Raw genomic sequence first — 57,671 nt, 5'->3', positions numbered from 1 at the left:
TCGCGTCGAGGACCTGCTCCTTGCTCGCCCCCTCCGGCATCGAACGCCCGATGATGCCGGAGAAGACCAGGTCGGTGGCCTCGCCGAGGATCTTCGGACCCACGACGTTCAGCCCGACGCTCACCACCACGCAGAGCAGCATCGCGTAGAGGGTGAGCCGTTCCGGCTTGAACCGGGCGAGCAGCCGCCGCCCGGACACCCTGAAGTCCAGCGACTGGTTGTCGGGGCCGGTGCCGGCCATCATGCGCCCCATGGGCCCGGCCATCAGGCGGCCTCCGCTTCCGTCAGCTGGGAGAGCACGATCTCCCGGTAGGTCTCGTTGTCCGCCATCAGCTCGCGGTGCGTGCCGGTGCCGACGACCCGGCCCTCGTCGAGGACGACGATCCGGTCGGCGTCACGGATGGTCGCCACCCGCTGGGCGACGATGACGACGGTCGCCTCGGCGGTCTCCCGCCCGAGCGCCGCGCGCAGGGCCGCGTCGGTGGCGTAGTCGAGCGCCGAGAAGGAGTCGTCGAAGAGGTAGATCTCCGGGCGCTGCACGAGGGTGCGGGCGATGGCGAGCCGCTGCCGCTGACCACCGGAGACGTTCGTCCCCCCTTGGGCGATGGGGGAGTCGAGCCCGCCGTCGAGCCCGCGCACGAACGCCTCGGCCTGCGCCACCTTCAGCGCGTGCCACAGCTCCTCGTCACTGGCGTCGGGATTGCCGTAGCGCAGGTTGGTGGCGACGGTCCCCGCGAACAGGTACGGCTTCTGCGGTACGAGTCCGACGGTCCGGGCCAGCACCTCCGGGTCGATGTCGGCCACCGGCACCCCGTCGACGAGGACCTCGCCGTCCGTGGCGTCGAACAGCCGCGGCACCAGCCCCAGCAGCGTGGACTTGCCGCTGCCGGTGGAGCCGATCACGGCGGTCGTCTCACCGGGGCGCGCGACCAGGCCGACGGCCTTCAGCACGGGCTCCTCGGCACCCGGGTAGCGGAAGCCCGCGTCCCGGATCTCCAGATGCCCGTGCCGGCGCAGCTCGCGCACCGGTGCCACCGGCGGCACCACGCTCGACCCGGTGTCCAGGACCTCCTGGACGCGCTCGGCGCACACCTCCGCGCGCGGCACCATCATGAACATGAAGGTGGCCATCATCACGGACATGACGATCTGCATGAGGTAGGCGAGGAAGGCGGTCAGGTCACCGATCTCCATGCCGCCGCTGTCGATGCGGTGGGCGCCGAACCAGACCACGGCGATCGACGACAGGTTCACCGTCGTCATGACCACCGGGAACATCAGCGCGAGCAGGTTGCCGGTCTTCAGCGAGATGTCGGTGAGGTCGGTGTTGGCCTTCCGGAAGCGCTGCTCCTCGTACTCGTCGCGGACGAACGCGCGGATCACGCGGTTGCCGGTGATCTGCTCGCGCAGCACCCGGTTGACCGTGTCGAGCCGGGTCTGCATGGACCGGAACAGCGGCCGCAGCCGCCGCACGATCAGCGTCACGCAGATGCCCAGCACGGGCACCACGGCGACCAGGACGCCGGAGAGCGGCACGTCCAGGCCCAGCGCCATGACGATGCCGCCCACGCACATGATGGGCGCCGAGACCATCAGGGTGAACGTCATCAGGGCCAGCATCTGGATCTGCTGGACGTCGTTGGTGGTCCGCGTGATCAGCGAGGGCGCGCCGAACTGGCTCACCTCCCGGGCGGAGAAGGACTGCACCCGGTCGAAGACGGCGGCCCGGAGGTCCCGGCCGAGCGCCGACGCCGTCCGCGCGCCGTAGTACACGGCGCCGATGTTGCATACGACCTGCGCCAGCGAGATGCCGATCATCAGGCCGCCGTAGGACAGGATGTATCCGGTGTCACCGTTGACGACACCGGTGTCGATGATGTCGGCGTTCAGCGTGGGCAGGTAGAGGGTGGCGCAGGTCTGCAGGAACTGCAGCAGCACCAGCAGGGCGATGGGTTTTCGGTAGGGCCTGAGACAGGTCCGCAGAAGTCGTATGAGCACGCTACGTCTCTCGGAGTCGGCGGTGGGGGCGTTGGTTGCCCGTGGCCCCCATCGTGGAACACTCCACCCGCGTTACCTCAACCGAATAACGCGGGGGCGGCGTGCTATGGCGTGACTTCCGGACGATTCCCAGGGCCCCGCGTTCGCGGCGTGCTCCGAACGACAGCCTTGGGCGCCGGGCTAGCGGAACGCGCCCGGGTGCGTCTGCTCCCGCACCGACACGAACTGCTGCCGCACCGCCTGCCCGACGGCCAGTTCCTCGCCCGGGTCCCGTACCTGTGCCGCCGGACCCGGCCAGGCCGGCGGCGTCCGCGGATCGAGGGTGCCCTGCGACACGCCGAGCGCCCAGGCGGCCTGCCGCGCCGCCCCGATCGCCGCGTAGTCGGCGGGCTGCGGTACGACGACCTGCGCGCCGAACAGCGCGGGCGCCGCCGCCTGTACGGCCGGAAGTTCGGCCGCCGCGCCGAGCAGGAAGATCCGCCGGACCTCAACGCCCCGCCCGCGCAGCACGTCGAGCGCGTCCGCGAGCCCGCACAGCATGCCCTCGAAGGCGGCCCGCGCGAAGTGCTCCGGCTTCATCGACTCCCGCCGCAGCCCCGCCAGCGTGCCGGCCGTGTGCGGCAGGTTCGGGGTGCGCTCGCCCTCCAGGTAGGGCAGCAGCACCAGCCCGTGCGACCCGGGCGTGGACTTCATCGCCAGGTCGGACAGGGTCTCCAGGTCCGGCACCCCGAGCAGCTCGGTGGCCCCCCGCAGGGTCCGCACGGCGTTCAGGGTGGTGACGACCGGCAGGTGCATGCCCGTCGCGTCCGCCAGGGAGGTGATCATCCCGCTCTGGTCGACGAGCGCCTCGGGGTGCACGGCCATGACGGAACCGGAGGCGCCGAGGGAGACCACCGCGTCGCCCAGTCCGATGCCGAGCCCGAGCGCGGCCGCCATGGTCTCGCCGGTACCGGCGGAGATCAGCAGGCCCTCCGGGGTGGTGCCGGCCGCGTCGGAGGGGCCGATCACCTCGGGCAGCATGACCTGGTGGCCGAGCGCCAGCTCGACCAGGTCGGGCCGGTAACCGCCGGTCGCGGCCGACCAGTACCCCGTCCCGGAGGCCCCGCCCCGGTCGGTGGTCCGCCGCACGGGCCGCCCGAGCAGCTGCCACACCAGCCAGTCGTGGGCCTGGAGCAGCACGGCCGTGCGCAGCGCCGCGTCGGGCTCGTTCTTCGCCAGCCACCGCAGCTTGGTCACCGGCTGCGCGGCCTGCGGCACACAGCCCACCGCCTGCGCCCACGGCTCGCGCCCCCCGAGCGCGTCGACCAGGTCGGCCGCCGCGACCTGCGCCCGCTTGTCGCCGCCGACCATCGCCGGCCGGACGGTGTTGCCCTGCGCGTCCAGCGGCACGACCGCGTTCTGCTGCGAGGACACGCCGATGGCCTGCACGCCTTCGAGCAGTCCGCCGCCGGCCGCCTCCCCGAGGGAGAGCAGCCAGGCCTGGGGGTCGACATCGCTGGGCCGGCCGCCGCCCTCGGCACTGTCGACCGGATGCGGCGCATATCCCTGCCGGAGCACGGCTCCCGTGTCCGTGTCGCAGACGACGATACGAGTGAAATCGGGCGAACTGTCCAACCCGGCGACTATCCCCATGGCGAAAATTCTGCCGCACCGCGGGGGGTGGCCGTGTCGGCTCCGGTGTCCCTAGGTGTTGCTGGTGCCCCAGTCGTCCGCTCCGTCGCTCTGGGCGGAGCGTTCCCGCAGGGACCGCACCCGGTCCGCGACCGAGTCGGGCATCCGGTCCCCGACCTTGTCACTCACCACGTGGTAGGCCCTGCCCGCGAACTGACGGCCCTGCTGCGCCGCCGTCTCCGCCGTGTTGCGCACGGCGGGGTTCTGCGAGATCCGCCGGGCGGATTTCTTCAGCTGCTCGTAGCGCTCCCGCCCGGCCTTCGTGCCCAGCACGTAACCCAGGGCGAGTCCGACGACGAATGTGAGCCGGTAGCGCATGGCGGCCACCCTTCCCTCGTGTAGGTCACTTGGCGCGGCATCGGTGTCGGGGGGAACCGATTGGCGGAGCACCCCCCTGCTTGCGCTAATGTATGTGTCGCAGCGACCGCCCGCCCCCTGGCGAATACCCAGGCAGGTGCGTTCGATGCAACGAGGCATTCCTCCGTAGCTCAATTGGCAGAGCAGCCGGCTGTTAACCGGCAGGTTACTGGTTCGAGTCCAGTCGGGGGAGCTCGGTCCTCCGTAGCTCAATTGGCAGAGCAGCCGGCTGTTAACCGGCAGGTTACTGGTTCGAGTCCAGTCGGGGGAGCATCGTGATCGAGGACCCCGTAGGGGTCCTTTTTCATGTCGGTTCCACGCCGAAGGGAACCACGCAGGTCGTGGTGGGGTCCTCAAGGTCGTGCGACGTCGGACCAGACGGAGCGTGAGATCGTATGAGCGGCTATGCTGCGGCAGACGGCGCGCACACATGTACGCGACACGCCGCTATGGGGCGGTAGCTCAGCCGGTTAGAGCAGCGGACTCATAATCCGCCGGCCGTGGGTTCGAGTCCCACCCGCCCCACCATCCTCCTATGACCTGCGGAAACGTTCCGTGAGGGTTCTGGAGCCCCACCGCGCTCGACCGTCACCGGCACGACCTCGGCCCTGACGGGCCCGACGGCGGACTCAGTGCCGGCGGCGCCAGAACGGGGTGTCCCAGCGTTGTTCGCGCCGGTACTGCGCGACCCGCGCGTTCAGGTACTCGGCGTGCACGGCGGCGATGCGCCGGGCGTAGGCGTCCAGAGCGCCGGTCTCACCGGCCCGGTCGGCCAGGATCGCCCGGGCCGCGGCCGAGCCGGTGGCCAGCGCGGTGACGATCCCCCGGGCGGCCAGGGGATCGGTCGCGGTGGCGGCGTCCCCGACGGCCGCCCAACCCGGTCCGGCCGCCGGACGTGCGCACGCGGAGCCGGCGGCCAGCACCCGCAGCCGCCGGGGTGGTTCCGTCCAGCGGGCGGTGCGGTCCCGGACGTGACCGGTGAGCCGCACCCGGGCCCACCACACGTCGGGGTCGAGCAGCCGGAGACCGGTGACGAGGTCGGCATCGGTCATGGCCATCACGATCCGCTCACCGCCGGGCAGGGGAGCGGTGTACCACCAGCCCCAGGGGGTGGACTCCACCAGCGAGGCCCGCTCCGGCTCCGCCGCCCCCGTCGACGGCGGCCCCAACAGCCCGGCGACCGCGACCAGATGGTCGCAGCGGACCACTGCCGCCCCGGCCCGGCGGGCCGGCCGCGCCGCCCGGCCGGTGGCGTCGACGAGATACCCGGCCTGGAACATGCCGCCGTCCCCCGTGGTCACCTGCCAACGGTCCGGCCACCGTTGGACGCCCCGGACGCGCCCGGCGTACCGGCGGGCACCACCGGCCCGCGCCGCCTCCAGGAGGGCGGCGTCGAACCGGGCCCGGTCCAGGTGCCAGCCGTCGCCGTACGGCCCGGACCGAAAGCCCGTGGCGCTGAGCGCGTCCTCGCCCCAGGCGGACAGGTTGCCGTGACAGGGCGTGTGCCCGTCGGCGGCGACACGGTCGAGCACTCCCAGCCGCTCCAGCAGCGGGCGGGCGGTGGGAGCGAGACTCTCCCCGACCCGCCGGCCGGGCGGGACCACCGGGGTGACGATGACGACCCTCGCCCCGGCCCGCACGAGGACCAGCGCGGCCACGCACCCGGCGGGACCGCCACCGGCGACCAGGACGTCGTAGCGCCGTGTCCCCGCGCCGCCGTCCGGCCCGTTGCCGCTCACCGCGCCGCTCCGGCCCGTGCCCGCCCTAGGGCTCGGGGGCGGTCCGCTCCGTCTCGACCAGGACCTCGCGGCCGTCCGGACCGGGCCGGGCGACGACGAACCCGAGCGTGCTCCACTGCGCGACCATGCCGTCGGCGTCGCCCACGCCGCGGTCCCACTCCCGGAACGCCTCGGCCGCGACCTGGAGGAGAGCGTCGTGCTCCGGCTCGGGAAGGACTTCGTCGGGGCGGGAGGCCGGCCACCAGTGGGTGTGGCACGCGTGGAAGTCGGCCTGCCAGGGCAGGGCCATGTACTTGGTGACGTCACCGGCGCCCAGGTCCTCGCGCAGCCGGAACGGCGCCGCCCAGGTGGCCGGGTTGTCGGCGATGTACGTCATCTCGATGCCGGGGAAGAAGCCCCCGCCGCTGCATGCTTCCAACGCGGCCCGTACCAGGGCGTGCGGCTGGTCCGCGGGCGCGATGGCCTCCAGCGGGACCGCGGGTGCGGGCGCGCCCGTCCAGTCCGCCAGGAAGTCACCGGCGGCCCAGCGCCGCATCCGTTCGTACGGGCCGGGCAGGAGTGTCAGCCAGGTGTGCGGCCGTTCGGGGTCCCGGTCGCCGCCGTCGCCGGCGAGGACGGGCATGAATCCGGCGTCGGCCTGGCCGATGTCCAGGAGTCCGGGCTTCGGCGTGCGCAAGCGGTCGAAGACGGCCCGGCGGTGCTTGGCGTCGGCGTCGGCGTTCGAGGACAGCTTGGCGAGCCGGTCGGGTGAGAGGAAGTTCCGTCCGGCGCCGTGCCTCATGCGCGCGACGGCGTTGACCCACGCGTATCCGACCGGCCGGGCGAGCAACGGGTGGATGTCCCGGGTGAAGGAGACCTCCGGCGGTACGGGCAGCCTGCCCACCGCGCGGGCGGCCTCCAGTGCGACGTCGTACAGCGTGATCAGGCTCGTCGTGTGGGGTGCGTAGTCGGGAGGGGCCGTCAGGACCCAGGCGGGGGTCACCGGCACCGGGCGGCCCCGCGGGCCCAGGAGCACGGTCGCGCCGACCGGGCCGTCACCGATGTCGTCGTACCAGAAGTCGTTGTTCGCGAAGTGCGTGATCGGGTTGGCGGCCTTGACCGAGGCGGACGTTCCGAAGCCGCCGAGGACGAGCAGCCGGCCGGAGGCGTCGGTGCGCAGTTCGCCCAGCGGCACCGGGGTGTCCAGGAAGGTCCCGGTGTCGAAGCGCGCACCCGTGCCGTCCTGGGACGGACCGGTCACGCTGCGGGGGCCGGGCCGGACGACCAGCCGCGCGCGGGCGGCTGGATCGGCGGGATCGACCTGCCGGTTACGGCGGTCGGCGGGGGCGGCGGACTCGTGGAAGCGCCCGGCGAACCTGAACCACTCGCCCTTGGCGTTGGCGAGCTCGACGGTCCAGGTGATGTGGGCGTCGGCCGAGGTGAGTTCGCCCAGGACCGTGCCCGCCCGGTCATAGGCGTACAGCCGGAACCGGGCGGCCTGGCGTTTGATCCGCCCGGCGGTGTCCCTGAAGCCGCCCTCGGGCCGCGGCGGTACGCCGGGGGCCTCCGGGCCGATGAAGAAACCGTCGGGGCTGTCACCCAGCCTGGCGATGCCGACCGTGGGGTGGATCTCGCAGTGGGCGATGTCGTCGGGGTTCATGTCCGCTCCCGGTGAGAGGGCCGGGCGCACGTCCGCTCCCGGTGAGAAGGCCGGGTGTACGACGGTCAGTGGGCGTGCATCTCGTGGGCCAGATCCCCTTCCTCCTCGTAGAACTCCCGCTCCACCGCCAGCCGCAGATCGATGCCGGCCGGTCCGCCGTCCAGGAACCTCACGGTCACCTGGTCGCTCTCGTGCAGTCTGTCCTCCGGGCGGTCCGCCCTTCCGGCGATCTCCAGCCGCGGGCCCTCGCGCAGCACGTCGTCGGTGAGCACATCGCCCGCGCCGCCCGGGACGGCCCGCACCGCGACGTGGTGGTCGAAGTCCGGGGCCCTGGTGATCCAGTGCCCGAGGAAGAGCTCGTCCCCCTTCCCGTAGGCCAGGTAGTTCAGCGTCCCGGGCCGGGGGTCGTCGTGATCGAAGCGCCGGAAACGGACGACGCGTCGCACGTCGACGGTGACCGGGTCGAGGATGGGGGTGCCGCCCCGCTCGAAATGCCCCCGGAACAACGTTCCGGTGAACGAGGTGAGCGCGGGCTCCTGTCCCTCCGGGGCGACGAGATCGGAGAGGCGGAACGGCTCGGGGGCCAGGGTGTAGACAGCCGTCCCCGTGGTCCGCCGGTCGTCGACGTAGAGCTGCCGCGCGTCACCTGCCGCGCTCCTCAGGGTGACTTCGAGAACGTTCTGAACGGCGTGGGGATCCATGAACATGCCCATGTGGGACAGATAGACCGTCTCCTCGCCCATCACCACCATTCCGTGGGTGGCTTTCGGTTCGACGTTCGGCATCGGGACCATCTCCGTTGCGACAGCTCATCCGTCGTTCCCGCGCGGGGACTTGTCCTCCGTCCCTTCAGGTTTTCACGTGGCGTGGAAGTCCGCCATTCAGGTCACGCCGTGCCCGTCGGCCCGTGGTCGGCGCGATGCGCGGGGTACTCGCGCCCTTGTCACCCGCTCGTGTTGCCGACGTCCTCCGCGCGTGCGTCACTGGCCGTAGGACGCCGCATCCGAGGAGGCTCGGACGGACATGCCGGACCCCGCGCGCATCGACGTGCACCAGCACCTGATCCCACCGGACCGCGGCCGGGCGATGGCCGAGCGGGCCGCGGCCCTGGGCTGGCCCGCCCCCGCGTGGGACGTCCGGGGCGCGATCGCGGTCATGGACCGCAGGTCGATCGCCACCGGCCTGCTGTCGTTCCCCGCCCCCCTCGCCGCCCCGGACGACTCCGCCGGAGCGCGCGCCGGCGCCCGGAGCGTGAACGACTACACCGCCGAGGTCGTCAAGGACCGGCCCGATCGCTTCGGTCACTTCGCCGTCCTCCCCCTGCCCGACGTGGACGCCGCGCTCGCCGAGGCCGCCCGTGCGCTGGACGAGCTGGCCGCCGACGGACTGACGGTCCTGTCCAGCGTGCACGGCCGCTACCTCGGCGACCCGGCGTTCGAGCCGCTCTGGGCCGAACTGGACGCCCGTGCCGCGGTCGTCCTCGTCCACCCCACGGCGCCGCCGGTCGCGCCGGTCCCCGGCCTGCCCGGCCCCCTGGTGGACTTCCCGTACGACACGGCCCGCACGGCCCTCCACCTGGCACTGAACGGCGTGCCGGGACGGTACCCCCGGATCAGAATGATCCTCCCCCACGCCGGCGGCTTCCTGCCCTACGCCGCCCACCGCTTCGCGGTCGCCGCCCGCTTCCGCCCCGACTCCACCCCCGACGGCCTGCTGGGCGACCTCCGGCGCTTCTACTTCGACACCGCCCTCTCCGCCGGCCCGGCCGCCCTGCCCTCACTGCTCGCCTTCGCCGCACCCGAACACGTCCTGTACGGCAGCGACTTCCCCATGCTTCCCGAGGAGTGGGGCACCGGCTTCGACAGCGGCCTGGACGAGTACCCGCACTGGGAACCCGGCCTGCTCCACGCCGTCAACCGCGGCAACGCCGAACTCCTCGTGCCTCGGCTGGCCCGGTCGTGAGGCGGTGGGGCGGTCACCGCTTCCGGCGCCGTCCCGGAGACCGACGGGCGACGCTCAGGACCGTCGTCCGGGGGCCGCCAGTTGGAGCAGCACGGATCTGCGGCCCGCTGTGAGGTAGCCGCGGCCGGGGGGCGCGGTCAGGTACTGGTCGGGTTCGAGGGCGATGCCGTGGGCCACGGCTGTGGAGCGGGCGGCGGGGGTGAGCAGGACCAGGTGTCCCGTGGCCATGACCGTGTTCACGTGGCGGGTGAGGGGGCTGGGGAAGCCGGTGAGGACCGGGGTGGCGTCGGCGGTGAGGACGAGGGCGCGGTGGCCGCGGGCCGAGGGACGGGTGATGTCGTCCAGCAGGGTGGGGGCGTCGGTGAAGCCCTGTTGGGTGGGCAGGACGGTGATGTGGTCGGCGTCGTCGAGGACGACCGCGTAGGGGGTGTCCCCGAAGGCCGCGGCCGCGGCGCGGAGGTCGGCGTCGTCGAGGGAGAAGCCGGTGAGGAGGCGCACGCCGGCGTCGTCGTGAGGAAGCAGGTGAGGCAGGGGGGAGCGGGGCGGGGCGACGGCGAGCACACCGAGGCCGGCGCGGCGCAGCGAGCGGGCGAGGGCGGCGGCCGACGTGGTGCGGCCGGAGCCGGGGGGCCCGGAGAGCAGCAGCAGATGGGGGCCGTCGATGAGGTCGACACCGAGGGTGGTGTGCTCGGGGCCGCCGACTCCCAGGGGGATCCAGTGGGGGGAAGGGGGCGGCTGCGGCAGGGGCAGCTCGTCGAGGGTCACCTGGGCGGGCAGGGCGGGGAAGCGACGCGGCAGACGTGACGGGTCCGCGTCGGGGAACCGGGAGGGCAGGTCGGCGGGCGGTGTGGTGGGGTGGCAGAGGTGGAGGTGCCGGCCGGTGGCGGCGTCGATCGCACGGCCGGGCAGGAGGGGCGGGCTCGTCATCCGCGAGGTCAGGTGCGCGCGGCGGGTTTCTTCCTTCGGGAAGGGAAGCAGCAGTCGGCGGGTGTAGTAGGTGGGAAGCCTGTGGTTGAGCATGTCGTGCCCGCCCAGCGGCACGACGTGGACGCCCAGCGGTGCTCCCGCGGCGACGATGCCGCGCAGGGTGGCGAGCAGTGAGGTCTCGGCGAAGGCGGGGTCGCTGTGGTCCTCGAAGTGCTCCCAGCCGTCGATGACGAGCACGATGCGGGGCGGGGGCGCCGCCCGGCTGGCGGAGCCGGTGGCGCGGCGGTGGACTTCCTGGTCGAGCCAGCTGATCAGGCGTCGGATGCGGTCGGGGTCGGCGGGGGAGAAGACGCCGCCGCAGTGCGGCAGGCCGCTGTAGTCGGCCAGCCCGGCGGGGTGGCGCTCGATGACGTAGAAGTGCGCCTGGTCGGGGCGGAGCCTGGTGACGAGGCTGGTGATCAGGGTGCGGGCGAAGGTGGTGCGGCCGGACTGGGGGCCGCCGGCGACCAGCAGCCGGTCCGTGCCGGCGAGGTCGAGGAACTCGGCGGGCTGGGCCTGTTCCTCGGGATCGTCGGCCAGGGCGAACGGCAGCGTCGTGACGGGAGGAATGGCGGTCTGACGGCCGGTGAGTTCCTCCAGCGCGAGGGTGACGGGCAGCGGTGGGAGCAGCGGCCGGAACGGGGCGGTGAGCCCGCGGCGTCCTGCGGCCTCCTCGATGGCCGCGATCGCCAGGTCCTGGTCGCTGGGTGTCTCGGTGTGCGGGGTGGAGTCCACCGGGCGGGCCGCGCCGGCATCGGTCCACCGCAGGGCGCGGACGGTGACGGGCCGGCCCGCCCCCGACGGTGGAGGGTCGCCCAGGTAGCCGGACTGGAACACCTGGGGGAGGCGGGTCTCTCCGGTGGTGCACAGGATCATGCCGCGGCCGCGCAGGGTGCCGGGGAGGGCGGCCGCGTCGGGAACGCCGAGAACCTCGGTGCTGTCGGCGGGTTCGTTCTGCCGCAGGCTGATCCGCAGGGAGATGTTGTTCTTCAGCTCGGGGGAGAGTTTGCCCTGGAGCGACTGGGTGGCCAGGACCAGGTGCATGCCGAGCGAGCGGCCCTTGGCGGCGACGTTGACCAGTTCCTTGAGGAAGTCCGGGGAGGTTTCCAGCACCCGGGCGAACTCGTCGAAGACCATCACCAGGCGCGGCAGCGGCGCCATGCCGGGGTCGGTGCGGCGCTTGCGCCAGTACCGGTCGATCTCGCCCTCGTACCGGGCCAGCAGGGATTCGCGACGGCTGACCTCGGCGCGCACGGACGCCAGTACGCGGGCCGCGGCGGTGGAGTCGAAGACGTCGGCGGGAGTCTCACCGGTGGAGCGGATCAACGCGACCACGTGAGGACAGTGCTGGAAGGGCAGGAAGGCGCTGCCGCCCTTGAAGTCGACGAGGACCAGGTTGAGTTCGTCGGGCCGGTTGGCCAGGAGCAGCGACGTGACGAGGGTCTGGAGCAGGATGCTCTTGCCCGCGCCGGTGGCCCCGCCGAGCATAGTGTGCGGGCCCTGGCCCGCCAGATCGACCGTCACGGGACCATCGGCGTCCGAGCCGATCACCACGCGGGTGCGCGGTCCCTGGTCCCGGCCCCACAGGGCCAGCACGTCCTCGGGGGCCGGTGTCCCGACGCCGAGCAGGTCGAGGAAGCGCACACGGTCGGGAACGGCGGTGAGCACCGAGCCGAGGGTGAGCCGGTCGCGCATCGGGGCCAGCGCCCGGGCCAGCCGTTCGGCGGCCACGCCGTCCAGGACGTCGGGCCTGGCGACGACGGGGTCGTCGTCGTGGGCGTCCGTGAACCGCAGGGAGTTCCGGCCGTCCACCTCGCACAGGCCGCGGCACTCGCGCATGCCGCGCTGGTCGGCGCAGAGCACGTACACCCCGACGGGCGGGCCGTCGCGCAGCACCTCGTCCATGCCCGGCAGTTCCCGCAGGGCCAGCGCGCCGTCGAGAACGACAACGACGTCGTGGCCGAACCGGATGTTCGGGGCGGCGGTGCGTTCGGCCCTGCGCGCGGCGATGAGCCTTCTCAGTTCCTGCACGCGGGCGGCACGGGTGGCGTCGGTGTTCCCGATCCGGCACGGTGCGACGGCCGACGGGCCGGCGTCCGTGTGCGGCAGCCACCTCGTCCACGCCAGGCCGTCGTGCCCGTCCGCCGTCACCACGACGATGTGCAGGTCGTCGGGGCCGCGCAGGGTGGCCAGCTGGATCAGCAGCCATCCCAGCAGTTCCCGCACCGGCTCGTCGGGCCCGATCACCCCGAGCACGCCCGTTTCCCGCAGGTCGACGGTGACCGGTACGTCGCGCAGGACCGGCAGGGCGAAACCGGGCCAGGGCTCACCGCGCAGCTCCACGTCGGTCGGCTGGTCCTTGACCCCCACGCGCAGCACCAGGCCGTCGGGGGAGTCGCTCTGACGGGACCACAGGTTCGGTCGCGCTCCGGCGGCGGTCTCGGTGATGTCGGACGGCCCGGGCGCCAGCTTCAGGCGCACCTGGCGCTCTTCGGCCGCGTGGGCGTTCACCTCCCGTGAGGCGGTCTCCTTCGCCTCTTTGAACGCCTTCTCGTCCATGGTCCGCTGATGGCTGACGACCGCGTCGCTCACGAGGGAACCGACGAGGCCCAGCAGGCTCAGCAGCAGCATCTCCGGGCGACGGGTCATCAGGAAGAGCAGGAAGCCTCCGACCACGGACACCCAGGGCAGCACCGCCGCCGCGGGGGAGGCGCGGGTGGGGGCCGGCTCTGCCGGCAAGGTCACCTCGGTGCTCGGAAGCGCCGGAAGCGGGGCGAAGGCCCGGTCGAAGTCGAGCCGTCCGTCCGCTGCGCGCGTCGCCCGCAGGATCCCCGAGGACGAGGGCGTCCACCGCAGTTCGTCGGAGCCCACCCGCAGCACGCTCCCGGGTCTCAGGACCGCCCTGCCGTCGACCCTGGCCCCGTCGACGAGCGTGCCGTTGGTCGACCCCCGGTCCACCACGACGGCCCGGGCGTCCGCGGAGATCTCCAACCGGGCGTGCTCCCGGCGCGAGACGTCCAGATCGCGCAGGCATATCGCCGCGGTGGCGTTCCTGGCCACGGTGTGGGTTCCCGGGGCCAGTGCGACGCTCAGGCCCAGGTCGGGTCCGGCGATCACTTGGACGACCCCCGCCGCGTCGCCGGAGGCGGGACGGAACACCGGCCCGGGCGCCCCGACGCTGATCACCGCACCCGGTGTCAGGGGGCTGTCGGCCAGGGTCGCCCGGGGGTCCAGTGCCACATCCCCGACGAAGCAGTGCCGGTCACCGACCGGCACCGGCAGCGCTCGCAGCAACGCGCCGACACTGCTGTCGGGCGCCGCGAGCACCTCCACGTCCTGGCGTGTCGACGCCTGGACGTCCTGAACGGTCAAGCGAAGGATCATGTCCCACCCCCGTGGTCATCGGACTCGCCACATCACAACGTCGACGTCACCACTGCCACCGCGGCTCCGATCAGGCAGGCGACGACGAGCAGGCACCCCACCGCGGAGCCCCGCCTGGGTCCGGGGACGGGAGGTGTCCGAGCGTCCACGTCGGCTTCCCGGGTGATCCTGACGCCGGGCGGTGCGGCGGCCCGGAGAGCGGCCTCTATGACGTCGGCCGGCGCGACGGTGTCCGCCAGCGCCCCGCGTGTGTGCAGCTTGCGGGAAGAATCGTCACTCGACAGGGAATTCCACACACGCACGAAAATTCTGGTGCGAGCCTCTTCGGCGTTCGCGGGCCCGGGGCGTGTGATCCCGGCGACCACCACTTCGCCGATGCGGTTCCACGGCGTGGTCCTGTACTTCTTGGGCCGCGGGCGCCAGGCCGGCTCCCTGCTCCTGGAATAGCTGATCCCGCCGGCTGTCATGTCTATCCGATCCCACGAGCCGACGGACAGTGCCCCCTGCGTCGCCAGGAGACTGGCGGCAAGGGGCGGCAGTGCGAGGGGGAGCGCGGCTTGCGCCTGGAAGAGGAAGAACCAGGCGGCACCCCCGTGCAGGACGAGCGAGGCGAACCGGGCCCAGCGGTGGAACGTCTTGACCCGCGCGTCCCTGGGGACCGCGTACGGTCGTGTGACGACCGGGTTGACGCCGGTGGGGTGGCTCTGCCAGGTGGCCCCGCCCGAGCCGGTCGGCGTGGGCGTCGAGGGTGTGGCCGGGGGTGCGGGCGCCGGTCCGGCGGTGGGGTCGGTTCGCCGGGTGTCCCTCCCGGGGGCGGCCGGTGCCGTCGCGCGTACCGCCGCCGATGACCCCGTGCTGCCGGTCGGTCCGAGCAGGAGGCCGGCTTGCCGGCTGGTCGTCCGGTCGGCGGGGTCGCGGGTGAGCAGTCCTGTGATCAGTGTCGACAGCGGAGGGGGACAGCTCGGCTCGGGCAGGGCGTCGTAGAGGATCGCATGCAGGGTGGCGGCCGTGGACCGGCGAAAGAACGGATCACGGCCCTCGACGGCGTGGAACAGGGTCGCGCCGAGTGACCACAGGTCCGCTGCGGGCGAGGGATCGGCGCCCTCGAACAGCTCCGGAGCGATGTAGCCGGTCGAGCCGGCGACGCCGTGGCGGGTCAGCCGGGTGTCGTCCATGGCCTGGGCGATGCCGAAGTCGACGAGCTTCACCTCGTCGCCGGGCAGCACCATGATGTTGCCGGGCTTGACGTCCCGGTGGACCAGGCCGACCGAGTGGGCCGCGTCCAGCGTGCCGAGTATCTGTACGGCCATGCGGATCACCCGCTCCGCGGGCAGGTACCCGTACCGCTCCAGGAGTTCCGCCAGCGAGGGCGCTTCCACCAGCTCCATGACGATGTAGACGGCGTCGTCCTGCGCCGTTGCCGGAACGAGGTCGTGGATCGCCACCACACCGGGATGGCTGAGCCGGCCCGCCGCGCGGGCCTCGCGCAGGGCCCGCGCACTCGACGCGGCGCGCTCCTCCTGCGACAGCCCCGGTGGGGTGCGTAACTCCTTGACCGCCACGGCCCGTCCGATCAGCTCGTCGTGCGCGCTCCACACCACCCCCATTCCGCCCCGGCCCAGTACCTCGTCCAGCCGATACCGCCCTGCGACAACTCGTCCCGGCATTCAGGCCACCCCCTCGACAGCTCTGGTCCCATCCCCGGAATCGTCCAACTGCAAGCACGCGCAGTGCAGTTCGGCACCTCGGGCCCGCCGGTACCGGTGCGGGGTCACGGACGGGGAGACCTTCATGAGCCGAGCGTCGCGAGCAGCAGCATCACCGTTGCCCAGGCCGTGGCGATGAGGGCCGCCAGAAGTCCCGTGATCAGAAAGGGGCCCGGGTAACGATGTCCTCGACCGGAGGGATCGGTTCCCCGGCCGACCCTGACGCTCGGCGGGGCGGCGGAACGGAATGCGGCCTCCACCGCCTCGGCCGGCGCGATCACCGTCCAGAGTGTCCAGGCGAAGGGTTTGCCGTGGATGCGATCCACCAGATAGGGCGCGTGTTTCACGTTGGCCGGCATGTCGGCGGCGATGTGGAGAGTGACCGTGGTGCTGAACGCGTGGACTTCTTCCTGTACCGACTGTGCGGCACTCGAAACGGTCACCTTCTCGATGTGGTCCCACTTGAAGAAGGGAGCGTCGCGAGGTGCCGGGTTGTGCCTGGACAAGGAGATACGTTCGCTGGTGACATCGACCCAGCCGTGATGAACGGGGCGAATGTAGCGGGACAGTGCACCGATGAGGGGGAAGGGCGCGAGGAAGTAGAGGAACCCGTACGTGTCCTCGGCGAAGGACAGGACTACACCCCAGATGAGCAACGCGGTTGTGGCGAGCGCAGCACCGAGGTACCAGCGATGGAAAGCCCTGGCCGATCGCGGTGGGACGACCCGGTAGGGAGGCCCGGCCGTGGGGTTGACGGCGGTGGGGTGGTGTTGCCAGTCGGTTGTGCTCGGGGTGATCGACGCCCTCGTCGGAAGCTCGACGGCGGGCCGGTTGGTGGCGGGCCGGAGGAGTGCGAGGGCCTGTCGGCCGGTGAGCCGGTCGGTGGGGTCGCGGGTGAGCAGGCCGGTGATGAGGGTGGACAGCGGAGGATGGCTGTTCAGCGGTGGCAGGTCGCCGCGGAGGACGGCGTGCAGGGTGGCGGCCGGGGTCGGGCGGGTGAACGGGTCGTGACCCTCGGTGGCGTGGAACAGGGTCGCGCCCAGGGACCACAGGTCCGCGGCGGGCGACGGATCGGCGCCCTCGAACAGTTCCGGGGCCATGTAGCCAGTCGAGCCGGCGATGCCGTGGCGGGTCAGCCGGGTGTCGTCCATCGCGTGGGCGATGCCGAAGTCAACGAGCTTCACCTTGTCGCCGGGCAGCACCATGATGTTGCCGGGCTTGACGTCCCGGTGCACCAGGCCGATCGCGTGTGCCGCTTCCAACGCGGCGAGCAGTTGCCCCGCCATGCCGGCCACCCGCTCCTCGGCCAGGGGCCCGTGCCGCTCCAGGACCTCCGCCAGCGACGGCGCGTCGACCAGTTCCATCACGATGTAGACGGCGTCGTCCCCTTCGGGAGCGGGGACGAGGTCGTAGACGGAGACGACGGCCGGATGATTGAGCCGTCCCGTCGTGCGGGCCTCGCGCAGTGCCCGTTCGCCGAACAGCGTGCGTTCCTGGGCGGGCACTCCTTGCGGAAGGCGTAATTCCTTGACCGCGACCGAGCGCCCGATCAACTCGTCGTGCGCTCTCCAGACCACCCCCATCCCGCCCCGGCCCAGCACGTCGTTCAGCCGGTACCGTCCCGCCACGAGCCGTTGTGCCCCCTGGGAAGGTGTCCCCACCACACCGCTCCGATCGGAATCGACCGCCGGTCGGCGCCCCGCGCGCTAACCTGACGGAAGGTCGCTCAGCTGTGCGTCGAACACGGGTCAGGATCTCACGGGGGAGGTCTCGGTGGCTGGGGAATTCTCATGTGATCCACAGCAAGCCGAGGTGGTCGCGAGGGAGTTGACCCGCATGAGTTCCGATATGCGGCTCTCGCTGCCGAAGCCCTTGGGCGGGGCCGCGGAAGGGTTGGCTTCCGCGGCGATCGCAGCGGCGCTGGGTGAATTCGCGCAAGCCGTCACCGTGAGCCGGGCCGAGCTGATCGCCGAGGTCGGCTCGGCGGCGGGGTTGTTCGCCGGGCTGGCGGAAGGCACGCTCGACCTGGACAAGGCATTCGCCGACCGAGCTACGGAGACGTGAGGAGCCCCTGATGGTGGACGTGAACGTCGGCTACGACGGCGTGAACCGGGCGGCCGGGCAGTTGAAGACCGGGCAGAGCGAGATGAGCGGGCAGCTCCAGTCCCTCAAATCGATGATCGACCAGTTGGTGACCAGCGAGTTCCGCACCCAGCTCGCGTCGAGCAAGTTCCAGGACTCCTACCAGCAGTGGACCACCGGCGCCCAGAACATGCTCCAGGGCCTGGAGGGCATGGCTGCCTACCTCGGCGATGTCGTACGGGCCCACCAGGAACTGGACGCTCGGCTCGCCGGGGGCGCCGGCAGCTGACTCGGCCCGCGTAGATGGAGGACTGGAGCGTCCTGGATCTGACGGGAGATCCCGTCCCGGGCGAGCCCGTGCAGATCCGGGCCCTTGCGACACGGCTGAAACGTGAGGCCGAGCATGCCGAGCAGCACACCGAGCGGCTCCTTCAGGTCGCCGTCAACAGTGGTGACCTGCGGATGCGAGGGGACTACGCGCCGGCATTCCTGCGGCGGCTCGCCGAACTCCCCGACCGCGCCTCACGCTTGGGGCCGGCCTACGAGAGCTGCGGCAACGCCCTCGCCGTCTACGCGGAAAGTCTGGAGCTGGCCAAGATCCAGTCGCGGACCGCGCTGAGCCGGGGCCTGCAGGCGGACGCCCAGTACCGGGCCGCGTTGGTGCAGTTCTCCGCACTGGTGCCGTTGACCTTCGCCGCGGGCGGCGTCTGGCGCGGCCTGAAAGCGGCGACGGCGGCGTCCCTCAGCCAGTACCAGCAACCCGCCGTACAGCAGGCGGCCGTCCGGATCGGCGGCTGGGCCGGGCAGGCCGAACAGGAACGGCTAGCCGCGGCGCACATGGCCCGTGCGGCCGCACGGGCCGCGAGCGAGGCCGAGGCCGCCTGCGCGCGGGCCATACGCGCAGCGGCACCGAGGGACGCGACGAAGGCGGGCCGCACGCCGGTCGCCGGGGTGTCGGTCGCACAGCACAGGGGGGTCGAAAACAGGGGGACCGGCAATCAATGGACCAGCGACCTGAGCCATGTCACGGGACGGACGGCCAGAGCCAGGAACAGGGCGATAGAAGTCGCCATGAGGGAGTGGCTCCCTGGCCTGAAGTTCACTCATAAGCCGCAGTACAGCCCCTGGGTGAACAGCGGCATAGCGAAGCCTGATGCCGGGACTCACATCGGTTGGAAGCCGTTCGTCAACCGCTATGAGCTGACGAAGACCCTCGTGCACGAAGAGTTGCACCATCGCTGGTTCGCCCGGGGAATCCCGCCTGGAACCCATCATCCCCCTGACGGCTCCGGGCTGTCCGAACTGTTCTACAGAACGGTGAACACGTACCTGAGGATGCGAGGGTTAGTTGACTGAGCAAGCCTCTCGGATCAATGTGGACTGTGCTCAGTGCGCCGGCCCCGGTGAAGGCTGGGCGATCCAGCGCATCGCGGACCTGCGCCTTCGCTGGGAAACCGAGTGGGTCTGTGATCGATGCGGTATCGCGCATGACGGGGACTGGGGAACGGCTCCGGAATTTGTCCGTGACGTGCTGGTGGCGGAGCACGGTCACCACCGACTTCGCGTCAGTGGGACTGCGGCCCCGAGCGGGAAGGTGCTCAAGGCGTTCCGTGAGGCCTTCGCCTGTTCCCTCGGGGATGCCAAGGCGTTCTCCGAAGCCGCTCGCAGCGAGGGGTATGTGGGGACCTACGTCGAGACGTCCCTCGTCGAGCGGCTTCTCCGGCGCAGCGGTGTGGACGCGTCGGTCGAGCCCGACCGGACGGGATAGCGGGGGCGCGCCCGGTCCGTCAGAAGCCGGGCCTCAGCCACTGCCGTACGCACTGGCGTGCGCTGTGCAGGCGGGACTTGACCGTGCCGAGGGGCAGGCCGGTGCGGTCGGCGATCTCGGCGTACTCCATCTGGCAGATGTCCCGGTAGACCAGGGGCGCGACCAGGGCGGGATGGTCCCGTTCCAGGCGTTCGAGCGCCTCCAGCAGGTCGATGCGCGAGCCCGCGATCACGCTCGTGGTGCGCGGGTCCGCCCGGTGGGTCTCCTCCGCCGGCAACGGCTGTTCGGCCGACCGCCGCTTCAGCTCTCGGTACTTCTGGCGGGCGCAGTTGGCGACCACGGTGTGCAGCCAGGTGCTGAACCGGCTGCGCTGCTGGAAGGTGGTGATCTTGCGGGCCACCTGGAGCAGCACGTCCTGCGCGGCCTCCTCGGCGTCCTCGCGGCAGGGCAGGAACCGTCCGCAGCGCCGGAGCACCTCCGGCCGGATCGCCTGGAGCAAGGCGTCCAGGGCCTGCCGGTCGCCTGCCGCCGCACGCGCGGCGAGGGTCTCGGTGTCGGCGGCGAGCAGCACGGATGACTCCCTGGTGACTGGTGGTGCCGGTACGGATTGCGTGGTGTCGCGTGTCAGCGGCCGCCCGGGGCCGCACGGGGCCGCCCTGTGGGTTCCGGCGGCCGGGACGACGGTCCGCGTCCCCGCCGCACGGCCCGTCGGGGGTACGAAGGGGAAGATCCCGCTTCCTTTCGGTGCCTCTCTCGGCCCACCGTCCCCGGGCGGGCGCGGGGGGTTCCTAGAGTCGCCGACGAGGCTTCGGGGCGGGTTCGGCCGTCCGTCGCCGTCGTAGCCGAAGTCGTGTCCGAAGCCGGGTCCGACGGCGTGTCCGACGCCGTTCCCGCCGTCGTGCGTACTGGGAGGACCGACGCCATGAGCATCATCGACGAGTACCTGGGGCGTGCGGGAGCGGAGGCGCCCGTGCGGGGCGGCGGCGCGGGTCTGCCGGGTCGGCATCAGTGCCCCGTGTGGGCGGACCAGATGGCCTGGTCCTGGTAGATGATGTTGACGTTGCCGTCGGCCCCCAGGCAGAGGATCGCCCCGTCGTGGCCCTGGGTCCCGGTGTGCCAGAGCGGCGTGCCGTTCCCGTCGAACACGACGAGGTTGCCGTCGCCCTGGAAGTAGGCCCTGTTGCCGCTGCCCGAGGTGCCGGACGACCACCGGGCACGGCCGTCCTCGCCGTAGATCACCAGGTCTCCGTCGGTCCGCATCACCATCCGGGTCCGGTTGGTGCTCCAGGCGGCGCCGGAGCCGAGCGCCTGGTCGGGCTGGACGCACAGGGTCGTCCACTCCGGTGTGGCGGACGCGGTGGCCGAGGCCGACGCCGACGGGGCGGCCGCTGCCGCCGCCACGGTCCGCGTGTCGCCCGCGGTCCGGACGCTCTCCGTCCCGTCGGCGGCCGGTGCCGTCGAACGGGCGGCCCGCGAGGCGCTCGGTGCGGCGGACGTGGGGCCGGCGGAGCCCGGGGAGGCCGCCAGGACGGACGGGGTGACCGAGGTGTACCCCGCCGGTTCCCGCTCGCCCGTCCGCGGCAGGGCGCCCGAGGAGTGCCCCGCGCCGTCGACGGCGAACCAGCCGCCCACCAGGCCGGCCGCCGTCACGGCCGCCCCGGCGCCGAGCAGGAGCCGTCTTCGGCGGCCCGGCCACCGGCGCCCGCGTTCCACGGTCCCGGCGCCCCCGCGGCCCCCCGGACCGCCCTCGGCCGGGGAGGCCGCCGACTGCGCGGCGAGGGCGTCGAGTTCGTCCGCGAAGGCGGTCGCGCTCGGCCAGCGGCGCGCCCGGTCCGGCTCCAGGGCGCGCAGGACCGCCCGCTCGGCGCGGACCGGCAGACCGGTGCGGAGCCGGCCGGGCGGGACGACCTTCCCGGGGGCGGCGGGGACGGCACCGGTGAGGACGTGGTAGGCGAGGGCGCCCAGCCCGTAGACGTCGGCCCGCTCGTCGATGCCGGCGCCCGGCTCGGCCTGTTCGGGCGCCATGTAGCCGGCCGAGCCCACGGTCATGGTGAGACCCGACGCGTGGGCGAGGCTCTTGGCGAGCCCGAGGTCGGCGACGAGCAACCGGCTGCGCCGCGCGCCGAGTTCGGAGCGGATCAGCATGTTCGACGGCTTGACGTCACGGTGCAGGATCCCGGCCTCGTGCAGCACGGCCACCGCGCGGGCGGCCTCCGCCGCCAGCCGCAGCCCCTCGTCCACCGGCAGCGGGCCGTCCGCCAGCCGGTCCTCCAGGGTGCCGCCGTCCGCGTACTCCATCACGAAGTACGGCCGCTCGTCCGGGAGTTCACCGATGTCGTGGACCTGCACCACCCGCGGGGACGCGGCCTGCCGCAGCAGCCGGGCCTCCGCAAGGAAACGTTCCCGCAGATCCAGCCGCCGGGCCCAGTTGTCGGCCATGACCTTGATGGCGACCGGGGCGTCCAGCGAGTCGTCGTGGGCCCTCCAGACGGTTCCGAAGGCGCCGGAGCCCAACGGCTTCTCCAGCCGGTAGCGGCCGATGTGGTGCGGTACCTGCAACTGCATGGGGACACCCTGCGGGGACGAGATGACGGGGAAGTGGCCAGTGGGCGGCTTTCAGGAATACCGGCGTCCGCATGTGACGCGGTGACCTCTGACTTCCCCTCACCCGGCCGAACTTATGCCCCGCCGGACGCATCGAACGAACGCGGGGCGGCACGGCGCCGTTCGCGCGGTGACGGACGCGAGCGGCACGGGGCCGTTGGCGCGGTGAGGACACGGAGGGCGCGAGGACGTGCGCAAGTGGAGTCAGGGCATCGGAGTCGCCTTCGGGTGCACGGCGGTACTGGTCGCGGGCGGGACGACGGGGGCCCGGGCCGCCGTCCCGCTGGGTCCGCCGGCCTCGGACGCGCTGCCGGCGATGCCGGAGCAGGTGGACGCGGACGCCGGGTGCACCCCCGCGTCGAAGAAGACGGTGACGCTCACCCCGTGGGCGCAGCAGCTCCTCGGACTGCGCCGGGCGCAGGAACTGAGCCTGGGCGACGGCGTCACCGTCGGTGTCGTGGACACCGGCGTGGACACCGGGACCGCCGTGCTGAAGGGCCGCGCCTCGGGGGACGGGAAGCGGGACTGCGTGGGCCACGGCACCTTCACCGCGGCCCTCGTCGCCGGTGCCCGGCGGGACGGGACCGGGTTCACGGGAGTCGCCCCGCACGCCCGGGTGTTCGGGGTGCGCGCGACGACGGCCGAGGGCGCCACGGACGCGGACGCGATCGCCGCGGGCATCGAGGCCGCGGTCCGGGGCGGCTGTGACGTGGTGCTGGTCTCGGTGGCCTACGGCGCGTCGAGCAAGCGGCTGAAGGCGGCCGTGGAGACGGCCGCCGAGCGGGACGTGGTGGTCGTCGCCCCGGCCGCCGGCGGACAGCGGAGCGGCGCGCCCGCCTATCCGGCGGCCCTGCCCGGTGTCGTCGGCGTGGCGTCCGTCGGGGTGGACGGCGGCCCCTATCCGTCCGGCCGCGATGCCCTGCCGTCGCCGCCGGACCTGGTGGCGCCCGGCGACCGGGTGCTGAGCGTCGGCCCCGGCGGCGGGCACTTCACCGGCGGTGGGGACGCGGTCGCGGCGGCGTTCGTGGCCGGGGCGGCGGCGCTGGTGCGCGCCCACGAGCCGGAGCTGTCCGCCGAGGCCGTCGTCGCCCGGCTGCGGGCCACGGCGGTGCGGTCCGCGGGGCCGGTGCCCGATCCGCTGGCCGGGTACGGGCTGGTCGACCCGGCGGAGGCGCTCTCCGGCGTCGCACCGGGGACGTCGTCCCGGGCCGCCGCACCGACCGGTGACGGAGACGGGAAGGGCACGGGGGGCGGCGAGGGGGCGCGGGACGGCGCGGGGATAGGGGGCGGCGCGGGGACAGGGGGCGGCGAGGGGACGGGGGACGGCCGGGGGATGCGGGACGGCGAGGGGACAGGGGACGGCCAGGGGACGCGGGACGGCGAGGGGGCGCGGGACGGCCAGGGGATGCGGGACGGCGACGGTGGTTCGTACCGTGTGCCGGAGCGGCCCGAGGCCATGTCGCCGCTGGCCGCCTGGGGGGTGGTCGGGGGATCGGCGTCGGTCGCCGTCCTCGCCGCCGTCCTGGGGGCGGTGGTGCCGCGCGGGCGCGCCCGAGGCTGGCAGCCGGGGAACCGTGACTGAACAGGGGACGGAGCGGCTCCGGGCACGGGGACCGTGACGGAACGGGGGATGCCGGGTCCGGGCGCGGGGACCGTGCTGGAACGGGGGGGATGGCGGGTCCGGGGCCGGGAGACGTGACGGAACGGGGGATGGCGGGTCCAGGGCAGGGAAGCGTGACGCGGGGGGCCGGGGCACTTCGTGCCCCGGCCCCCTTGCGCTTCCGTCCCGTCGCGCCGGCCGGCCCCTACTCCTCCAGCAGCACCGTCTGCACCTGGGTGGTGCGCCTCCGGGAGATCCACAGGCCGCGGCCCGGCGGGAACTCGCGGGGCTTCACATCGCCGAACAGGATGCCCTCCGACGGCGGGCAGGACAGCAGCACGCTCGGCGTGTTGGCCTCGATCAGACGGCGCAGCAGCGGGTCGCCCATGGCGCGCCCGGCGCCGCCCGCCGACCGGGCGACGATCAGGTGCAGGCCCGTCTCGGCGCCCTGGGCGAGGTGTTCGAGGATCGGGTCGAACGGGGTGCCGCCGTAGCCGTTGCCGCTGACCAGGTCGTAGTCGTCGATGAGGAGGAAGACCTGCGGCCCGTGCCACCAGTCGCGGGTCCGCATCCGCTCGGGGGTGATCTCCGGGCCCGGCACGCGGGGCCGCATGGCGGCCGCCGCCGCGGCGATCATCTCGCGGACCGCGTCGAGGGACACCGCGTAGCTGAGGCGGTAGTCCTCCGGGACCGCGTCGTAGAGCTCGCGGCGCAGGTCGACCATGGCGAACAGGGCCTCGTCGGCGGTGTGGTGACGGACGATCGACCGGGCGACGTGCCGCAGCAGGTTGGTCTTGCCGCTCTCGGTGTCGCCGACGACGATCAGGTGCGGGTGGGTGTCGAAGTCGTGCCAGAACGGGGCGAGTTCGTTCTCCTCGACGCCGAGCGGGACGCGGATCCCCTCGGCGGGCGGCAGGTCGCTCGGCGTGACCGTCGCGGGCAGCATCCGCACGGGCGGCGCGGCCGGGCCGTCCCACGCCGCACGGACCGCGCCGACCAGCGCCTGGGTGCCCTCGGTGAGGTCGGCCGGGGTGCCGCTGCCGTCGACGCGGGGCAGCGCGGTGAGGAAGTGGTGCTGGTCCTCGGTCAGGCCACGGCCCGCGATCCTGGGGACCTCCTGGGCCTTGCGCATGCCGACGACCGAGTCGACCGCGTCGCCGAGGCGCAGCTCGAACTTGCTGGCGATCTGGTCGCGCAGCGCGGGCTGGATGTCGGCCCAGCGGGGCGAGGCGACCATGAGGTGGATGCCGTAGTTCAGGCCGCGCGCGGCGAGCTGGATCACGGTCTGGCTCAGGTCGTAGAAGTCCTGGCGCAGGATGGACCAGCCGTCGATGACCAGGAAGACGTCGCCGTAGGGGTCGTCGGGGAACTCGCCCGCGGCGCGCCGGCGGCGGTAGCCGGCCATGGAGTCGACGCCGTGGGCGGCGAACGCCGTCTCCCTGCGCGCCAGCAGGGAGGTGAACTCGCCGACGGTGCGGTTGATGCGTTCCACGTCGACACGGCCGGTGACGGAGCCGACGTGCGGCAGTCCGGTGAGCGCGGTGAGGCTGCCGCCGCCGAAGTCCAGGCAGTAGAACTGCACCTCGCGCGGGGTGTGGGTGACGGCGAGCGCGGTGATCAGGGTGCGCAGCAGGGTGCTCTTGCCGCTCTGCGGTCCGCCCGCGACGCCCACGTGACCGCCGGCGCCGCCGAGGTCGGCGACCAGCGGGTCGCGGCGCTGTTCGAAGGGGCGGTCGACGACGCCGACGGGCACGCGCAGGCCGCCGCCGTCCGGGCGTACGGCGGTGTAGTTGTCGTGCGGGGTGCCGGCCAGGTGCGGCTCCGCGGCGAGGAGTTCGTCGAGGCTGGGCGGGGTGGACAGCGGGGGCAGCCAGATGCGGTGGGCGGGCCGGGCGCCCGGCAGGTCGTGCAGCCGGCCGACGGCGACCTGGAGCAGGCTCTCGGTCTCCTCGTCGGACCGGTCCGGGCCCGGGACCGGTGCCTGGGGTGCCGGGGCGGGGTGGGCGGGCAGCACGTACCCGGCGTCGTAGCGCACCACGGCCCCGGTGCCGGCGGCCGTCTGCGCCGACTGGCGCTTGGCCCGGTAGGGGCCGGAGACGTAGGCGGCCTTGAAGCGGGTGAGGGTGGCCTGGTCGCTCTTGAGGTAGCCGTTGCCCGGCGCGGACGGCAGCTGGTGGGCGTCGGGCACTCCGAGGACGCCGCGGCTCTCCATCGCGGAGAACGTGCGCAGGCCGATGCGGTACGACAGGTGCGACTCCAGCTGGTGCACCCGGCCCTCGTCGAGCCGCTGCGAGGCCAGCAGCAGGTGGACGCCGAGACTGCGCCCGAGCCGGCCGATCATGACGAACAGGTCGATGAAGTCGCGGTGCGCGGCGAGCAGTTCGCTGAACTCGTCGACGACCACGAGGAGGGAGGGCAGGGGGTCGAGGAGGGCCCCGGCCAGGCGGGCCCGCTCGTACTCCAGCAGGGAGCTGTGGTTCCCGGCGGCGCGCAGCAGCTCCTGCCGGCGGATCAGTTCGCCGTGCACGGCGTCGCGCATACGGGTGACCAGGGCGGCCTCGTCGGCGAGGTTGGTGATCACGGCGGAGGTGTGCGGGAGGCGTTCGAGGCCGAGGAAGGTGGCGCCGCCCTTGAAGTCCACCAGCACCAGGTTGAGCACTTCGGAGGTATGGGTCAGCGCGAGGGCGGAGACGAGGGTGCGCAGCAGTTCGCTCTTGCCGGAGCCGGTGGCGCCGATGAGCATGCCGTGCGGCCCCATGCCGTTCTGCGCGGACTCCTTGATGTCGAGTTCCACGGGCGAGCCGTCGGCGGCGATGCCGATGGGCACCCGCAGGTGGTCGCTCTCGCCGGGGCCGCGGTGCTGCCACAGCCGGGAGACGTCGTACGTGTGCAGGTCGGGGACGCCGAGCAGGGCGGTGAGGTCGAAGTCGGTGGTGAGCGGCTCGGTGATCTCGGAGGCCACGCTCATCCGGTACGGGGCGAGCAGCCGGGCCAGGGAACGGGTGCGGACCGGGCTCAGGGCGTCGGGGCGGCCGAGCGGCGAGGTGGTCTCGCGGCCGTTGCGGTCCTGGCCGACCATGCGCAGCAGGTCGGCGGCGACGTCGAGGCCGAGGATGTGCGGCCCGCTCTCCCAGGGCAGGCAGCCGCTGACGTCGACGACCACGCAGTTGCGGTAACCGCCCCCGGCGAAACGGGAGTTGGCGGACACCTCGGCCTCGTCGAGCAGGACCACGGTGAACGGCTCCTCCAGGGCGGGCGCGGCCTGGGGGTCGAAGCGGGACCGGGCGGTGAAGTCCTCACCGAGGAGTTCCTCCAGCTCCGCCGTCGTGCGCGTGATCAGCCGCCGCTGCCCGGCCCCGTCCGCCGTGGTGGCGTGCTGGGCGTGCGGCAGCCACTTGGCCCACTCCCAGTGCGCGAGTTCCGCGTCCCCCGCGCAGACCGCGACGCGCAGCTCCTCGGGGGCGTGGAAGACGGCGAGCTGCCCGAGGACGGCGCGGACCATGGCGCGGGCCGCGTCGGTGTCGCCGCGCAGCTGCACCCGTTCGTAGCCCCGCAGGTGGACGGCGATGGGCTGGTCGGCGACGGAGGTGTAGGCGCGGACGAAGCGGCGCAGGGCGTGCGCGGCGAGCGGTTCGAGGTCCTCGACGGGCTTGGTCTGCAAGGGCGCCAGGCGCAGGCCGAGCCGCTGTTCGCCGACCGCGAGCCGCACCTCCCCGAAGTCGCCGTGCCCGGCCCGTCGCTCCCACAGACGGGTGGTGCGCACCACCGACCACAGGGCGGCCGGGTCGGGGTTGCGCCAGGCGTGCACGTCGCGCTGGCGTACGACGACCTCCCGGACCCGGCGCCGGTTCTGCGACAGGTACCGCAGGTAGTCGCGGCGGTCGCCGCTGACGCGCTGCTTGCGTTCGCTCGCGGTCCGCACCAGCTGCCCGACGAGCATCGCCACGGTGGAGACCAGCAGGATGCCGCCCATCAGGTACGTGTACGTGGTGCTGCCGCCGGTGCCGGTGCCGGTGCCGCCCGGGCGCACGAAGAGCAGCACCATGCCGAGGGACATCACGGCCATCGGCAGGTAGGTGAACACGGCGGACAGCCCGCTCTGCCGCTCGGGGAGGACGGGCGGTTCCTGGAGCTCCAGCTGACCGGCCGGTGCCTCGGGACCCGGCCGGCGTGGCGGGCGGCGGAACAGTAGGAGACTCACGCGGGTCCTCTCGGTTCGGTGTTCTCCGGTGCGGCGTCCCCGGCGGCCGGGCGTCGCCGGCGGAAGCGGGGCGGCCGGGCGGTGCGGTGCGCACGGCACGTACGGGAGTGATCGCAGTCTCCGGCGCGGGCGGGTGCCGGGGGGCCGTGCGCGGGCGGGTTGCCGCACTTTCAGACCCGGACAAGGGACCGATGAGGCACGGAACCCCGCAGGCGCGGGGGCGAGCGGAGAGCCGTTGCTAGCTTCTGGTTCCGGCGGACCGGTGACGGCCGGGGCCCGACCGGCCGACGGGCCTCGTCCGTCGGGGGCGGTCCCTCGACGGGCGTCGGTCAGTCGGAGGCCTGCGGGCCGGGAGCCTGCCGGTCGGAGGCCTGCGAGCCGGGAGCCTGTCGGCCGGAGGCCTGCCGGTCGGAGGCCTGCCTGACGGAAGCCCGCCCACCGGAGGCGCGTCCGTCGGTCACAGGCCCGCCGGCCGGGAGCCTGCCGGTCGGGAGCCTGTCGGCCGGGAGCCTGTCGGCCGGGAGCCTGCCGGTCGGAAGCCTGTCGGCCGGAAGCCCGTCCGCCAGAAGTCGTTCGTCAGCAGTCGTCCGCCAGAAGTCGTCCGTCACAAGCCCAGCCGCCGGAGTCCACCCGCCGGCCCGACCGGGAACGGAAAGCGTCGCGTGAGCACAGCCAACGCCAGCGTCATCGTCGCCGAACTCACTCGGCTCGTGGTGCATGCCCCCGAACGCGTCATCGACATAGCCGTTCCCTCCGACGTCCCGCTCGCCGACCTCATGCCGGCGCTCGTGAGCCACGCGGCACCCGACGGCACCAGCCTCGACGAGAGCGGACTGGAGCACGGCGGCTGGGTGCTCCAGCGGCTCGGTTCGCCCGCGCTCGACGAGGACGCCACCCCGGCCGAACTCGGCCTGCGCGACGGGGAGACCGTCCATCTCAGGCCCCGGCGCGAGCAGCTGCCGCCCGTCCACTTCGACGACCTCATCGACGGTGTCTCCACCGGCATGGGCGACCGGGCCGACCAGTGGCGGCCCGAGTTCACCCGCAGGCTGCTCCTCGGCCTGGCCGCCGCCGCGCTCGCCGCCGCCTTCACCGTCCTCGCCGGCCTGCACGCGCCCGGACTCCAGTCGGCGGTCGCCATGGGGCTGGGCGTCCTGCTGCTGCTCGGAGCGTTCGCCGCCTCCCGCGCCATGGGGGACGCGGTCGTCGGGACGGTGCTCGGCGCGCTCGCCGTACCGTTCTTCGGACTGGCGGGCTGGCTGGTGCCGCAGGGCCCCCAGGGCCCCGCACTGCTCGGCGCGCGGCTGCTCGCAGCGGCCACCGCGGCGGCCGGCGGCGCGGTGCTCGCCGTCTCCGCGGCCGCCGCGGCGGCCGCCCTGTTCGCCGCCGTGGTGCTGGTCTGCCTGCTCGTCGCCGCCGCCGGCGTCATCGGGCTGTCCGCGGACCTCGGACCGTCGCAGAGCGCGGGGACGATCGCGGCGCTCACCGCGCTGCTCGGCACCTTCATCCCCGTCATCTCCTTCCGGCTGTCCGGGCTCAGGCTGCCGCCGCTGCCGACCAACGCCGCCCAGCTCCAGGAGGGCATCGACCCCCTCCCCGCCCGCGCCGTCCTGACCCGCGCCGCCGTCGCCGACCGCTACATGACCGCCCTGTACGTGGCCGCCGGCGTCGTGTGCGCCGCCTGCCTCACCGCGCTCTCGACGGGCACCGGCTGGGAGGCGTACACCCTCGGCGGCGTGCTCAGCCTGCTGCTGGTGCTGCACGGCCGCGGCATGACGAGCGCCCGGCAGCACCTCGCGGTCGTCCTGCCCGGCTGCTACGGCGCACTGCTGCTGCCGGTCGCCGGCGTCTGGCACGACGGGGCCGCCGCCCGCGGCGTCGCGCTCGCCGTCGCCACCGTGGCCTGCGCCGCCCTGGTCGTCGCCGCGTGGCACGTGCCGGGCCGCAGGTTCATCCCGTACTGGGGCAGGGCCGCCGACCTGCTCCACTCGCTGGCGGCCGTCGCCCTGCTCCCCGCGGTCCTGATCGACCTCGGAGTGCTGCCCGCCCTCCGCGAGATGTGGAGCTAGCCGCCATGCAGTCCAGACGGGACCAGGTCCAGGCGTACTCGTTCACCGTCGGCCGGCTCACCTCCAGCATGCTCGCCGCCGACCCCGACGCCCTGGACACCCCGATGAGCCGCACCCGCCGGGGCGCCGTCGTCGGCTTCTTCATCGGCGTGCTGCTCTGCGTCGGCTTCACCGTGGTCGGGCTGCTCTTCCCCCGCGACTCCGACGCCTGGCGCCAACCCGGCGTGCTGATCGTGGAGAAGGAGACCGGAGCGCGCTACCTGTACGGCGACGGCGTCCTGCGCCCCGTCGTCAACTACGCCTCCGCCAAGCTCGTCACCGGCGAGGACGGCACGGTCCGGCAGGTCTCCCGCGCCACCCTCGCCGACGTGCCCCGCGGCACCCCCATCGGCATCCCCGGCGCCCCCGACTCCCTGCCGGCCGCGGACCAGCTCACCGACTCCGCCTGGCAGGTGTGCGCCACCTCGCGCGCCGCCGGCGACGGCACCCGCGAACCGACCACCACGCTCGGCGTGGGCACCGCGCCGTCCGGCGGTCAGGACCTCGGCGCGGACGAGGCCCTGCTGGTCACCGCCCGCGACGGCGGACGGAGCACCGACTACCTGCTGTGGCGCGGCACCCGGCTGCGCCTGGACACGGCGCACGGCGCGCTCCCGTCGCTGGGCTACGGCACCACCGAACCCCTCGCGGTCGGCGAGGCCTTCCTCGCCGCGGTCCCGGCGGGACCCGACCTGTCCCCGCCCGAGGTCGCCGGACGCGGCGCGAAGGGCCCCGTGCTCGGCGGCCGGCAGAGCCGTGTCGGCCAGTACTTCGTCGTCCGCACCCCCGGCGCCGCCGAGCAGTACTACCTGCTCGACCGTGCCGGCCTGGTGCCGCTGACCCTCACCGAACTGCAACTGCTGCGCGGCGACCCGCGGACCCGCGAGAAGGCCTACGCCGGCCGGGAGGCGACCGCCGTCGTCCTCCAGCCGGACGAGGCGGCCCAGCACCTGGCGGGGGACGCCGGGACGGCGACGGACGCGGACACGCTGCCCACCCGGCCGCCGAGGGCGCTCGCGCCGCGGACCGGAACCGTGCCGTGCCTGAAGGTCACCCCCGACGGGGCCACGCCCCGGCAGACGTTCGTCCGGGTGCCGGCCGCGTACGCGACCGGGGTGCCGGTGGTGGCGCGCCAGGGGGTCGCCGCCGGCTGCCCCGCCCCCGACCGGATCGGGGTGCGCCCCGGCAGCGGAGTGCTGGCGATGCCGACGGCCGCGGGGACCGGCACGAGCGGTGCCCGGTACCTGGTCACCGGCGACGGCATCAAGTACCCGCTCTCCGCGGCGACGGTGGCCGGACAGCTGTCCTACGCGGACACGGACGTGGTGCGGCTGCCGCCCGCGCTGCTCCGGCTGCTGCCGACCGGGCCAATCCTCGACCCGGACCGCGCCGCGGAACCCGCCCTGACGGGACCGGCCCCCGCCACACCGGACCCGGAGTGCGGAGGCGACGAGACCCCCTGACCCACCGACCGCACGGCCCCCCTGACCCACCGACCGCACGGCCCCCGTGACCGTACGACCCTTCGCGACCGCACGGCCATCTACGACCGTTCGGCCACCCGCGACCGCACGGCCCCTATGACCGTACGACCACCCGCGACCCCACGGCCCCCTACGACCCCACGGCCCCCTACGACCCCACGGCCCCCCTACGACCGCACGACCGCATGACAGCGGGCAGCCCGAGAGCGGCTCCCCGCCCGGCCACGACAACGGAAAGGCACTAGCGCGATGTCCACACCGACAGGCCAGCCGAACACGAAGGTCACCGACCACGCCCACTCGGTCGCCGCCAACGCGATCGACGGGGCCGTCACCGCCTGCAAGAACATCCGTACGGGCGTCGACCAGGCCCGCACCACCCTCTCCACCGGCTGGACCGGGAACGCCGGCAGCACGTACGGCGGCGCGATCGACGCCTGGCTGGCCAAGCTCGATCAGCTCACCGCGATGATGGACAGCATGTCGCAGGCGCTCTCCGGCACCAAGACCGCGACGGCCACCACGGAGGACGACGCCCTGCTGGCCTCGGCCTCCTTCCTGAGCCGCGTCAACCCCTAGCGCTGCGGGCCGACACACCCAGCACCCGTCCCAGGACCAAGGAGAGCACCATGCCCGACTTCATGATCAATTACGGCGCCTCGGGGACCGCGAGCGAGTACTTGCAGCAGATGACCACCGCGGTCCGCAACCAGGTCGAAACGGTGCACACGACCGTGCAGACGGTGATCAGCGAACTCGAGGGCGCCATGGCCCAGCAGTACAAGATCGAGCACGACAAGTGGACCGCGAAGGTCGACGAGATGGGCAACGTCCTCAACTCCGGCAACACCGTCCTGGTGGACAACACCCAGGGCTACTACACGACCGACGTCAACGAGCAGAACCGCTGGGAAGGGCTGGCGGGCGCCTAGCCGCGCCTCCTTACTTCCCTCCCTCTCCCCCCGCGTGCCCGGGAGGGGCCGGGCCGGTGGCCCGCGCCCTCCCGGCACCGGCTCTCCGGCGGACCCCCTGACGCAGCACGGCCCCTTCGACGCATTACGGAGCAGAGGATGCCCAAGTCTCCCGAACACTCGGGCGGTACCACCGAGTACTCCGCGGACGTCCTGCGGATGTACCGCACCTCGGACGGCTACCTGCCGGGGATGCGCGACGAGACCCGCGAGGCCAACGACGAGCTGGCGTACTACAAGACGGACAAGCTGCTGGCGGGTTCGCCCGACTTCCCCCCGGCCGCGCAGCTGATGGCGCAGATGACCAAGGTCTGTCAGGCGCTGGAGAACGAGTTCGGGTTCAACTTCACGATCACCGACTCGATGATCGTCGCCCTGGCGGACACGGGCGACGCGATGGAGCAGGTCGAGGAGGACGGCACGATCTCCGGCAAGGAGTTCGGCCGGCTCGTGGGCGAGGCGATCACCGAGCGCGGCGGCACCGGCACCAACACCCCCGACACGACCACCTGATGCCCCGACGACCTGCCGACCCGCCCCGTCCTGACGTGACCTGACCACTCGGCACGACGAGTCCTGACCCACCGACCTGACGACCCGACCGACGCTGGAGAGCTACGGTGCCCGATCCGACACAGTGGCATGAGCTGGTGAACATCTTCGCCGGGTCCGGCCAGGCGCAGGGCTCCACCCCGGGCCAGATCCCCAGCAAGGAGGAGGTCCTGGCCCCGCGGTGGACCCGCGCCTACTGGAACCAGCGCGGCGGCGCCCCCTTCCGGGCCGCGTTCACCTGGAGCTACGTCATGGGCACCGAGACCAGGACCGTCTCGGGCCCCTGGAGCGGCTACGGGTCGGTCACCAACCCGGTCACCGGCACCGCCGGGCTCGGCATGTTCGACGGCGACCAGAGCCTGGAGAGCGGGGGCAGCGCCTGGTGGGGCTACAACATGGGCAGCTACCTGACCCTCTCCGCGCTCGACGGGAACGGCACCGACACCACCAGCCCGTACAGCTTCGACCGGGCGCGCGAGCAACTGACCGCCGCCATCGCCTACTTCCAGAAGTGGGAGCCGAACCTCAACACCTGGCAGGGCGCGCTGCACCAGGACGGCTGGCAGGGACTGGCGGCGTCCAGCTTCGGTGACATCGTCGGCCGGATCGCCACCGCCTACGAGACGATCCTGGAGACGGCGTCCGGCAGCGGCGTCGACGGCGGGTACGTCGCCGCCGTCAACGCCGCGCAGGAGGCCCTGTGGAACGCGCGCAACGCGATGCGGTCCGCGTTCGAGACGTGGCAGGCGCAGCCGTCCGCGTCGCCGCAGGGCGCCATGGCGGAGTACGCGCGGGGACTGGTCGTCGTGTTCAACACCGCGGGGGCCGAGCCGGCCGTCCTCACCCACGACGGCACGGTGCTCGGTCCCGTCGACCAGGCCGGCACCTGGGACATCGTCGAGCAGGCGGTCAAGGACGCCTGGCGGCACACGGCGGAGACGTACCTCGACTACCCGGTGGTGGGCATCGTCTCGGCGCTGACCAGCGGCTACCAGCAGTCCACGACCCAGTTGCGCGAGCTGAACAACGTCATCAGGACCGCTCTGACCGGCGCGCCGGACGACGAGTCGGGCGACGACGGTCAGCAGGGCCTGGAGGACGCGCTGGAGGACCTCCTCCACGGGCAGAACGGCGGGAACGGAGGCTCCGGGCAGGGCGGTGCCGAGGGCACCGGAACACCGGACGTCGACCCGCCCGGCAGCACCGGCACGGGCGGCGCCGGGAGTGCCGGCGCCCTCGGCGCGGACGGCGGGACGGGCACGGCGGACATCGATCCGTCCGGCCAGACCGGCGCGGCCGGCGCCGGGACGGGCGGCATCGGCGAGGCCGGCGCGGCCGGCGCCGGGACGGGCCTCGACACCTCCGGCCTGACCGGGACGGAAGGCACGGCCGGCGCGGCCGGTGCGACCGGCGGCGCGGGCGCCGGAACGGGCGCCGGAACGGGCGCCGGAACGGGCGCCGGAACGGGGGTGAGCGTCCCCGCGGGCACCACCTCCGACATCGGCATGCCCGGGGAGACCGGCGGGGGAGCCGGCGGGGGAGCCGGCGGGACGGGCAGCAGCGGCGCCGTCGGCGCGGGCGGCACCGGCCTCGACGGCGCACCCGGCCTCGGCACCTCCGACGCCGGCACCGGCCTGACCGGCGCGACGGCCGCGGGCACCGGAACCGGCCTCGGTACCGGTACCGGTACCGACGCCGACGTCGGCACCGGGACGGGAACGGGAACGGGGACCGGGACGCTCGTCCCGTCGGCCGGCGCGACCCCCGGTCTCACGGTCGGCACCGGCACCGGCACGGGCAGCGGAAGCGGCCGGGGCGACGACGCGTCGGCGCCCGCGACCGGCACCGGCGACCTGCTCGACCCGGCCCTGAACGACTTCGAGGAAGCGGCCGGCCTGCCCACCGACCAGCTGGTCACCCCCGCGGCGGGCGGCACCGGTGACTTCCCAAGCCTCACGCTGCCCGCCGGCGGCAGCAGCAGCGGCGAGCCGGGCATCGCCCTGCCCGGCTCCGGTGACAGCCGGTCCGCGCTGCCGGTGGCCGCCGACCCCGTCGACGCGTCGTCGCCCGGATACACCACCCCGTCCCTGAGCGACCAGGGCTTCCCGTCGACGTCGAGCACCGGCTACGACGACGGGGGCGGCGGCTACGGCTACGGCGATGCCGGCGGCTTCGACTTCACACAGCCGGCCCTGTCCTCCGACGGCGCCGACGACGCCTTCCTGGACGCCTACACCGGTGGCGACGGCACCGGCACCGGCGGCACGGGCACCGGCTCGGGCACGACGGCCACGTCGTCGCAGTCCCCGTTCTTCCCGCCGATGGGCATGGGGGGCATGGGCTCCGGGGGTGCCGGCGGGGAGCAGAACAAGGAGCGCGAGCGCACCACCTGGCTCGCCGAGGACGCCGCCGTATGGGGCACGGACCCGGAGCTGGCTCCGACCGTGCTCGGCAGGACACCGCAGCAGAACGCACCCGTGGGAGGCACGCGTGAGCAGCAACCCGTTCCAGGCACTCCTGGACGAGGTCCAGTCGCAACTGGACGAGGCCCTCGAACGGGCCGGCCAGGCACAGGAAGCGCTCACGGCGCTCAGCGGGACGGCAACGTCCAAGGATCACCTGGTCAGCGCAACGGCTGACGCCCGGGGCACGGTGACGGAGCTGAAGTTCCACACCGGCCGCTACCGGACCATGGCGCCGAGCGAACTGTCCGCCGTGCTGCTCGACACCATCGGCAGGGCGCAGCGGGAGGCGGCCGCGCACCTGGAGGAGGTCCTCGGGCCGATCGTGCCCGAGGACCTGGAGGTCGACGACGTGATGAGCGGGCGCGCCGACCTGGCCGACCTGCTGGACGCCTTCGGCCGCGGCGCCCTCCCGGGCCAGCAGAGCTGACGGGCGCGCAGGGACGGAAACCGACGGAACGACGGAGAGGAGCGGGCCTTGCCCAGCAGGAACCACATCGTCGCCGACCCGGAGGGCATCAGGGACGGCGGCCGGCACTTCAACGGCGACCTGGCGTCGACGGTCGGCCTGCTCCGGTCCGGCCTCGTCACCGCCGTGGCCGCGAACGAGCAGCCCGACGCGTACGACGACGAGACGGGCCGGGCGTTCCGCGCGGTCTACGAGCCCGCCAAGGACGACATGCTGACCCTGCTCCAGTCGCTGGAGACGGCGTTCCGGCAGGCGTACGACGCCATCGACGCCACCGCCACGAACCTGATCGCCGTCGAGGAGACCAACACGGCGAACGCGCACGCCCTGACCCGCGCCGTCCACGGGATCCGCTGACCCATGGCGGTCGAGGCGTCGGACGAACTGCGCGGGCTGTTCCTCGCGCTGACGGGCATGGAGTTCCCGAAGCTCAACGAGGACAAGTTGCGGGCGCTCGGCGAGGGATACCTCGCCACCGCGCAGGGGCTCGCCGCCCTGCCCGACCAGATCGTGCAGGTCACCCGCACCATCCGGTCCCGGTTCGACGCCGGGGCCGCCGACGCCTTCTCCCGTTCCATCGCCGAGTTCACCTCGGGCCGCACCAACTACGTCGCCGCCGGCCAGGAGGCGGCGGCCGGCATCGCCGCGTACGCGCGCACCACCGCCACCAACGTCGAATACAGCAAGTACATGGCGATCGGGCAGCTGCTCCAGCTCCTCCTGGAGATCGCCTGGTGCATCGCCAACGCCTTCCGCACCTTCGGCCTCACCCTGCTGCTGATCCCGGTCTACCGGGCCATCACCTCGCGCTTCCTGCTGCGGCTGCTCACCTTCCTCTGGCAGCACCTGCTCGCCCACGTGATCATCAACACCGCCGTCGCGGTCTCCCTCGACCTGCTGATCCAGCGCATCCAGATCAGCAGGGGCACCCGTGACTCCTGGGACCGGGACCTCACCCGGGACGCCTTCGTCGGCGGCATCGTCGAGGGCGTGGTCTCCGGCGGGCTGGGCCTGGCGGGGGCCAAGCTGGCCCAGGTGTTCGGCCGCAGCGTCGCCAACCGGACCGGGAGCGCCCTGCGGGGCCAGGTCAGGGACCTCGGCGGCGGTGCCGGCGGCGTCTCGGCCGACGCCCTGGGCCGGAGCGTCACCGACCTCGTCTCCCGCAACGACGACGACCTGCTGTCCGCGCTCGGCGACACCGGCGGCCGGCAGCTGAGCGACGAGGCGGTGACGCGGCTCGGCCAGGACTTCGGCGAGCTGTTCAGCACCCACTTCGGGCGGCAGCTCGGCGAGGGCGCGGCCCGCGACCTGGGCGAGGCCTACGGACGGACCTTCGCCCGGAACTGGGGCGACGACGGCGCCGCGGACGCGCTCGGCCAGATCCTCGGCGGCGGGGCGGGCGCGGGGCTGCCCGCCGGTGTGCGCACCACCCTCGCCGAGCTCCCCGACACGGTGCTGAACTCGGTGAACACCACGCGCGACACGGTGGTCACCAAGGCCCTGGACCTCCTCGGCGAGGGTGTCGAGGAGGGCCTGACGAACACGTTCGCCGACCTCGTCACCAACCTGGTGCTCACCGGGGAACTCTCCACGAACGCCTGGAGCTTCGTGTCCGGCCTCACCTCGGGCACGACCGCGGGCGCGGGCGTCGAGGGCGGCATCAGCGCCGTCGAGAACCTCCGGCGCCTCGGCGACCTCGACACCACGGGCGTCCCCGGCACCCCGGGCGTCCCCAGCACCACGGGCGTCCCCGACGCCACCGCGGCCCCCGCCGTCCCGGACCCCGCCCCAGCACCGGACGGGACGCGGGGACCGGGCCTGAGCGGGGACGGGGGCGGGGACGTGGACGTGGCTTCGGATACGGGCACGGGCAGGGGCAGGGGCACCGACGCGGACGTGGTCGCAGGCGTGGACGTGGACCGTAGCGTCGACCCGGCTGTCACCTCGCCTGACCCGGTCACTTCGTCGACCGGGTCGGTGTCGACCGGGGGCGTTCCGATCACTTCCGTACCGACCGGTTCCGTACCGATCACTTCCGTACCGACCGGGACGAACAACGCCCAGGGACCGTCGTCGTCCGTCGCGCCCTCTCGCCCGGCCGGCGACGCGCGTGCAGCGGGCGAAGCCGACGTCTCCCCCCGGCCCAAGCCCCAGGCCACCGCTTCCACCGGGCCCCGGCCGTCCACCTCCCCGTCACCGACGTCGCAACCGTCCACCTCCCAGCCGTCCGCGTCCCGGTCGCCGTCCGAGGGGGGCGCGCAGGCCCCCCGGGCGTCCGGCCCGGTGTCCAGCCCCGTCGCACCCGTCGCACCCGTCACCTCGTCGGCCGCCTCGGGCCACGGCGGCCCATCCCCATCAGCCCCCACCAGCACGACACCTGCCGTCGGCGACCCCAAGCAGGCCCGCCCCTCCGCCGAGCAGCCGAGGACGCCTCCGTCCCCGGACGCCGAGGACCCGGACACCGGCACGGCGCACACCGGCACGGCGGACACCGGCACGGCGGACACCGGCACGGCGGAGTCCGGCAGTTTGGACTCCGAGCGCCCGGCCACCGGCGACGGTGCCGTACAGGCGGCCGTACACGCGGCCGTACCGCCCGGCGCCCCCGTGCTCACCGGCCATCCGGCCTGGGAGGCCGCGCGGGCGGCGGTGCCGCCCGTCACCCGCGCGCACACCTGGGTCGATCCGGTGTCCGCGCCGGCCGATCCGAACCGGCCGGGGGAGTCCACGCGGTACGCCGTGCGGTCCATGTTCGACGCGCGCCGCGTCGAGTACGACGGCGAACAGGTCACCGACCTGACGGTCCGGGTCGCCGTCGGTCCGGAGGGCATGCCGGACGGCGTCTGGGACAAGGTGCGCGCCGGTGTCGAGGAGTTCTTCAACGCCCCGGGCCACCGGCTGCCGGGCGGCGACCGGCTGCACGTCACCGTGGAGCGGGTGGCGCACGACCCGCATCCCCACGCTCTCACCGTCACCTTCGTGGACCGGGACCTGCCGATGACCCGCACCGTGTGGTGGGCCGACGCCGAGCCCGTGGACTACGCGCACGAGATCGCGCACCAGCTCGGCCTGCGGGACGAGTCGCGGGACGACAGCGCGCCGCACCGCCCCGACGTCCCGGGCAGCCTGCTCGGCGACTACACGCGGACCGCTCCGAAGGGCCTCCGGCAGAGCGGCCTGCGCAGCCGTCACCTCAGCCTCCTGGACGCCCACATCGGCGATCCGACCGCCACCGCGGGGAACGGCGGCCGCCCGGGTCCCGCGACCTCCGCCGCGCGCCCCGTGGTGACGATGAGCGGGCCGCCCGGCGCCGAACCCCGCGCGCCCCGCAAGCCCGGCCCCCGGCCCACCGACCCCACCGAGGCCGGGCCCGCACCCGTACCTCCGGCACCGGTACCGACCGCGACCGCGACCCCGACCCCGGAAACGGCCCCCGCCCCCGTCACACAGACCGCACCGAAGACCGCACCGAAGACCGCGCCCAAGAGCACACCCAAGAGCACACCGGAGACCACACCGGAGACCACGCCGGAGAGCGCGAAGAAGAGCGCCCAGCACAAGCAGTGGATCAGCACCCGCCTCGACGGCACCCGTCCGCCCCGGCTGGAGCGTGACGCCTCCGCGCCGTCGCGGGAGGGCCGCACGCCCACCCGGTTCGACGACGGCACGCGCATGCCCGCCTACGTCGACGACGTGGCGTCGCTGCTGGAGGGGATGCCCGACGACCTGCTGCCGGAACTGCTGGCCACGCCGGGCACCTTCGGGCAGAGCGACGTCGCCCTGCGCGGCATCGGCGAGGTGCTGGACGAGATCGACACCTTCCTGGGGCGTGACCCGTCGCTGAGTCCGCGCGGACCCGGGCGCGACGACCCCGGCGCCGCCACCGGTCTGCTGGCCGACGTCCGGTCGGCACTCACCCGCCGGCCGCGGAGCCTGACCGGCGGACGCCCGTTCCCGTACACCAACTCCCGGGGACAGCAACGGGTTCTGCACCTCACCGCCCGCCACTACGGCAACTGGCAGCGGTTCTCCGACGAGTACGGCAACCCGTCGAAGATCGACACCATGGACCGGGCCGTCACCCAGGCCGGGCAGAGCAAGAGCGTGCAGTCCGTCACCCAGGTCGGGCTGGGCGGACCGTTCCTCGGCCCGCTCGGCGCGCTGGCGTTCGGCGGTTTCGGCCGCCTCAACGTGCGGGCCGGCGTCAGCACCAAGGTCGGCTACACCCAGACCGACCAGGTCACCGGCCAGATGGAGACCCGTACCCTCGACGGCTCGAAGGTGTACCTGGACGACGTGTACGTCGAGGTGTCCGTCACGGACGCCGACGGGCACGTCGTCTCGGCCCCCGACCCCGCCGACCCGACCGGCCCCGGGACCCCCGCGCGCGGCGGTTTCGCCGTACGGGACGGGCTGATGCTGCGGCTGCCCGACAGCGTGACGAAACCGTCGGCGCCCGGACGGATCCCCCGGTCGATCGCGCTCGACCACGACTCCCCTTACCGGCTGGTCCGCACCGAGGGCTTCGGTCCGGTCGCGCGGATCCGCGACTGGGCGGCGGAGGAGATCGGCGCGCGGCCGGGCAGCACCGCCTACCGGGAACTCGACGCCTTCTTCTCCAGCGACTCCTTCCAGCGGCACGCCCGCCAGCTGTCGGCCGGACGGGTGGTGACGCCGCCGCTGTTCGCCGACGACCGGGCGAAGACCCCGCTCGGCGTCTTCGTCGTGGAGCGGACGGTGCCGGTGCGGGCGACGCTCATCGGCGAGACCTCCGAGGCCGAACTGCGGGACATCAACACCTCCACCGTCCGCAACGACCAGAGCTTCGCCAAGGGCGTCAGCCTCGGCGTCGACGGCGTCCTGGGGCCCGCCTTCAACCTCTTCGACCTCGGCGACGGGCACCTCAACCTGCGGCTCCAGTTCGGACCGGCGTTCCGCGCCCTCCACTCGGTGACACGGTCGGTCGCCCTGGGCGGCTTCGGGGCGCTGAAGACGTCCGGCCAGGTCAAGGGCGACCCCACCGGCCTCTACCTGGTCAAGAAGACGGTGTACGTACGGCGGGGCGGCAGCGGCGCACCGCCGCGGCGGTTCCACACCTGGAGCGTGGACCGCATGACCCGCTCCGAGGCCCGCCGGCTGGCCGGCTGGGACGACGGGACGAAGCTGCCGCTGCGCAACGGCCTGCCGGCACCGTTCGCCCCGGCCCACCTCACCCCGGACCGCCCGCCGACCCTGGGCATGCACCGCGTGGAGGAGTTCTCGCACGCCGACGGGCTGCGCACCCGCGACACCGACGGCATCGGCCGCACCCTGCCGGACGACTTCGCCGACACCGTGCTCGCGGCGGTCGCCGAGGCCCACCCCGGGCTGGTCGCGCCCCTCGACCAGCTCGCCCCGCCGTCGCGCCGGGGGGTGCGGGACCGGGTGCGGGGCCTGCTGGAGCCGGCGGACCCGCTGTCCGTGCCGAACCGTCCGGAGCACGGGCGGTTCGGCGACGCCGACGCGTACCGGACGGCGCTCTCCAACACGCTGGAGGTTCTCGCGGTGCTCTCACCGCAGGGCCTGGCGGGCAGCCTGGAGACGCTGATCACGACCGGCGTCCAGATCCGGCTGACCGAGCCGGGCACCCTAGGGCAGGGCCACCGCCACCTCCGGGTCCACGCCGAACTCACCAACCGGCGGTACGAAGGCCGGCAGGACGACGTCAAACTGCGGCACAGCGCCCCCGGCGGCCAGCGGACGGACGGCCAGGAGAGCCGCAAGCGCGCGGTGGGCGGCGGTTTCGACGTCATGTTCGGCTTCCGGGACCCGGACTCCTCCGGGAGCGCGCCGTTCCTCCCCGACAACACGGGCGCCCTCTCGCTGGGCGGCCGCTACGCGCGGCAGAGCGACTCCGAGTCCGGGTACGGCGCCACCGTCTCCAACGAGCCGATGTCGGTGAGCATTCGGCCGTCCCACCTGTACCGCTACGACCTCTCGCTCACGGTGAGCCACGGAGGGTACTGGCGCTTCCGCGGGATGCTGCGCGGGGTCGCCACCCTGGGACTGCTGGGGACACAGCCGTTCGTCTTCAGCAGCCCCCGCGACGTGCTGATCGGCACCGCCCCCGGCGGCGAGAAGATCCGCGGCGGCCCCGTGAAGGGCCAGGTGCTGATCAGCGTCCCCGACCAGCACGCGCCCGCCGTGGACCCGCATCGGCCGGACGCGCCCAACGTCTACCGGTCGCTCCGCGACCCCCTGAAGACCGTGCCCATGGACCGCGAACGGGCGCACGCGCTGGCCACCGGCGACCTCTCCCGGAGCGGAGGCCGGGGCCGGGCGGACGGACGCGGTGCGCAGACCTTCCGCGACCTCCAGAACCATCCGTTCGTGACCGTGAACGTCGTCGTGCCGCCCGGGCTGACCGACGCGGTCCAGGACGTCGTACGGCGCGCCTCGGGCGGAACGTGGCAGTACAACGAGGAAGGCGCCCCCGCACGGGAGGCGATCATGCGCGCCTTCCAGCCGCAGTACGCGACGGCCAACTTCGACCAGAGTTCGGGACCGCTCGGCTTCGGCATCGGCGCGCTGATGGGCAAGTCGCCGTACGCCACCCTGTGGGCGACCTTCCGCCACTTCACCGCGGTGCGGAACATCCACCCGCTGACCGGGCCGATCGCCATGGACACCGAGATGGTGCTCGGCAGCGGCACCCAGGCGTCCGGCAAGGTCAGCAGGAGCACCCTCCTCTCCTTCGGCGGCCGGCTGACCTACGCCAAGCCCCACGGCGTCGGTCCGGGACTGGTCGGCACCTACGGACTCGCCGTCAACCCCTGGTCGTGGTCCGGGCAGAAGAGCGTGACCGTCACCCGCAGCGTGGTCGCCGACCTCAACCTGAAGGGGTTCACCCACCAGGTGCTGGTGTCCGGCACCGTCGAACACTGGACGGCGATGGTCGCCGGCATGCTGGGGACGACCGCCGCGAACCTGCCCCTCGTCCCGGACTCGCTCGCCGGAACGGCCGGTTCCGTCACCTCCGTCCCCGGCGGCTGGATGGCGCACCTGCCGGAGAAGAGCGCCCACCGGCTCAAGCTGATCAACGACGGGATGGGCGACGTCCCCGCCTACACCGCGCGGACCTGGTCACCGCAGCCCTGGCTGCGCGGCAACTCCTTCGGCACCTACCCGGTGAACGCGCTGGACCCCACCGCCGTGCTGGCCCGCTTCCACCGGAAGGTGAAGGACCTCGGCTTCGACGACGTCGCCCTGGAACAGGTCCGCCGGCTCGTCACCTCCCGCGTCCTGCGCGCCCTCGACCGGGAGATGACCGGCACCGGCGTCTCGTCCCCGGCCCGGTCCGGCGGCTGGGGCTGGGGAAGCCTGCGGATCGGCACCCGGCAGGCCCGGGTACGGGTCGAGCTGATCCCCGGCGAGTCCACCTTCGAGATGCTCGACCACAGCACGGAGATGGAGGAGAACCGGCGGGCCGTCGAGACCGTCCAGGAAGCCTCGGACGTCACCACGGGCCGCGACGTCGGCCTCCTGACCGGCGAGGGCGTGCAGACCGGCGACCCGACGGCGGTGGCCGCGGGACCCACGTACTCCGAGTCCGGCACCTCCCGGCACACGGTCGCCTCCGGCCACACCGTCTCCTCCAGCACCACCTACCGGGCCGCCTCCACCGAGCCGCACGCCGAGATCTCCACGCCGTACAGGCTCCGCATCACCCTGGAGGTGACACCGGACTCCGCCCCGACCGGCCCGCGCGGCCCGGACCCGGCGCGGGAAGACGCCGCCGGATCGCGGCAGCCCCAGGACCCGGCGCGCGGAGACGCCACCGGATCGCGGCAGCCCCAGGACCCGGCGCGCGGAGACGCCGCCGGGCCGCTGGAGCGGGCCCGGCGCCGGTTCACCGGTGCGACGACCGTCACCGAGACCGACTCCGTCGGCATACTGCGCGAACACGTCCCGCTCAGCCTGATGGTGCCCGACCCGGACCCCCACCTGCCCGTCACCGACCCCCGGCTCGCCCCGCCCGACCTCACGCTCACGGCACCTCCCCGCGCCGGTGTCCGGCCCGAGCTGCGGGAGCCCGGCGTGCGGTACGGGGACGGCACCCGGAAGCCGTTCACCGTCCCCGAGAACGGGTTCCACGTCCGCCGGATCATCGGACTCGAACACGTCCAGGAGGCCAACAACCGCGCCCTCGCCGAGTCCTACGGCCTGAACCTCTCCGCCCTCGACGACGAGGCGTCCGGGGACAGGCACTCCGGTGGCACGCAGTCGGGTGGCAAGCAGTCGGGTGGCAAGCAGTCCGGTGGCACGCAGTCGGGTGGCAAGCAGTCGGGTGGCAAGCAGTCCGGTGGCACGCAGTCGGGTGGCAAGCAGTCCGGTGGCGAGCAGTCGGGGGACAGGCAGCCCGGTGGCAAGGCGTCCGGCGCCGGCATGTCCCGTGCCGACGCCGACCGCCGTCGCTCGCGGCTGCTCCTGCGGGCCAGGGACACCGGCCTCACCCGGCTCGGCACCGGTGCGGCCCAGGCGCTGGAGGACGGGACCAACAACACGGCCCTGTCGACCTTCTACGACCGGACGCTGACCCCGACCGGCTACCAGGTGCCGGGGCTGACCCACCGCCACCTCGTCGGCACCGACACCGGACAGCTGTCGCTGTTCTCCCGGCCCGACTTCAGCCGCGCCGTGCTGCTGACCGTCGCCGACGGCAAGAAGATCGAGGTGCTCCGGGAGACCGGCGAGGGCGCGAGCACCTCGGTCGCGCAGGAGAACGTCCAGGACTCCGCCCTCGGCGCCGGAGTGATCGTACGGTCCGAGCAGACCGGCCTGAACCAGCTGGCCACGACCGTCACCGGTCCGTACGCCGCCGACGGCGACGGGGCACCGGTCGGCGGCGACCACGCGTCCTCGGTCAACGTCAAGCCGAAGACCGGCCGGGAGTTCCTGTTCGCCGTCCCCACCAGCTGGCTCAGCGTCGCCGACGTGCACCGGGGCGTCAAGGACAGCCGCCTGGGGAAGGCGGTCGCCGGGACCTTCGGGTTCCTCAGGCCGGGGCCCAGGACGGTCACCTCCGAGACGTACGTCCTCGCCTGGGTGCGCGACGACGTCGCCCGCGACCTCGCCCTGATCGACGACACGAACTTCCCGTCCCGGGTCTCGGCGGCCTGGGACGCCGTGGGCAAGGCGAGCAAGGCGTGGACCGACGCCGACAAGGCGTACTGGAAGAAGCGCCGCACCGCGCTCCCCCTGCGCGAGGCCGTGGACGACGCGAGCGGCGCCCTGAGGACGGCCCGGACCGCCGCCGCGGACACCGCGCGCAGCCTCGCGCCGGTCCGGGAGGCCGCCGACGCCGCGGACCGGGAGCTCCGGCGGGCCCAGGACGACGCGGCCGCGGACCACGCCCGCGCACGGCGGATCACGGAGGCGGCCGACGCCCTCGACGCCGCCGACACCGCCCTCCGCCGGGCCCTGGACGCCGCGGCCGACGGCCCGACCACGGCACGCACCACGGCCGACACCGCCCGGGACACCCTCGACGCCCTGCACGGCCGGGCGGAACTGCCGGGTGAGGGTCCCGATCCCGACCGGCTCCGGCAGGCCCCCGCCGACCTCGCCGAGGCCGAACGGACGGCCGCCGGGCCGCGCGAGGACGCCGACCGCGCGGTCGGCACCGCCCGCCGCCTGCGCGACGAGGCCGCCGCACGGCTCACCGAGGCCGAGCGGGCGGCGGACACGCTGCCCGGTACGCCCGCACGGCTCACCGAGGCCGAGCGGGCGGCGGGCGCACCGCCCGCTCAGCCGTCCCCGGCCGCCGACTCCGGGCTTGCCCGGCGGACCGCGGCCGCACTGCGCGACGCGGCCGACCGGCGGGCCGACGCGGCACGCGCCCGGCAGCAGGAGGCGGCCGGGCGGCTCGCCGGACCCGCCCGGGCCCACGACGAGGCCCGGGCGGAGGTGGAGGCGGCGACCGGCCGGCTGAACACGGCACGCGCCGCCTTCGAGGCCCGGCGCGCCGAACTCACGGCACTGCGCGAGACCGCGGAGACCGCCGCCGCCGAGTACCACCGGGTACGGGCGGGCGCCGACCGGCTCACCCGGTGGCACCGGCTCGCCGCCACCGAGGAGGGCCGGCAGCACCTCGGCGACCTGGCGGAGCCGCCCCCCGTGAGCCATCAGGCCCCGCCAAAGAAGCCCGCCCCGCCCAAGGCCCCCGCCCCGGCCCGCCCCCGCTATACCAGGACCGCCCCCGGCCCCCGGCCCACCGCCACCGACGGGACGGGGCCCACCGGGACCGCCGCCGCTCCCCGGCCCACCGCCACCGACGGGACGGGGCCCACCGGGACCGCCGCCGACGCCCGGCTGACCGCGCCCGACGGGACCGAGTACACCTTGCGTGACGTGCCGAGGGACGGCGACGCCTTCTTCCACGCGCTCGCCCGGGGCCTCGTCGAGGCCGGCTCGCCGCTCGCCGCCGAACACGGCATCGTCCCCTCCGACCCGGAGATGCCCGCCAAGCTGCGCCGACTGCTGTCGGAGCGGCTGACCGACCCGGCCGACGCGGACCTCCTCGCGGCCGTCGCCCCCGACCACACCGACGTCTTCACCGCGGCCGAGGTCCAGGGGACGGGTCCCGTCCCCGACCTGCGACCGGACACACCGGGCCGCCGCGAGTTCGACGCGCTGGGAGTGATGCCGCATTCGGTGACCCTGGACGACCGGGCCCGGGCCCGGCTGGCCGCTGCCCAGCTCCGGCGGCAGGGGACGGCCGACGACGAGACCCGCTGGGACCACGCCGCCGCCGACCTGCTCCCGCTCCTCGCCGCCCGCACCTTCGGCGTGGACGTCACCGTCGTCCGCGGCGACGGCAGCTTCCAGGACTTCACCCCGGGCACCGGGACGGCCGCCGAACGGCTCCGCTCCCTGGGCCTCGTGGACGACGGCACCGACGCCGGGCGCACTCACCTGGTGCTGAGCCTGGACGACCGGCACTACCAGCTCGCCGTCCCGGTGACCGGCCGGGCCGCGACGCCCGCCACGGACCCGCCGGCCGGCCCTCCGGCGCCCGTCGTGCCGTCCTGGGGCGTTGCTCCGGGCACCGATCTGGACCACGCGTACGGCGCGCTCGCCGGGCCGAAGAAGGTGAAGGACGAGGAGCGGGAACAGGCTTCGCCGCCGGGGGATCCGGGTGCGGGTTCGGGCACGGGATCGGGGGCGGGCGCGGGCGCGGGTGCGGGTTCGGGTTCGGGTGCGGGTGCGGGTGCGGGTTCGGGTGCGGGTGCGGGTGCGGGTGCGGGGAAGCGCCCCGTCCGGGTCAATCCGCTGTGGTACTCGCTGGACGACTTCCGTCCGACGCTCCTGGAGCGCAAGGCGGCGACCTGGCTCTATTCGGTCGACGCGGAGGGCGACATCCATCTCGGGGTGGAGGAGATGGAAAAAGCCTTGGAGAGAGGCGAATTCCAGGAGCTGTTCGACCGGATGGCGGCCAGGAACCCGGACCTGACGGAGGAGGAGCTGCGGCGGGGGCTGGAGGGCCAGGGGCATCCGACGACGGCGCTGGGCTTCGACGCCTCGGGCCGGACGTCGGTCCAACCGGCCAGGGTGAGCGGTGAGTTGGCGTGGAACGAGGAGAAGGGGCGCTGGGAGGTCAACGACAAGTCCGGCCGGTACATGAGTGACAGCGTCCGGAAGGTGACCGCCGAGGAGGCGCTTCGCTGGGTCGGCAACGTGGCCCGGCGGATGTCGGCGCGGTGGGGGGTTCCGGTCGAGCCGGTGCTGGCCAAGCACGGTGCCCCCCAGCAGCCGGCCCCGCCACCGGCCGACCCGCCCGCACCACCGGCCGACCCGCCCGCACCACCGGCCGGCCCGCCCGCGCCCGAAGCGCCGTCGGACGCGAAGACCACCGGACTGCACCCGTCCGACCCGCCCGCGCCCCACGCGCCGTCGGACGCGAACGCCAGCGGGCCTCGCACCGCCGTCGTGCCGGCGCCCGACGTGCCGGCGGAACCGCAGTCCACCGCCTCCGCCCACCCGGCCGATCAGCCGGCCCCCCACTCGACCGCCCGCCCGGCGCCCGATGTGCCCGAGGCGCCCGGCGCGCCGGAGGAGCCGGTGCGTCTCTGGGCCCAGGGAGTCCCGCAGCAGGTGCCGGCCGACGGCAACTGTCTGCTGTACGCCTTCATGGCGAGCGACCCGGGCTATGTCCGCGACCGGCTGCCCGGCTTGGCCGCCGACGACCCGGTGGCCTACGCATGGCTGGGCGACCCCGCGAGGGTGCGTCGCGACCTGGCCAGGAACGCGCAGGTCCTCTCCCGGTTCGGCGTCCTCCTCTCGGGTCCGCACACCCAGCTCGCCGCCGCCATGGCGGAGCACGTGGCCCGGTCGCTGGGCGGGGACGCCGGGCCGCTGCCGGCCGAACTGGCCTGGCAGTACCGCGGCAGCGAGTCGTCCGAGGGGTTCACCGCACGGGTGTGGGCCATGGACCGGGGGCAGGTGCTGGACCAGCTGCGCGCGCACGGTCTGGCGCCCTCGGACGACTCGGCGTCCTCGACCGACGAACAACTGCGCGACCGGCTGCTGAGGGACGCGCCGCTCCAGGACGACGAACTGGCCCGTCTGACGGAAGCCGTCCAGGACTGGAGCGGGCGCTGGGCGTCCGCCGAGGGCGAGACCTTCCTCCTGCTGCTGGCCCACGCCTTCGACGTACGGTTCGCCGTCTCCACGGGCGGCGGACAGGGCGACGGGCCGACGCGCGGCGGAGGCTCCGAGGTCGGCCCGCGCGGCGCGACCCGGCTGATCGAGCTCTACCGCAGCACGGGCAGCGGTGGACGGGGCGGCGAGCACTACAGCGGAAGCGACGCCCCGCCCCGCGAGGAGCCCCGGGAACAGGGCGGCCCGGACGAGCTCGAGCGGTCGGCTCCGGTTCCGCCGTCGCAGGCCCCGCCGCCTCAGGTCCCGCCGTCCCAGGCCCCGCCACCCCTCCAGGCCCCCGAAGAAGCTCCGACCGCGGAGGAGCTGAAGTGGCTGACCCGCCTCAACCCGTGACGAGCACACCGGTCCGGCGGCGCACGCCCCGATGATCCGCCGGACCCGCCCCGCACCCCATCTCCTTCTCCATCTCCCCACCAGCGACAGCGCCGAAGAGGACAGAGCACGTCATGAGCGAACGAGCAGCGAACACCCCGGACGACGAAACTGCGTCCGGGGCCGCGTCCGGGTCCGCGTCCGGAACCGCGTCCGGGTCCGCGTCCGGAACCGCGTCCGGGTCCGGGTCCACGTCCGCGTCCACCTCCGCGGAGCGGAACGGACCGGCGGGACCCGACCCGTCCGGGACCACCGGCTCACCCGGCGCGCAACCCCCGTCCCGGACTCCGGCCCAGACGCCGCCCGCGACCCCGACGGCCTCCTCCGGCCGTGGCGCGGCCCGGACGGAGGCGTCCGCCGCCGCGGACCCGTCCGGGCCGTCGGGCCCCTCGGGCTCGGCCACGGGCGACGCGGCCGCGCGGACGCCCGGGACGCCGCCGGAGGCCGCCGCCCCGGAGCCGGAGGCCGGCCACGGTGTCCTGACCGGGCGGCTGTCGTCCGGGGTGCTGGCCGGCGCCGCCCTGGCCGGACTGCTCCTGATCGCCGCGCCGTTCGGCATCGCCACGCTGGACGACGGGGACCGGTCCTCCTCCGACTCCGCGTCGTCCCACGGGGACGACCTGCCCGCGGGGCTCCCGCAGGACGACGAGCAGCCGGGCTTCGTGCCGGTCCCCGCCGAGTCCTCGGGCTCTCCGACCGCCCGGCCGAGCGCCTCGGGCACCTCCCGGTCCGGCGGGAACCCCGTCCCGGCCCAGTACGGCCCCGCGACACCGAGCCCGGCCACCACCGGCGTGCCCCGCACGAGCGCGCCGGACGACGCGAAGGCCGGGACGAAGGCCGGGACGAAGAGCGGCGCCGCGACGAGCACCCCGGCCACCGGCGGCGGTGACAGCGCGGCGGTCCCGCAGTCGGCCGCCCAGTCGACCACGTACCGCCAGATCGTGAGCAAGCTGAACGGGCGCTGCGTCGACATCCCCGACTACCGGGCCGTGGTCGGCGCGAACCTCCAGATGTGGGACTGCGCCCCGCAGGAGAACCAGCGGTGGGAGTTCCACTCGGACGGCACCCTGCGGGCCATGGGCCTGTGCCTGACGAGCGTGTGGCACGCGGGCGAGGACGGATCGCCGATCCAGCTCGACACCTGCGCCGGCCGCCCCCAGCAGAAGTGGGTCCTGAACAGCCGTGAGGACCTGGTCAATCCGGCGGCCGACAAGTGCCTCGACATCGTCGACGCGAACGCGCAGAACGGCGCGCGGCTCCAGCTGTGGTCCTGCAACGGCAGGGCGCACCAGAAGTGGGTGAGCCGCTGACCGCCCCGGCCCGCGCCGCCCCACCGACACCTCACGCCCGACCGGGCAACCCCCGACCAAGCACCCCCTAAGCAACCCCCGCCAGGCAACCGCGCCACCCGGCCCGGCCCGGAGAGGAGCACCACCCCATGACACGCCATGTGCTGGCCGTCGACCCGGAGGACGCCGGGTGTCACGCGTCCATCGCAGACGCCGTCCGGGCCGCGCGCAGCGGCGCCCTGATCACGGTGGCGCCCGGCCGGTACAGCGACCCGCTGGTGCTGACCGACGTGGTGACGATCGTCGCGGCGGAGGGGCGCGGCTCGGTGGAGCTCGCCCCCCGGTCCGGGACCGCGGTGACGGCGACCGCCGAGGCCGTCAAGCTCACCGGTCTGGTGATCCGGGGCGGTGACGGGGAACTGCCCGCCGTCGACGTGCCGGACGGCCAGCTGGAGCTGGACGACTGCGAGATCAGCGCCGTGGCGTGGACCGCCGTACTGGCCCGCGGCGGCGGCGCGCTGGCGATGCGGGACAGCCGGGTCACCAACGCGGCCGGCGCGGGGGTGGTGGTGACCGGCGAGGCCGAGAGCGTCGTCGAGGACTGCCGGCTGGAGGACCTGGCGGCGTCCGGTGTGGTGATCGGCGAGCGGGGCAACCCGCTGATCCGCCGCTGCACGGTCCGGGACGCCGCGGGCAACGGCGTCTTCGTCAACGGCGAGGGGCGCGGCTCCATCGAGGACTGCGACATCTCGGCCACCGCCAAGCCCGGCATCGCGCTGGAGGACAGCAGCGCCACCCGCGTCCTGCGCACCCGGGTCCACGGGGTCGGCGGCGTCGGGATCCACATCTCCAGCCGCAACCGGGTGCTGGTGGAGGACTGCGCCGTGGAGGACCCGGCGGGACACGGGCTGACCGCGTCCGGCGACGCGGAGCCCGTGGTGCGCAGGCTGCGGGTGACCGGGGCCGGACAGCAGGGCCTGCGCCTCGGTGACAAGTCGCGCGGCAGGTACGAGGACTGCGAGGTGCGCGACGCCGGCGGGGCCGGGCTGTGGGTCGGCGGCAACGCGTCGCCCGTCCTCACCGGCCTGACGGTACGCGGCGGCGCGGCCGACGGCACGCACCTCACCGACGACTCCACGCCCGAACTCGACCGGCTCCACGTCACCGGCCCCGCGGGCACCGGCGTCCGCACCGACGAGAACGCCAACCCGTTGCTGCGCCGGGTCACCCTCACCGCCTGCGACGGGCACGGCGTGGAGGTCTCCGGCACCGCCCGCGGACGGTACGAGGACGTGGAGATCGGCGAGGTCCGCAAGTCCGGGGTGCGCATGGCCGACTCCTCCCGTCCGCTCCTGAACGCCGTACTGGTCCGGGAGGCGGGCGGCAACGGCTTCGCGGTCGCCGGGACCGCCACCGGCACCCTGCGTGACTGCGACGTGTTCCGCGCCGACGCGGACGGCCTGGCCGTCGCCGCGGGGGCGGACGTGACGGCCACCCGGTCGCGGTTCCACGGCTGCGGGCGCGCCGGTGTCATGATCGCGGCCCGGGGCACGGGCACGCTCACCGACTGCGAGGCGTTCGAGAACACCGGCGACGGCATCCTGCTGCACACCGCGGAACGGGTCGTCCTCAGGAACTGCGCCGCCTTCGAGAACGGCCGCAGCGGCCTGCGGCGCACCGTGGTGAGCGAGAGCACGCTGCTGGAGCAGCTGGTCAGCCGGTCCAACGGCGCGGAGGACGTGCACGGGGAGACGCGGGAGGCGCCAGGATCCCCCGCCCCCCGGAACGCCCACGCCGCACCGCCGGATCCGCCCCGCCGACCCGCCGCGGACGGCGACCCCGACCGCGACCCCGACCTCGACCGGGACCGCGACGCCGATCGCGACCGCGCTCGTGCCGCAGGCGCGGACACGGACGCGGACACGGACGCGAACACGGACGAACCAGGGCAGAGCGGGCGGAACGGGCAGGGGAGCCGGCCGCGGAAGCAGCGGTCCCGGACCTCGCCCCTGGCCGAACTCGAGTCGCTGATCGGCCTCGACTCGGTCAAGCGCGAGGTCAAGACCCTGGTGAGCCTCAACCAGATGGCGCGGCGCCGCACCGAGATGGGCATGTCGGCCCCGCCGATGAGCCGGCACATGGTCTTCGCCGGGCCCCCCGGCACCGGAAAGACCACCGTGGCCCGGCTCTACGGCAGCATCCTCGCCGAGATGGAGGTGCTGCGGTACGGGCACATCGTGGAGGTGGCCCGTCAGGACCTGGTCGCGCAGGTCATCGGCGGTACGGCGATCAAGACGACGGAGGCGTTCGAGAAGGCCCGCGGCGGGGTGCTGTTCATCGACGAGGCGTACACCCTCACCTCGCAGTCGGACGGGGGCGGCGGCGCGGACTTCGGCCGGGAGGCCGTGGACACGCTGGTGAAGCTGATGGAGGACCACCGCGACGACACGGTGGTGATCGTCGCCGGCTACTCGGTGGAGATGCGCCGGTTCCTCGCCACGAACCCCGGCCTCGCCTCCCGGTTCAACCGCACCGTCGAGTTCCCGAACTACACCGTGGACGAGCTGGTGACGATCGTGGAGCACATCTGCCGACGGCACCAGTACGAACTCGGTCCGGGCACGGCCGACACGCTCGCCGCCCACTTCGAGCGGCTGCCCCGCGACGACACGTTCGGCAACGGGCGGACCGCGCGCCGCACCTTCGAGGAGATGGTGGACCGTCAGGCGTTCCGCCTCGCCGGTGAGCCGGACGTGGCACCGGCCGACATGCTGCGGCTCACCCCCGAGGACCTGGGCGCCCAGGCCGCCCCCGGCGGCGCCGGGGGCGGCGAGGCGGGGCGCGAGGAACTCGACGTGCTGCTCGGCGAGCTGAACGCCATGGTCGGCCTCGACGAGGCCAAGCAGACCGTGGCCTCCCTGGTGCACCTGCTCGCCAACACCCGGCGGCGCGCGGCGGCCGGACTGCCGACGGCGACGCTCAGCCACCACGTGGTGTTCTCGGGGCCGCCCGGCACCGGCAAGACCACCGTGGCCCGGCTGTACGGCCGGCTGCTCGCCGCCCTCGGCGTGCTGTCCCGCGGGCAGGTCGTCGAGGTGGCACGGGCCGACCTGGTGGGCCGCTACGTCGGCCACACCGCCCAGATGACCAGCGACGCCTTCGACCGGGCCCGCGGCGGCGTGCTGTTCGTCGACGAGGCGTACACCCTCACCCCCGGCGGGGCGGACCGCGGCGGCACGGACTTCGGGCAGGAGGCCGTGGACACGCTGGTGAAGCTGATGGAGGACCACCGCGACGACGTGGTGGTGATCGTGGCCGGGTACACCGAGGAGATGGACGGCTTCCTGGCGTCCAACCCGGGACTGTCCTCACGGTTCTCGCACCGCGTCGAGTTCGCCGACTACGCGCCCGACGACCTGGTCGTCATCGTGGAACGGCAGGCCGAGGCGAACGGCTACACCTGCGGGCCGGGCCTGTCGGACCGGCTGCGCGAGCACTTCGCGTCGATGGAACGCGACCGCTCCTTCGGCAACGCCCGCCACGCCCGCAAGGTCTTCGAGTCGCTGGTCACCCGTCAGGCGTTCCGGCTGAGCGCGTCGCCCGCCCCGACCCTCGACGAACTACGGCTGCTGCTCCCCGAGGACCTGCCCGCCTGACCCGCCCGACACCCGCCCCGACCCACATCCGACCCGACCCGGTTCGGGACCGGTTCCGAACTCTTTCCGATCCGTTCCGAACTTTTTCCTCGGTCACCCCATCGAACCACGGTGGTCGGCCCGACCGGCCGGCCGACCACCGTGTTCCGTTCCTCCTCCGCACGCCTCCACACGACCGTGCGGCAGGAGCCGGCCAGACTGAGGACGATGACATGAGCAAGCCCCGTGTAGCCGTGCACGCCGCCGACCCGATCACCCAGGTCGGGCTGGCGTCCTGCCTGGAGCGCAGGCCGCACATCGTGCCGGCGGCGATTGAGGAGGCCGACGCCGTGGTGGTGGCGGTCGAGACCGCGGACGCCGCCACGCTCGACGTCCTGCGCGGCCTGCCCGCGCCGGAGCGGGCCCGGTTCGTCCTGGTGGTGGGCGGCGGCTGGTACGTCGATCCGACCGCCGCCGTCGAGTGCGGGGTACGGGCCGTGCTGTGGCGCGCGGAGGCGAACCCCACCGCGCTGGTCCGGGCGGTGGTCTCCGTCGCGAACGGGCAGGCGTGGCTGCCCCCGACGGTCCAGGGACGGCTGCTGGACCAGATCGAGCACGTCCAGCGGGAGGTCCTGCGCCCCCGGGGACTGACCCCCTCCGGGCTCACCTCCCGGGAGATCGACGTGCTCCGCCTGGTCTCGGAGGGGATGGACCTGTCCGAGATCGCCGTGCGGATGAGCTACTCCGAGCGCACCATCAAGAAGATCGTCTCCTCCGTCATGGGCCGGCTGGGACTGCGCAACCGGGTCCACGCGGTGTCGTACGCCATCCGCGCCGGACTGATCTGATCATGCCCGGCACCGCCCGTCACCGGGCAGACGCCCGGTCGGGTACGAACGGGAAGCCTCCGCTCCCTTCGGTGCCCGCTCCGGCCCCCGCCCCCGCCGACGCACCACCCGCTGCCCTACGGTGCCCCGCTGCCCTACGGTGCCCCGCGCCGGCCCCGCCGCCCGCCGTCCCGCCCGCCGCGCCGGACCCAGAGAGAGCCACCCACTGATGCGTACCGTGCTGCGCGGGAACCCGCCGCGCACCGACGAGACCGCCGGCGGCCGAACCGCCGGGGAGACGGCCGGGGAGACCCGGCTGGAGTGCGCCGACAGCGGCGGCGCGCTGCTGATCCGGCCCACGGACCGCCGGGACGACCTGGCCGTCGCGTTCGCCGCGGGCCTGGCCGCCGACCCCCGGCACACCCGGGTGGTCGTCGACCTGCCGGCGCGGGCTCCGGCCGAGCAGTGGAAGGCGGCGGCACGACTGCTGCGCCGGCGGGGCCGCAGCTTCCGCGTCGTCCCCGGGCGGCAGGAGGGCGCCGACGCACTGGCCGCCCCGCAACAGCTGGCCGATCTGCTGCGCCGCGAGGTGCTGGCCCCCGACGGCCCGGTCCGCCCCGCCGCCGACGGCTGGCTGTGGGTGCCCGAAGGACACGGCTCCGGCTGGCTCAGCTTCCGGCCGGGCGTGGTGCCGCGCCGGGTCTCCCGCCGGTTCCCGGAACCGGCGTGGGAGCCCGGACTGCGGGACACCACCTGGCGGCCGGCCGACGGCGCCGTCGCGGAGCCGCTGCACGCCGGGGTCTGGCTGCGGACCCCGGGCGACGACGGCCCCCGCGCACACCGGTGGCGGCTCACCGCGGAGCTGGCCGCCCGGACCGACCGGCTGACCGTCGTGCTCGGCAGCCCCGGCGGGCCGGCGCTGCCCGCGGAGGCGGTGACCGGATGGTGGGCGGCACTGCCACCTGCCCTGCGCCGCACGGCCCGGTTCGTGGCGTACGGCCCGGTCGCGGTGCCCGGCGGAGACCTCGGACAGGGACTGGCGGACCTGCTCGGCGGGCCGGTCACCCTGTGCGCCGGGATCCCGGAGCCCGCCCGGGCCGGGGCCGACGCGCGGACGCACACCGTCCTCGCGGACGGGACACGCGGGTGGCGGCCGTTCGCCCGGGAGGTCGAGCACACCCCGCGCCCCTCCGGCGGCGGCCCCGCCGCGCCACCCCGGATCGTGGCCCACCGGCGGCCGCTGCCGGGCCTCGCGGAGATCACGGAGGAGGTCTACCGGCAGACGTACCGGTACGCGCCCGGCGTGGTCCTCGAAGTGGTCCGCAGCGGGTTGTGGCTGCGGCCGCCGCACGCGCCGTCCGACGCGGACCGCGTCCGCCGCGCGCCACTGGCCCCCGCCCACGCGGTGATCTGGTACGACGCCGGGTCCGCCGCGACCGCCGACCGGCTGCGGCAGCTCGCACGGCAGGTACGGGACCGGCTCGGAACGGCCGCCGGGCAGGACTGCCGCGTCCTGCCGTCCTACGACGCGCCCGGGACACCGCGGGCCGCGCCGCCCGCCCCGGCGCCCCGGCCCGGCTCGCCCGAACGGCCCCCACAGGCCGAGCTGACCGAGCTGACCGAGCTGACCGATCTGGCTGAGCTGATCGATCTGACCGGCCTCACCGACCTGGCGGCCGTACGCCGCTGCCTCGCCGGGAACGGGCCCGGCGGCCCGCCGCCGGACCAGCCCCTGGCCCGGCGCATCGCCGCGGAACTGCGCCGGCTGCCCTGCCACCGGGGCCCGGCCGTGGTGCGTGCCGCCGTTCCCCGCGCGGCGATGGCCGACTGGAGCCGGCCGCACCGGCTCGTCACCGAGTGGGGCTTCTGGCCCGCGTCGACCAGCCTGCGGCAGCAGGGAGACGGACGCCCGGACGCCGACGGAAGCGAGGCCGGGCCCGAGGTCGAGGTCGAGTTCCTCGTCTGGTCGGTCACCGCCCGCCCCACGCAGGCGCTGGACCCCGGCGTACCCGACCGGGTGGTCTTCCTGCCCGGCACCGCCTTCCGGGTGCTCCGGGTGACCGACGGGCCGCCGGCGAGGGTGCTGCTGCGGGAGGTGCCCGCCTCGGAGGAGGTCACCGAGGGCGAGGGACCGACCGCCCGACTGGACCGGGCCGCACTGGCGGGACTGCGGCAGGCGCTCACGGCCCCGCTCACGGCACACCCGGCTGGACACACGGCATGAACGAACGAGAGGTACGGGAGACAGACATGGCAGGACCGGACAGGGCGCACGACGGCACGCCCGAGCAGTCGGCCGTATGGCACCAGCCGCTTCCCTGGGCGCCGTCGAGCCCGGCCGCCGCACCGGGGCGGGCAGCGGGACCCGAGCCGCGGCCGGCACCGGAACGGTGTTCGGAACCGCGACCGGAGCCGAGAACGGAACCGTCGGCGGCCCCCGGCCCGCGTGCCGCCGCACGCAGCACGGCGGCGAAGACCGCCGAACGACGGGAACCGGAGCGGGAGCACGCACCCCGCGCGGGGACCAGCACCCAAGCGGCGACCGTCCCGCCGTCGGCGAACGCCACGCAAGCGGCGACCGTCAGGCAAGCGGCGGCCGGCCCGCAAGCGGCGACCACCCCGTCGTCGGCGACCGCCACACCAGCGGAGACCGCCCCGTCTCCGGAGACCGTCCCCCGGACGGAGGCCCCGCCCCGCACCGCTGGTGCCCTCCCCGCCGGACTGCTGGCCGGCCTCCGTTTCCGGTGGAAGACCTCCGCCCCCACCGCCGACCCCACACCGCAGCCCGCACAGGACCCCGAACCCGAACCCGCCCCCGCCCCTGATCCCACCCTCGCCCCCCAGCCCGCACAGGATCCCGCCCCCGCCTCCACCCCCGCCGCCATGAACCCGCCGCGTCCCGGTCGTCAGCTCGCTCTCCAGACCGCCGGTCTGGCGCTGCTGGGTACGGTGCTGCTCGGGACGCCGTTCCTCCTCATGGCGGGGGAGTCCGACCGTCCCGTGGAGGACACGGAGGCCGTCAGGTCCGATCTTCGCGGGGAGACCGCGACGCCGGACGCCGCGGCGGCGCTGCCCGGCACCCGCGTCCCCGGCCCGGCGGTACCGACACGGACGAGCACGCCGGTG

33 protein-coding genes and 3 tRNA genes (2 of these 36 cut by a window edge) are annotated in these 57,671 nt (G+C 74.1%); 23 read left to right on the top strand and 13 right to left on the bottom strand.

The features are described from left to right. The 4 genes from ACFYWQ_RS02695 to ACFYWQ_RS02680 all read right to left on the bottom strand — a co-directional run. Positions 1-265, bottom strand: partial view of an ABC transporter ATP-binding protein gene (locus ACFYWQ_RS02695; RefSeq protein ID WP_389512089.1) — the 5' end (the start) only. Its footprint begins 1,664 nt before the window's first position; only the first 265 of its 1,929 coding nucleotides appear in the window; it begins with the start codon at positions 263-265; the stop codon falls past the left edge of the window. Beyond that, a complete protein-coding gene (locus ACFYWQ_RS02690) occupies positions 265-1,998 on the bottom strand; it encodes an ABC transporter ATP-binding protein (protein ID WP_389512087.1) in 1,734 nt (577 codons plus the stop codon). Before ACFYWQ_RS02690 ends, ACFYWQ_RS02695 begins: the two co-directional genes overlap by 1 nt. Before the next feature lie 180 nt (positions 1,999-2,178). Further along, positions 2,179-3,630 carry an FGGY-family carbohydrate kinase gene (locus tag ACFYWQ_RS02685; RefSeq protein ID WP_389512086.1) on the bottom strand — a complete coding sequence of 484 codons (1,452 nt, stop codon included), beginning with the start codon at positions 3,628-3,630 and terminating at the stop codon, positions 2,179-2,181. Positions 3,631-3,681: 51 nt separating this feature from the next. Next, positions 3,682-3,987, bottom strand: a complete 306-nt coding sequence (locus ACFYWQ_RS02680; RefSeq protein ID WP_385069805.1) for a YtxH domain-containing protein — start codon at positions 3,985-3,987, stop codon at positions 3,682-3,684. A 159-nt stretch (positions 3,988-4,146) separates the two neighbouring features. Between ACFYWQ_RS02680 and ACFYWQ_RS02675 the strand changes: the two genes are divergently transcribed. The 3 genes from ACFYWQ_RS02675 (at position 4,147) to ACFYWQ_RS02665 (ending at position 4,554) form a co-directional block, all read left to right on the top strand. Next, a tRNA-Asn gene (locus tag ACFYWQ_RS02675) sits at positions 4,147-4,219 on the top strand. A gap of 5 nt (positions 4,220-4,224) precedes the next feature. Continuing rightward, positions 4,225-4,297: transfer RNA gene (locus tag ACFYWQ_RS02670), tRNA-Asn, on the top strand. A 180-nt stretch (positions 4,298-4,477) separates the two neighbouring features. Continuing rightward, positions 4,478-4,554: transfer RNA gene (locus ACFYWQ_RS02665), tRNA-Ile, on the top strand. Positions 4,555-4,655: 101 nt separating this feature from the next. Here ACFYWQ_RS02665 and ACFYWQ_RS02660 read toward each other — a convergent pair. From ACFYWQ_RS02660 to ACFYWQ_RS02650, 3 genes are all read right to left on the bottom strand, one after another. Next, positions 4,656-5,765 (bottom strand): NAD(P)/FAD-dependent oxidoreductase, encoded by a 1,110-nt coding sequence (locus ACFYWQ_RS02660; RefSeq protein ID WP_389512084.1) that lies wholly within the window; start codon positions 5,763-5,765, stop codon positions 4,656-4,658. 25 nt (positions 5,766-5,790) lie between these two features. Then, complete coding sequence (locus ACFYWQ_RS02655) at positions 5,791-7,404, bottom strand: LodA/GoxA family CTQ-dependent oxidase (RefSeq protein ID WP_389512083.1); 1,614 nt, start codon at positions 7,402-7,404, stop codon at positions 5,791-5,793. Between the two features lie 65 nt (positions 7,405-7,469). After that, positions 7,470-8,189, bottom strand: coding sequence for a hypothetical protein (locus ACFYWQ_RS02650; protein WP_389512082.1), 720 nt, complete (start codon positions 8,187-8,189; stop codon positions 7,470-7,472). A gap of 238 nt (positions 8,190-8,427) precedes the next feature. Between ACFYWQ_RS02650 and ACFYWQ_RS02645 the strand changes: the two genes are divergently transcribed. Then, positions 8,428-9,366: an amidohydrolase family protein gene (locus ACFYWQ_RS02645; RefSeq protein ID WP_389512080.1), complete on the top strand. Its 939-nt coding sequence runs from the start codon at positions 8,428-8,430 to the stop codon at positions 9,364-9,366. 54 nt (positions 9,367-9,420) lie between these two features. Here the strand turns inward: ACFYWQ_RS02645 and ACFYWQ_RS02640 are convergent, their stop codons facing one another. The 3 genes from ACFYWQ_RS02640 to ACFYWQ_RS02630 all read right to left on the bottom strand — a co-directional run bounded on the left by ACFYWQ_RS02640 (position 9,421) and on the right by ACFYWQ_RS02630 (position 17,050). Then, positions 9,421-13,704, bottom strand: coding sequence for an FtsK/SpoIIIE domain-containing protein (locus ACFYWQ_RS02640; RefSeq protein WP_389512078.1), 4,284 nt, complete (start codon positions 13,702-13,704; stop codon positions 9,421-9,423). 44 nt (positions 13,705-13,748) lie between these two features. Further along, complete coding sequence (locus ACFYWQ_RS02635) at positions 13,749-15,383, bottom strand: serine/threonine-protein kinase (RefSeq protein WP_389512077.1); 1,635 nt, start codon at positions 15,381-15,383, stop codon at positions 13,749-13,751. A gap of 122 nt (positions 15,384-15,505) precedes the next feature. Then, the gene (locus tag ACFYWQ_RS02630; protein WP_389512076.1) at positions 15,506-17,050 is read right to left on the bottom strand and encodes a serine/threonine-protein kinase; all 1,545 of its coding nucleotides are present in this window, start codon (positions 17,048-17,050) and stop codon (positions 15,506-15,508) included. 208 nt (positions 17,051-17,258) lie between these two features. On the opposite strand from ACFYWQ_RS02630, the gene ACFYWQ_RS02625 reads away from it, so the two are divergent. The 4 genes from ACFYWQ_RS02625 to ACFYWQ_RS02610 are packed head-to-tail and all read left to right on the top strand — an operon-like array spanning position 17,259 to position 19,272. Next, positions 17,259-17,486, top strand: a complete 228-nt coding sequence (locus ACFYWQ_RS02625) for a hypothetical protein (RefSeq protein WP_389512075.1) — start codon at positions 17,259-17,261, stop codon at positions 17,484-17,486. Between the two features lie 10 nt (positions 17,487-17,496). After that, positions 17,497-17,793 carry a WXG100 family type VII secretion target gene (locus tag ACFYWQ_RS02620; RefSeq protein WP_389512074.1) on the top strand — a complete coding sequence of 99 codons (297 nt, stop codon included), beginning with the start codon at positions 17,497-17,499 and terminating at the stop codon, positions 17,791-17,793. Positions 17,794-17,807: 14 nt separating this feature from the next. Beyond that, positions 17,808-18,860: a hypothetical protein gene (locus tag ACFYWQ_RS02615; protein ID WP_389512073.1), complete on the top strand. Its 1,053-nt coding sequence runs from the start codon at positions 17,808-17,810 to the stop codon at positions 18,858-18,860. Continuing rightward, positions 18,853-19,272 carry a hypothetical protein gene (locus tag ACFYWQ_RS02610; RefSeq protein WP_389512071.1) on the top strand — a complete coding sequence of 140 codons (420 nt, stop codon included), beginning with the start codon at positions 18,853-18,855 and terminating at the stop codon, positions 19,270-19,272. Before ACFYWQ_RS02615 ends, ACFYWQ_RS02610 begins: the two co-directional genes overlap by 8 nt. A 19-nt stretch (positions 19,273-19,291) precedes the next feature. Here ACFYWQ_RS02610 and ACFYWQ_RS02605 read toward each other — a convergent pair whose 3' ends face one another. Together ACFYWQ_RS02605 and ACFYWQ_RS02600 are read right to left on the bottom strand one after the other, a co-directional pair. Further along, on the bottom strand, positions 19,292-19,843 hold the full coding sequence (locus ACFYWQ_RS02605) for an RNA polymerase sigma factor (RefSeq protein ID WP_389512069.1): 552 nt from the start codon (positions 19,841-19,843) through the stop codon (positions 19,292-19,294). 434 nt (positions 19,844-20,277) lie between these two features. Beyond that, the gene (locus ACFYWQ_RS02600; protein ID WP_389512067.1) at positions 20,278-21,837 is read right to left on the bottom strand and encodes a protein kinase; all 1,560 of its coding nucleotides are present in this window, start codon (positions 21,835-21,837) and stop codon (positions 20,278-20,280) included. A 229-nt stretch (positions 21,838-22,066) separates the two neighbouring features. Here ACFYWQ_RS02600 and ACFYWQ_RS02595 point away from each other — a divergent pair, with 229 nt between their 5' ends. Beyond that, positions 22,067-23,458, top strand: coding sequence for a S8 family serine peptidase (locus ACFYWQ_RS02595; protein ID WP_389512065.1), 1,392 nt, complete (start codon positions 22,067-22,069; stop codon positions 23,456-23,458). Between the two features lie 223 nt (positions 23,459-23,681). Here ACFYWQ_RS02595 and eccCa read toward each other — a convergent pair whose 3' ends face one another. Then, positions 23,682-27,677, bottom strand: coding sequence for a type VII secretion protein EccCa (gene eccCa, locus ACFYWQ_RS02590; protein ID WP_389512063.1), 3,996 nt, complete (start codon positions 27,675-27,677; stop codon positions 23,682-23,684). 662 nt (positions 27,678-28,339) lie between these two features. On the opposite strand from eccCa, the gene eccD reads away from it, so the two are divergent. The 14 genes from eccD to ACFYWQ_RS02520 all read left to right on the top strand — a co-directional run. Beyond that, positions 28,340-29,746, top strand: coding sequence for a type VII secretion integral membrane protein EccD (gene eccD, locus ACFYWQ_RS02585; protein WP_389512061.1), 1,407 nt, complete (start codon positions 28,340-28,342; stop codon positions 29,744-29,746). Positions 29,747-29,751: 5 nt separating this feature from the next. After that, entirely contained in the window at positions 29,752-31,248 is a 1,497-nt protein-coding gene (gene eccB, locus ACFYWQ_RS02580) for a type VII secretion protein EccB (RefSeq protein WP_389512059.1), read from the top strand. A 270-nt stretch (positions 31,249-31,518) separates the two neighbouring features. Beyond that, on the top strand, positions 31,519-31,848 hold the full coding sequence (locus ACFYWQ_RS02575) for a WXG100 family type VII secretion target (protein ID WP_389512058.1): 330 nt from the start codon (positions 31,519-31,521) through the stop codon (positions 31,846-31,848). Between the two features lie 50 nt (positions 31,849-31,898). Next, positions 31,899-32,201, top strand: a complete 303-nt coding sequence (locus ACFYWQ_RS02570) for a WXG100 family type VII secretion target (RefSeq protein ID WP_389512057.1) — start codon at positions 31,899-31,901, stop codon at positions 32,199-32,201. 138 nt (positions 32,202-32,339) lie between these two features. Then, entirely contained in the window at positions 32,340-32,753 is a 414-nt protein-coding gene (locus tag ACFYWQ_RS02565) for a hypothetical protein (RefSeq protein ID WP_389512056.1), read from the top strand. Positions 32,754-32,860: 107 nt separating this feature from the next. Then, positions 32,861-35,431, top strand: coding sequence for a hypothetical protein (locus ACFYWQ_RS02560; protein ID WP_389512055.1), 2,571 nt, complete (start codon positions 32,861-32,863; stop codon positions 35,429-35,431). Next, entirely contained in the window at positions 35,331-35,684 is a 354-nt protein-coding gene (locus ACFYWQ_RS02555; RefSeq protein WP_389512863.1) for a YbaB/EbfC family nucleoid-associated protein, read from the top strand. Before ACFYWQ_RS02560 ends, ACFYWQ_RS02555 begins: the two co-directional genes overlap by 101 nt. A gap of 48 nt (positions 35,685-35,732) precedes the next feature. Next, complete coding sequence (locus ACFYWQ_RS02550) at positions 35,733-36,080, top strand: hypothetical protein (RefSeq protein WP_389512054.1); 348 nt, start codon at positions 35,733-35,735, stop codon at positions 36,078-36,080. A 3-nt stretch (positions 36,081-36,083) separates the two neighbouring features. Then, entirely contained in the window at positions 36,084-48,755 is a 12,672-nt protein-coding gene (locus ACFYWQ_RS02545; RefSeq protein WP_389512053.1) for a hypothetical protein, read from the top strand. Positions 48,756-48,868: 113 nt separating this feature from the next. Next, the gene (locus tag ACFYWQ_RS02540) at positions 48,869-50,104 is read left to right on the top strand and encodes a ricin-type beta-trefoil lectin domain protein (protein WP_389512051.1); all 1,236 of its coding nucleotides are present in this window, start codon (positions 48,869-48,871) and stop codon (positions 50,102-50,104) included. Positions 50,105-50,232: 128 nt separating this feature from the next. After that, positions 50,233-53,739: a right-handed parallel beta-helix repeat-containing protein gene (locus ACFYWQ_RS02535; protein WP_389512050.1), complete on the top strand. Its 3,507-nt coding sequence runs from the start codon at positions 50,233-50,235 to the stop codon at positions 53,737-53,739. 212 nt (positions 53,740-53,951) lie between these two features. After that, positions 53,952-54,566: a response regulator transcription factor gene (locus ACFYWQ_RS02530; RefSeq protein ID WP_389512049.1), complete on the top strand. Its 615-nt coding sequence runs from the start codon at positions 53,952-53,954 to the stop codon at positions 54,564-54,566. A gap of 208 nt (positions 54,567-54,774) precedes the next feature. After that, positions 54,775-56,769, top strand: coding sequence for a hypothetical protein (locus tag ACFYWQ_RS02525; RefSeq protein WP_389512048.1), 1,995 nt, complete (start codon positions 54,775-54,777; stop codon positions 56,767-56,769). A gap of 659 nt (positions 56,770-57,428) precedes the next feature. Then, on the top strand, positions 57,429-57,671 hold the 5' portion of the coding sequence (locus ACFYWQ_RS02520; RefSeq protein ID WP_389512046.1) for a hypothetical protein. The gene runs 543 nt beyond the window's last position; only the first 243 of its 786 coding nucleotides appear in the window; its start codon is at positions 57,429-57,431; its stop codon lies beyond the right edge, outside the window.

The sequence above is a fragment of the Streptomyces sp. NPDC003247 genome, assembly GCF_042888135.1.
Taxonomy (GTDB): domain Bacteria; phylum Actinomycetota; class Actinomycetes; order Streptomycetales; family Streptomycetaceae; genus Streptomyces.
This window is presented reverse-complemented; position numbering and strand designations above follow the sequence as displayed.

Excerpts from the sequence above, each read along its gene's own strand:
- ACFYWQ_RS02685 (WP_389512086.1), bottom strand. The coding sequence starts at position 3,630 with ATGGGGATAGTCGCCGGGTTGGACAGTTCGCCCGATTTCACTCGTATC.
- ACFYWQ_RS02680 (WP_385069805.1), bottom strand. The coding sequence starts at position 3,987 with ATGCGCTACCGGCTCACATTCGTCGTCGGACTCGCCCTGGGTTACGTG.
- ACFYWQ_RS02655 (WP_389512083.1), bottom strand. The coding sequence starts at position 7,404 with ATGAACCCCGACGACATCGCCCACTGCGAGATCCACCCCACGGTCGGC.
- ACFYWQ_RS02650 (WP_389512082.1), bottom strand. The coding sequence starts at position 8,189 with ATGCCGAACGTCGAACCGAAAGCCACCCACGGAATGGTGGTGATGGGC.
- ACFYWQ_RS02645 (WP_389512080.1), top strand. The coding sequence starts at position 8,428 with ATGCCGGACCCCGCGCGCATCGACGTGCACCAGCACCTGATCCCACCG.
- ACFYWQ_RS02635 (WP_389512077.1), bottom strand. The coding sequence starts at position 15,383 with ATGCCGGGACGAGTTGTCGCAGGGCGGTATCGGCTGGACGAGGTACTG.
- ACFYWQ_RS02625 (WP_389512075.1), top strand. The coding sequence starts at position 17,259 with ATGAGTTCCGATATGCGGCTCTCGCTGCCGAAGCCCTTGGGCGGGGCC.
- ACFYWQ_RS02620 (WP_389512074.1), top strand. The coding sequence starts at position 17,497 with ATGGTGGACGTGAACGTCGGCTACGACGGCGTGAACCGGGCGGCCGGG.
- ACFYWQ_RS02615 (WP_389512073.1), top strand. The coding sequence starts at position 17,808 with ATGGAGGACTGGAGCGTCCTGGATCTGACGGGAGATCCCGTCCCGGGC.
- ACFYWQ_RS02600 (WP_389512067.1), bottom strand. The coding sequence starts at position 21,837 with ATGCAGTTGCAGGTACCGCACCACATCGGCCGCTACCGGCTGGAGAAG.
- eccB (WP_389512059.1), top strand. The coding sequence starts at position 29,752 with ATGCAGTCCAGACGGGACCAGGTCCAGGCGTACTCGTTCACCGTCGGC.
- ACFYWQ_RS02575 (WP_389512058.1), top strand. The coding sequence starts at position 31,519 with ATGTCCACACCGACAGGCCAGCCGAACACGAAGGTCACCGACCACGCC.
- ACFYWQ_RS02570 (WP_389512057.1), top strand. The coding sequence starts at position 31,899 with ATGCCCGACTTCATGATCAATTACGGCGCCTCGGGGACCGCGAGCGAG.
- ACFYWQ_RS02565 (WP_389512056.1), top strand. The coding sequence starts at position 32,340 with ATGCCCAAGTCTCCCGAACACTCGGGCGGTACCACCGAGTACTCCGCG.
- ACFYWQ_RS02545 (WP_389512053.1), top strand. The coding sequence starts at position 36,084 with ATGGCGGTCGAGGCGTCGGACGAACTGCGCGGGCTGTTCCTCGCGCTG.
- ACFYWQ_RS02540 (WP_389512051.1), top strand. The coding sequence starts at position 48,869 with ATGAGCGAACGAGCAGCGAACACCCCGGACGACGAAACTGCGTCCGGG.
- ACFYWQ_RS02535 (WP_389512050.1), top strand. The coding sequence starts at position 50,233 with ATGACACGCCATGTGCTGGCCGTCGACCCGGAGGACGCCGGGTGTCAC.
- ACFYWQ_RS02530 (WP_389512049.1), top strand. The coding sequence starts at position 53,952 with ATGAGCAAGCCCCGTGTAGCCGTGCACGCCGCCGACCCGATCACCCAG.
- ACFYWQ_RS02525 (WP_389512048.1), top strand. The coding sequence starts at position 54,775 with ATGCGTACCGTGCTGCGCGGGAACCCGCCGCGCACCGACGAGACCGCC.